The sequence below is a fragment of the Pseudomonas sp. BN102 genome (assembly GCF_029871245.1).
In the GTDB taxonomy this organism is placed as follows: Bacteria; Pseudomonadota; Gammaproteobacteria; order Pseudomonadales; family Pseudomonadaceae; genus Metapseudomonas.
In genome coordinates, this window is sequence record NZ_SSON01000075.1 from 14,943 (window position 1) to 71,351 (window position 56,409).

Annotated in this window: 53 protein-coding genes (1 of these 53 cut by a window edge); 40 read left to right on the forward strand and 13 right to left on the reverse strand. The window is 64.2% G+C overall.

Annotated elements, in window-relative coordinates; all coding sequences use genetic code 11:
• The coding region (locus E8F12_RS21320; protein WP_280327180.1) for a cbb3-type cytochrome c oxidase subunit I at positions 1-994 on the reverse strand (994 nt) is incomplete at its 3' end.
• Positions 995-1,261: 267 nt separating this feature from the next.
• On the opposite strand from E8F12_RS21320, the gene E8F12_RS21325 reads away from it, so the two are divergent.
• The 3 genes from E8F12_RS21325 (at position 1,262) to E8F12_RS21335 (ending at position 5,234) form a co-directional block, all read left to right on the forward strand.
• Positions 1,262-2,932 (forward strand): nitrite/sulfite reductase, encoded by a 1,671-nt coding sequence (locus E8F12_RS21325; protein WP_280327181.1) that lies wholly within the window; start codon positions 1,262-1,264, stop codon positions 2,930-2,932.
• Positions 2,929-3,405, forward strand: a complete 477-nt coding sequence (locus E8F12_RS21330; protein WP_280327182.1) for a DUF934 domain-containing protein — start codon at positions 2,929-2,931, stop codon at positions 3,403-3,405. Before E8F12_RS21325 ends, E8F12_RS21330 begins: the two co-directional genes overlap by 4 nt.
• A gap of 275 nt (positions 3,406-3,680) precedes the next feature.
• Positions 3,681-5,234, forward strand: a complete 1,554-nt coding sequence (locus tag E8F12_RS21335) for a TerC family protein (protein WP_280327183.1) — start codon at positions 3,681-3,683, stop codon at positions 5,232-5,234.
• A 159-nt stretch (positions 5,235-5,393) separates the two neighbouring features.
• Here E8F12_RS21335 and mscL read toward each other — a convergent pair whose 3' ends face one another.
• Positions 5,394-5,810, reverse strand: coding sequence for a large-conductance mechanosensitive channel protein MscL (gene mscL, locus E8F12_RS21340; protein WP_280327184.1), 417 nt, complete (start codon positions 5,808-5,810; stop codon positions 5,394-5,396).
• 211 nt (positions 5,811-6,021) lie between these two features.
• On the opposite strand from mscL, the gene E8F12_RS21345 reads away from it, so the two are divergent.
• From E8F12_RS21345 to radA, 3 genes are all read left to right on the forward strand, one after another.
• Positions 6,022-6,267: a YdcH family protein gene (locus tag E8F12_RS21345; RefSeq protein ID WP_280327186.1), complete on the forward strand. Its 246-nt coding sequence runs from the start codon at positions 6,022-6,024 to the stop codon at positions 6,265-6,267.
• A 77-nt stretch (positions 6,268-6,344) separates the two neighbouring features.
• Positions 6,345-6,623 (forward strand): hypothetical protein, encoded by a 279-nt coding sequence (locus E8F12_RS21350; protein ID WP_280327187.1) that lies wholly within the window; start codon positions 6,345-6,347, stop codon positions 6,621-6,623.
• Between the two features lie 40 nt (positions 6,624-6,663).
• Entirely contained in the window at positions 6,664-8,028 is a 1,365-nt protein-coding gene (gene radA, locus E8F12_RS21355; protein ID WP_280327188.1) for a DNA repair protein RadA, read from the forward strand.
• A 50-nt stretch (positions 8,029-8,078) separates the two neighbouring features.
• Here radA and E8F12_RS21360 read toward each other — a convergent pair whose 3' ends face one another.
• On the reverse strand, positions 8,079-8,447 hold the full coding sequence (locus E8F12_RS21360) for a PilZ domain-containing protein (protein WP_280327189.1): 369 nt from the start codon (positions 8,445-8,447) through the stop codon (positions 8,079-8,081).
• Between the two features lie 197 nt (positions 8,448-8,644).
• Between E8F12_RS21360 and E8F12_RS21365 the strand changes: the two genes are divergently transcribed.
• The 3 genes from E8F12_RS21365 (at position 8,645) to E8F12_RS21375 (ending at position 11,587) form a co-directional block, all read left to right on the forward strand.
• Complete coding sequence (locus E8F12_RS21365) at positions 8,645-9,151, forward strand: DUF3015 domain-containing protein (protein ID WP_280327190.1); 507 nt, start codon at positions 8,645-8,647, stop codon at positions 9,149-9,151.
• A gap of 154 nt (positions 9,152-9,305) precedes the next feature.
• A complete protein-coding gene (locus E8F12_RS21370; protein WP_280327191.1) occupies positions 9,306-11,372 on the forward strand; it encodes a carbon starvation CstA family protein in 2,067 nt (688 codons plus the stop codon).
• 11 nt (positions 11,373-11,383) lie between these two features.
• Positions 11,384-11,587, forward strand: a complete 204-nt coding sequence (locus E8F12_RS21375; protein ID WP_069082186.1) for a YbdD/YjiX family protein — start codon at positions 11,384-11,386, stop codon at positions 11,585-11,587.
• A 260-nt stretch (positions 11,588-11,847) separates the two neighbouring features.
• Here the strand turns inward: E8F12_RS21375 and glyA are convergent, their stop codons facing one another.
• Positions 11,848-13,101: a serine hydroxymethyltransferase gene (glyA, locus tag E8F12_RS21380; protein WP_280327192.1), complete on the reverse strand. Its 1,254-nt coding sequence runs from the start codon at positions 13,099-13,101 to the stop codon at positions 11,848-11,850.
• A gap of 169 nt (positions 13,102-13,270) precedes the next feature.
• Positions 13,271-17,410: an EAL domain-containing protein gene (locus E8F12_RS21385; RefSeq protein ID WP_280327620.1), complete on the reverse strand. Its 4,140-nt coding sequence runs from the start codon at positions 17,408-17,410 to the stop codon at positions 13,271-13,273.
• 339 nt (positions 17,411-17,749) lie between these two features.
• Between E8F12_RS21385 and ettA the strand changes: the two genes are divergently transcribed.
• The 3 genes from ettA (at position 17,750) to gdhA (ending at position 21,687) form a co-directional block, all read left to right on the forward strand.
• Positions 17,750-19,417, forward strand: coding sequence for an energy-dependent translational throttle protein EttA (ettA, locus tag E8F12_RS21390; RefSeq protein ID WP_280327193.1), 1,668 nt, complete (start codon positions 17,750-17,752; stop codon positions 19,415-19,417).
• A 53-nt stretch (positions 19,418-19,470) separates the two neighbouring features.
• Entirely contained in the window at positions 19,471-20,001 is a 531-nt protein-coding gene (locus tag E8F12_RS21395) for a hypothetical protein (RefSeq protein WP_280327194.1), read from the forward strand.
• Between the two features lie 351 nt (positions 20,002-20,352).
• Positions 20,353-21,687, forward strand: coding sequence for an NADP-specific glutamate dehydrogenase (gdhA, locus tag E8F12_RS21400; RefSeq protein WP_280327195.1), 1,335 nt, complete (start codon positions 20,353-20,355; stop codon positions 21,685-21,687).
• A 142-nt stretch (positions 21,688-21,829) separates the two neighbouring features.
• On the opposite strand, the gene E8F12_RS21405 is transcribed toward gdhA, so the two are convergent.
• The 4 genes from E8F12_RS21405 to E8F12_RS21420 all read right to left on the reverse strand — a co-directional run bounded on the left by E8F12_RS21405 (position 21,830) and on the right by E8F12_RS21420 (position 26,600).
• Entirely contained in the window at positions 21,830-22,186 is a 357-nt protein-coding gene (locus tag E8F12_RS21405; protein ID WP_280327196.1) for a hypothetical protein, read from the reverse strand.
• 80 nt (positions 22,187-22,266) lie between these two features.
• Positions 22,267-23,292, reverse strand: a complete 1,026-nt coding sequence (gene rtcA / locus E8F12_RS21410; RefSeq protein WP_280327197.1) for an RNA 3'-terminal phosphate cyclase — start codon at positions 23,290-23,292, stop codon at positions 22,267-22,269.
• A 67-nt stretch (positions 23,293-23,359) separates the two neighbouring features.
• Positions 23,360-24,580, reverse strand: coding sequence for an RtcB family protein (locus E8F12_RS21415; protein WP_280327198.1), 1,221 nt, complete (start codon positions 24,578-24,580; stop codon positions 23,360-23,362).
• 160 nt (positions 24,581-24,740) lie between these two features.
• Positions 24,741-26,600: a DUF4105 domain-containing protein gene (locus E8F12_RS21420; RefSeq protein WP_280327199.1), complete on the reverse strand. Its 1,860-nt coding sequence runs from the start codon at positions 26,598-26,600 to the stop codon at positions 24,741-24,743.
• A 158-nt stretch (positions 26,601-26,758) separates the two neighbouring features.
• Here E8F12_RS21420 and E8F12_RS21425 point away from each other — a divergent pair, with 158 nt between their 5' ends.
• The 6 genes from E8F12_RS21425 to E8F12_RS21450 all read left to right on the forward strand — a co-directional run bounded on the left by E8F12_RS21425 (position 26,759) and on the right by E8F12_RS21450 (position 32,058).
• The gene (locus E8F12_RS21425) at positions 26,759-27,082 is read left to right on the forward strand and encodes a TraR/DksA family transcriptional regulator (RefSeq protein ID WP_280327200.1); all 324 of its coding nucleotides are present in this window, start codon (positions 26,759-26,761) and stop codon (positions 27,080-27,082) included.
• Positions 27,083-27,171: 89 nt separating this feature from the next.
• Positions 27,172-29,682, forward strand: a complete 2,511-nt coding sequence (locus E8F12_RS21430) for an ATP-binding protein (protein WP_280327201.1) — start codon at positions 27,172-27,174, stop codon at positions 29,680-29,682.
• A 212-nt stretch (positions 29,683-29,894) separates the two neighbouring features.
• Complete coding sequence (locus E8F12_RS21435) at positions 29,895-30,236, forward strand: hypothetical protein (RefSeq protein WP_280291932.1); 342 nt, start codon at positions 29,895-29,897, stop codon at positions 30,234-30,236.
• Between the two features lie 192 nt (positions 30,237-30,428).
• Positions 30,429-30,923 (forward strand): TIGR00645 family protein, encoded by a 495-nt coding sequence (locus E8F12_RS21440; protein WP_280291933.1) that lies wholly within the window; start codon positions 30,429-30,431, stop codon positions 30,921-30,923.
• Between the two features lie 125 nt (positions 30,924-31,048).
• Positions 31,049-31,354, forward strand: a complete 306-nt coding sequence (locus tag E8F12_RS21445; protein ID WP_280327202.1) for a DUF6482 family protein — start codon at positions 31,049-31,051, stop codon at positions 31,352-31,354.
• Positions 31,355-31,440: 86 nt separating this feature from the next.
• Positions 31,441-32,058: an FKBP-type peptidyl-prolyl cis-trans isomerase gene (locus E8F12_RS21450; RefSeq protein WP_280327203.1), complete on the forward strand. Its 618-nt coding sequence runs from the start codon at positions 31,441-31,443 to the stop codon at positions 32,056-32,058.
• Between the two features lie 142 nt (positions 32,059-32,200).
• Here E8F12_RS21450 and E8F12_RS21455 read toward each other — a convergent pair whose 3' ends face one another.
• Together E8F12_RS21455 and E8F12_RS21460 are read right to left on the reverse strand one after the other, a co-directional pair.
• Complete coding sequence (locus tag E8F12_RS21455; protein WP_280291936.1) at positions 32,201-32,443, reverse strand: hypothetical protein; 243 nt, start codon at positions 32,441-32,443, stop codon at positions 32,201-32,203.
• Positions 32,444-32,572: 129 nt separating this feature from the next.
• A complete protein-coding gene (locus E8F12_RS21460) occupies positions 32,573-33,541 on the reverse strand; it encodes a polyprenyl synthetase family protein (protein WP_280327204.1) in 969 nt (322 codons plus the stop codon).
• 244 nt (positions 33,542-33,785) lie between these two features.
• Here E8F12_RS21460 and rplU point away from each other — a divergent pair, with 244 nt between their 5' ends.
• The 5 genes from rplU (at position 33,786) to E8F12_RS21485 (ending at position 37,417) form a co-directional block, all read left to right on the forward strand.
• Positions 33,786-34,097, forward strand: coding sequence for a 50S ribosomal protein L21 (rplU, locus tag E8F12_RS21465; RefSeq protein WP_016490856.1), 312 nt, complete (start codon positions 33,786-33,788; stop codon positions 34,095-34,097).
• Between the two features lie 24 nt (positions 34,098-34,121).
• Positions 34,122-34,379 carry a 50S ribosomal protein L27 gene (rpmA, locus tag E8F12_RS21470; protein WP_120653000.1) on the forward strand — a complete coding sequence of 86 codons (258 nt, stop codon included), beginning with the start codon at positions 34,122-34,124 and terminating at the stop codon, positions 34,377-34,379.
• Positions 34,380-34,519: 140 nt separating this feature from the next.
• The gene (gene cgtA / locus E8F12_RS21475) at positions 34,520-35,737 is read left to right on the forward strand and encodes an Obg family GTPase CgtA (protein ID WP_280327205.1); all 1,218 of its coding nucleotides are present in this window, start codon (positions 34,520-34,522) and stop codon (positions 35,735-35,737) included.
• Positions 35,738-35,817: 80 nt separating this feature from the next.
• Positions 35,818-36,936 carry a glutamate 5-kinase gene (gene proB / locus E8F12_RS21480; RefSeq protein ID WP_280327206.1) on the forward strand — a complete coding sequence of 373 codons (1,119 nt, stop codon included), beginning with the start codon at positions 35,818-35,820 and terminating at the stop codon, positions 36,934-36,936.
• A gap of 16 nt (positions 36,937-36,952) precedes the next feature.
• Positions 36,953-37,417 (forward strand): CreA family protein, encoded by a 465-nt coding sequence (locus E8F12_RS21485; protein WP_280327207.1) that lies wholly within the window; start codon positions 36,953-36,955, stop codon positions 37,415-37,417.
• Between the two features lie 115 nt (positions 37,418-37,532).
• Here the strand turns inward: E8F12_RS21485 and rpsT are convergent, their stop codons facing one another.
• Complete coding sequence (rpsT, locus tag E8F12_RS21490) at positions 37,533-37,808, reverse strand: 30S ribosomal protein S20 (RefSeq protein WP_069082204.1); 276 nt, start codon at positions 37,806-37,808, stop codon at positions 37,533-37,535.
• 214 nt (positions 37,809-38,022) lie between these two features.
• On the opposite strand from rpsT, the gene murJ reads away from it, so the two are divergent.
• The 6 genes from murJ (at position 38,023) to ispH (ending at position 45,423) form a co-directional block, all read left to right on the forward strand.
• The gene (murJ, locus tag E8F12_RS21495; protein ID WP_280327208.1) at positions 38,023-39,558 is read left to right on the forward strand and encodes a murein biosynthesis integral membrane protein MurJ; all 1,536 of its coding nucleotides are present in this window, start codon (positions 38,023-38,025) and stop codon (positions 39,556-39,558) included.
• A 110-nt stretch (positions 39,559-39,668) separates the two neighbouring features.
• The gene (gene ribF / locus E8F12_RS21500; protein ID WP_280327209.1) at positions 39,669-40,607 is read left to right on the forward strand and encodes a bifunctional riboflavin kinase/FAD synthetase; all 939 of its coding nucleotides are present in this window, start codon (positions 39,669-39,671) and stop codon (positions 40,605-40,607) included.
• 15 nt (positions 40,608-40,622) lie between these two features.
• Positions 40,623-43,457 (forward strand): isoleucine--tRNA ligase, encoded by a 2,835-nt coding sequence (gene ileS, locus E8F12_RS21505; RefSeq protein WP_280327210.1) that lies wholly within the window; start codon positions 40,623-40,625, stop codon positions 43,455-43,457.
• Positions 43,450-43,953, forward strand: a complete 504-nt coding sequence (gene lspA / locus E8F12_RS21510) for a signal peptidase II (RefSeq protein ID WP_280327211.1) — start codon at positions 43,450-43,452, stop codon at positions 43,951-43,953. The genes ileS and lspA overlap by 8 nt, the downstream gene beginning before the upstream one ends.
• Positions 43,946-44,383 carry a peptidylprolyl isomerase gene (locus E8F12_RS21515; RefSeq protein WP_280327212.1) on the forward strand — a complete coding sequence of 146 codons (438 nt, stop codon included), beginning with the start codon at positions 43,946-43,948 and terminating at the stop codon, positions 44,381-44,383. The genes lspA and E8F12_RS21515 overlap by 8 nt, the downstream gene beginning before the upstream one ends.
• A gap of 92 nt (positions 44,384-44,475) precedes the next feature.
• The gene (ispH, locus tag E8F12_RS21520; protein ID WP_280327213.1) at positions 44,476-45,423 is read left to right on the forward strand and encodes a 4-hydroxy-3-methylbut-2-enyl diphosphate reductase; all 948 of its coding nucleotides are present in this window, start codon (positions 44,476-44,478) and stop codon (positions 45,421-45,423) included.
• 17 nt (positions 45,424-45,440) lie between these two features.
• Here ispH and E8F12_RS21525 read toward each other — a convergent pair whose 3' ends face one another.
• Positions 45,441-45,956, reverse strand: a complete 516-nt coding sequence (locus E8F12_RS21525) for a GspH/FimT family protein (RefSeq protein ID WP_280327214.1) — start codon at positions 45,954-45,956, stop codon at positions 45,441-45,443.
• 443 nt (positions 45,957-46,399) lie between these two features.
• Here E8F12_RS21525 and E8F12_RS21530 point away from each other — a divergent pair, with 443 nt between their 5' ends.
• The 11 genes from E8F12_RS21530 to E8F12_RS21580 form a co-directional block, all read left to right on the forward strand.
• On the forward strand, positions 46,400-46,783 hold the full coding sequence (locus E8F12_RS21530; protein WP_280327215.1) for a type IV pilin protein: 384 nt from the start codon (positions 46,400-46,402) through the stop codon (positions 46,781-46,783).
• A gap of 5 nt (positions 46,784-46,788) precedes the next feature.
• Entirely contained in the window at positions 46,789-47,361 is a 573-nt protein-coding gene (gene pilV, locus E8F12_RS21535) for a type IV pilus modification protein PilV (RefSeq protein ID WP_280327216.1), read from the forward strand.
• Complete coding sequence (locus tag E8F12_RS21540; protein WP_280327217.1) at positions 47,358-48,503, forward strand: PilW family protein; 1,146 nt, start codon at positions 47,358-47,360, stop codon at positions 48,501-48,503. Before pilV (E8F12_RS21535) ends, E8F12_RS21540 begins: the two co-directional genes overlap by 4 nt.
• Positions 48,500-48,997 (forward strand): PilX N-terminal domain-containing pilus assembly protein, encoded by a 498-nt coding sequence (locus E8F12_RS21545; protein WP_280327218.1) that lies wholly within the window; start codon positions 48,500-48,502, stop codon positions 48,995-48,997. Before E8F12_RS21540 ends, E8F12_RS21545 begins: the two co-directional genes overlap by 4 nt.
• Positions 48,998-49,022: 25 nt before the next feature.
• Positions 49,023-52,070, forward strand: a complete 3,048-nt coding sequence (locus E8F12_RS21550; protein WP_280327219.1) for a PilC/PilY family type IV pilus protein — start codon at positions 49,023-49,025, stop codon at positions 52,068-52,070.
• Complete coding sequence (locus E8F12_RS21555) at positions 52,067-52,603, forward strand: GspH/FimT family pseudopilin (protein ID WP_280327220.1); 537 nt, start codon at positions 52,067-52,069, stop codon at positions 52,601-52,603. The genes E8F12_RS21550 and E8F12_RS21555 overlap by 4 nt, the downstream gene beginning before the upstream one ends.
• 195 nt (positions 52,604-52,798) lie before the next feature.
• On the forward strand, positions 52,799-53,890 hold the full coding sequence (thiO, locus tag E8F12_RS21560) for a glycine oxidase ThiO (protein ID WP_280327221.1): 1,092 nt from the start codon (positions 52,799-52,801) through the stop codon (positions 53,888-53,890).
• Between the two features lie 283 nt (positions 53,891-54,173).
• Positions 54,174-54,638, forward strand: coding sequence for a GspH/FimT family pseudopilin (locus E8F12_RS21565; RefSeq protein WP_280327222.1), 465 nt, complete (start codon positions 54,174-54,176; stop codon positions 54,636-54,638).
• Positions 54,638-55,075, forward strand: coding sequence for a type IV pilus modification protein PilV (pilV, locus tag E8F12_RS21570; protein ID WP_280327223.1), 438 nt, complete (start codon positions 54,638-54,640; stop codon positions 55,073-55,075). Before E8F12_RS21565 ends, pilV (E8F12_RS21570) begins: the two co-directional genes overlap by 1 nt.
• Positions 55,076-55,085: 10 nt before the next feature.
• Positions 55,086-56,117, forward strand: coding sequence for a PilW family protein (locus E8F12_RS21575; protein WP_280327224.1), 1,032 nt, complete (start codon positions 55,086-55,088; stop codon positions 56,115-56,117).
• Positions 56,118-56,133: 16 nt separating this feature from the next.
• Positions 56,134-56,409, forward strand: the 5' portion of a protein-coding gene (locus E8F12_RS21580; RefSeq protein WP_280327225.1) for a PilX N-terminal domain-containing pilus assembly protein. 237 nt of this gene lie beyond the right edge of the window; only the first 276 of its 513 coding nucleotides appear in the window; its start codon is at positions 56,134-56,136; its stop codon lies off the right edge, out of view.

Below are 56,409 nucleotides of genomic sequence, written 5' to 3' on the forward strand. Positions count from 1 at the left end.
TCTTGATGGCCATCATCGGGCCTTCGAAGGTGGACATGCCGTAGAAGGCCAGGGACACCACCAAAAAGCGCAGGATCGGGTCGTCGCGCAGCTTATGCCAGGCGCCGGAGAGGGTCATCATGCCGTTGATCATGCCGCCCCAGCTGGGCGCCAGCAGGATGATCGACATCACCATGCCGAGGGACTGGGCCCAGTCCGGCAGAGCGGTGTAGTGCAGGTGGTGCGGGCCGGCCCAGATGTACAGGGTGATCAGCGCCCAGAAGTGGACGATGGACAGCCGGTAGGAATACACCGGGCGCCCGGCCTGCTTGGGGATGAAGTAGTACATCATCCCGAGGAAACCTGTGGTGAGGAAGAAACCCACGGCGTTGTGGCCGTACCACCACTGCACCATGGCGTCGGTGGCGCCGGAGTAGACCGAGTAGGACTTGAACCAACTCACCGGGATGGCCAGGTGGTTGACCACGTGGAGCATGGCGGTGACCAGGATGAAGGCGCCGAAGAACCAGTTGCCGACGTAAATGTGCTTGGTCTTGCGCTTCAGGATGGTACCGAAGAAGACCGCCCCATAGGCGACCCAGACGATGGCCATCCACACCGCGCCGGTGAATTCCACCTCGGCGTATTCCTTGGTCGAGGTCAAGCCCTGGGGCAGCGTGACCAGGAGGATCACCACCAGCGCCTGCCAGCCCCAGAAGGTGAAGGCCGCCAGCTGGCCTCCATAGAGCCGCGCCTGGCAGGTGCGCTGCACCGTGTAGTAGCTGGTGGCGAACAGCGCGCTGCCGCCGAAGGCGAAGATCACCAGATTGGTGTGTAGCGGGCGCAGGCGGCCGAAACTGGTCCAGGGCAGGTCGAGGTTCAGATCCGGCCAGACGAGCTGGGCGGCGATGAACACCCCCATACCCATGCCGACTATGCCCCAGACCAGGGTCATGAGAGTGAACTGACGGACCACCTTGTAGTTGTAGGTGGGTTCGTGGATTGCGGTGTTCATGTGCAGGCCTTTCGAGTGGGAACGAGGCGAGGTGCCACTCTAGAAAGCCCACCGAAAAGGAAACAGACTCAGATCGATGCACTTTTTGGTGCTCAGATAGGAATGGCACCCTGTAAGAGCGAGCTTGCTCGCGAAAGACGTCCATTCGCGAGCAAGCTCGCTCCTACAGTTCAATCTGATACGGTTTTTCGTGTCGAACCTGAAGCTGTTTTCGTCTTGCTCCCGTGGCCATAGTGACGCCTCCGCCCGCCTTGCTGGAGCCCTTGCATGTACCACTACGACGACTACGACCGCGCCCTGGTGCAGGAGCGCGTCGCGCAATTCCGCGACCAGGTGGCGCGGCGTATCAGCGGCGAGCTCACCGAGGAGGAGTTCCTGCCGCTGCGGCTGCAGAACGGCCTCTACCTGCAGAAGCACGCCTACATGCTGCGGGTCGCCATCCCCTACGGCACCCTATCGTCGAACCAGCTGCGCTGCCTGGCGCGCATCGCCCGCGAGCACGACCGCGACTACGGCCACTTCACCACCCGGCAGAACATCCAGTTCAACTGGATCGAACTCGCCGAGGTGCCAGACATTCTCCAGCAACTGGCCGAGGTTGAGATGCACGCCATCCAGACCTCCGGCAACTGCGTGCGCAACATCACCACCGAAGCCTTCGCCGGGGTGGCTTTCGATGAGCTGCTGGACCCGCGCCCGCTGGCGGAAATCCTCCGCCAGTGGTCGACCATCAACCCGGAATTCCTCTTCCTGCCGCGCAAGTTCAAGATCGCCCTGTGCGCCGCCGAGGAAGACCGCGCAGCGATACAGATGCACGACATCGGCCTCTATCTCTACCGCGACGACGCCGGTGAAATGCGCCTGCGGGTGTTGGTGGGTGGCGGCCTGGGGCGCACGCCGATCCTCGGCCAGCAAATCCGCGACGGATTGCACTGGCGGCACCTGCTGTCCTATGTCGAAGCCATCCTGCGGGTCTACAACCGCCATGGGCGGCGCGACAACAAGTACAAGGCGCGGATCAAGATCCTGGTCAAGGCGCTGGGCATCGAGGCCTTCTCCCGCGAGGTGGAGGCCGAGTGGCAGCACCTGAAAGACGGCCCCGCCGAGCTGACCGAGGCCGAATACCAGCGGGTCGCCGCCAACTTCGACACGCCGCCCTACGCGCGCCTGGACGACACCGACCTGGGCTTCGGCAGCCACCTGGCGCGGGACCCGGAGTTCGCCCGCTGGGCGGCGCGCAACCTGCAACCGCACAAGGTGCCGGGCTACACCTCGGTAGTGCTCTCCACCAAGCCGGGGCCCGACGCCCCGCCTGGGGACGTGACCGCCGCACAGATGGAAGCGGTGGCGGACTGGGCCGAGCGCTTCGGCTTCGGCGAGATCCGCATCGCCCACGAACAGAACCTGGTGTTGCCGGACGTGCGCAAGGCCGACCTGCACGGCCTCTGGCTGCGGGCCCGCGAGCAGGGCCTGGCGACGCCCAATATCGGCCTGCTCACCGACATCATCGCCTGCCCCGGCGGCGACTACTGCTCGCTGGCCAACGCCAAGTCCATCCCCATTGCCCAGGCCATCCAGGCGCGCTTCCCGGACCCGGCCGCGCTGCAGGAGCTGGGCGAGCTGAGCCTGAACATCTCCGGCTGCATGAACGCCTGCGGCCACCACCACATCGGCAACATCGGCATCCTCGGCGTCGACAAGGGCGGCAGCGAGTGGTACCAGATCACCCTCGGCGGCGCCCAGGGCATGGATAGCGAACTGGGCAAGGTAATAGGCCCGTCCTTCAGCGCCGCAGAGGTGCCCGAAGTCATAGTTCGCGTGGTGGACACTTTCCGCGACTACCGCGAGCCGGAGGAGCGCTTCGTCGACACGGTGCGGCGCATCGGCCTGGAGCCCTTCAAGGAGCGGGTCTACGCCAAGGCGGAGGTGCCGGCATGAACAACCTGATCAAGCTGCTGGATGGCCAGGCGCGCCTGGTGGACGACCCCTGGACCCTGGTGCGCGAGGCGCAGGAGCCGCTTCCGGCAGGGCAGCTGATCCTGCCCATGGCGCTCTGGCGCGAGCGTGGTGGAGTCGACGGCCTGCTGCTGCAGCCGGATGACGAGGTGGAGGAGCTGGTGCCCTATCTCGCCGGGCTGTCGCTGATCGCCATCGACTTCCCCAGCTTCCGCGACGGCCGTGGCTACAGCCAGGCCTACCTGCTGCGCACCCGCCTGGGCTGGCGTGGCGAGCTGCGAGCGGTGGGCGACGTGCTGCGCGACCAGCTCAGCCATATGCGCCAGTGCGGCTTCGATGCCTTCGCCGTGCGCGAGGACAAATCCGCCGAAGATGCGCTCAAGGGGTTGGCCGGCGTGAGCGTGCTCTACGGACGTTCCGTCATAGAGCCGAGGCCCTTGTTCAGACGTCGTTAAGAGATTTCATACATCATTGGTAAAGATTTCCGGCTTAAAGCCGGAAATTTTCTGACCTAGCATTTGCAGTTCGTTTATCCGAACCGGAAACCAATGAACAGCGATTGTTGCAAGCCGCCCCCTGCGTCCCAGGGTGCGGCACCCCATCCCTCCGGCGCACTGGCGCGCCAATCCGAATTGCAGCGCCCCGCTGCATGCTCCCCACACAGGTCGAAGCAACGCCAACCGGCGTGGCTCGTGCGTGCCCGTAACGTTCTCCCGAGAGCCTGACCCCCATGGAATGGATAGCTGACCCCACGGCCTGGTTGGGCCTCTTGACCCTGATCGTCCTGGAAATCGTCCTGGGCATCGACAACCTGGTGTTCATCGCCATCCTGGCGGACAAGCTGCCGCCCCATCAGCGTGACCGCGCGCGGCTGTTCGGCCTATCGCTGGCGCTGATCATGCGCCTGGGACTCCTGGCCAGCATCTCCTGGCTGGTGACCCTGACCGAGCCGCTGATCGACATCGTCGGCAAGAGCTTCTCCGGCCGTGACCTGATCATGCTGGGCGGCGGTGTGTTCCTGCTGTTCAAGGCCACCATGGAGCTGCACGAACGCCTGGAGGGCCGCGTCCATAGCCAGGGCGGCAGCCGGACCTACGCCCTGTTCTGGCCGGTGGTGGCGCAGATCGTGGTGCTCGACGCAGTGTTCTCCCTGGACGCGGTGATCACCGCCGTCGGCATGGTCGAGCACCTGGAAGTGATGATGATCGCCGTGGTCGTATCCATCGGCCTGATGATCATCGCCAGCAAGCCGCTGACCGCCTTCGTCAATGCGCACCCGACGGTGATCATCCTGTGCCTGGGCTTCCTGATGATGATCGGCTTCAGCCTCACCGCCGAAGGCCTGGGCTTCCACATCCCGAAAGGCTATCTGTACGCCGCCATCGGCTTCTCGCTGCTGATCGAGGCCGCCAACCAGCTGGTGCGCTGGCGCCGCAAGCGCCACCTGCAGGGCGGCCGCGACCTGCGTGAACGCACCGCCCACGCGGTTCTGCGCCTCATGGGCGGGCGCAGCGTCGAGGCCGAGGAGGTGGGCGAGGAAATCGCCGACCTGCTGGGCGGCAACGATGCTGGTGCAGTGCCCTTCGACCGCCGCGAACGGATCATGATCAGCGGCGTGCTGGGCCTGGCCGAGCGCCCGATCCGCACCCTGATGACCAATAGGGGAGAGGCGGAGCGCATCGACCTGGATGACCCGCGCGAGGCCATCCACGATGCCCTGCTGCGCTCATCCCACTCGCGCCTGCTGGTGATCCGTGGCGGCGATGTCGACGAGCCCCTGGGCTACGTACACAAGAAGGAACTGTTGCGCGAACTGCTGCAGGGCGAGGACCCGGATATCGAGCAACTGCTGCGCATCCCGCCGAACCTGCCGGAAAGCGCCTCGGTGCTGGGTGCCCTGGAGGAAATGCGCAAGGCCTCGACCCACGTGGCCTTCGTGGTCAACGAGTTCGGCGGCTTCGAGGGCCTGCTGACCATGACCGATATCCTCGAATCCATCGCCGGCGAGTTGCCCGATGCCAGCGAGGTGGACGGCCTGGATATCGAGACTTGCGAGGATGGCTGGAAGGTCAGCGGCGCGGTGAACCTGAGCCTGCTGGGCGAGCGCCTGGGGTTCTCGGCCAAGTCTGGGGAGGACTACCAGACCCTGGCCGGCCTGGCCATGAGCCTGCTTGACCGCCTGCCGGTGACGGGCGACTCCCTGGAGTTCGCCGGCTGGCAGCTGCAGGTGATCGAGGTGAAGGAACGGCGGGTCAACCGGCTGCTGCTGAAACCGCTGGCGTAGGTTGGGAGGCCTGGTAGGGGCGAACTCATTCGCCAAGCGGACCGCAGGTTCGCCCTGCAAGCCCAAGGGGGGGCCGCTTCGCGACCCATAGCGAATGAATTCGCCCCCACAGGTGACAACGGCGCCCAGATGGCGCCGTTGTCGTTTCTGCAATGTCCGTCAGGGCTGCCTGTCCTGCTGCGACTTCAGCAGGTCGCGAATCTCGGTCAGCAGGGTTTCCTCGGGAGTGGGCGTCGGCGGCAGTTCCGGGGCGGCGGCTTCTTCGCGCTTGAGCTTGTTGATCACCTTGATCCCCATGAAGATGGCGAAGGCGACGATGACGAAGTCCAGAATCGTCTGGATGAACTTGCCGTAGCTCAACATGACTGCCGGGATCTCGCCCTCGGCGGCCTTGAGGGTGATGGCCAGGTCGGAGAAGTCAACCCCGCCGATCAACAGGCCGATCGGCGGCATGATCACGTCTCCGACGAAGGACGAGACGATCTTGCCAAAGGCCGCGCCGATGATGATACCCACGGCCATGTCGACCACGTTGCCCTTGACGGCGAAGGCTTTGAATTCGTTGAGCAGACTCATGTTTCACTCCCTGAGGTTCTGGTTTTAACGCTGAAGTGTAATTCAGCCGGTCGAGGCCGCCAGCGTTGGCCACCTCCCTGTGCAACGGCGCACATGCTAGGGCTCTGGCATGCGCCGTGCCAAGCCTGTGAAGGGTTTCCGTCAGGCGGCGTTTCCCCGCGCCGAGCCCTGGTCTAGCCTGAGGGGAGGCTTCAAGAGGAGGGTCGCAGCCATGCCGCTAGAACATCATCCGCTCAACCGTGAATTCCCTGAGTTCAAGGACACCATGCGCAGCCTGCTGCAGAGCGATGCGCACTTTGCCCGGTTGGCGGGGGAGTACCAGGATCTGGATTCGCGCATCTACGAGGTCGAGGACGGCAATCAGGCCCTCGACGACAACACACTGCACGGCTTGAAGGTCCAGAGGGTCGCCCTCAAGGACGAAATCGCCCGAATGCTCAAGGGCGCCAAGGGCTGAACCCTGGATTGACCGGGATCAACAGGGCCCGGGAGGTGACCGGATAGGCTGGGCATCCATCATCCGGAGCCTGTCCCATGCCTACCACCCCCCAGCTGTCCGGCGCGGACCTCTCATCCGCGTCGCCGGTTTCCCTTGAGCGCCAGGAAGCCATCGAACGCCTGGCCCGCCTGCAACAGCAGTACGACCTGCTGCAACGCCGCATCGAGCGCGTCGAGGCGGGAAGCGAGCCGCTGGACGGCTCCAGCCTGAACGCCTTGCGCATGCGCCTTGACGGCCTGCAGCAGGACCTGGAGCGCCAGCGCCGGCGCGCCAGTGGCCAGTGCTGCAACTGTGGGGGCGGTTGCCGAGCGTGATCCGCTATCATGCGGGCTTTGTTTTTCACGGAGTCCGCTGATGGCCAAGGCCAAGCGCATGTACGGCTGCACCGAGTGCGGCGCCACCTTCCCCAAATGGGCCGGTCAGTGCGCCGACTGCGGGGCCTGGAACACCCTGGTGGAAACCGTGCTGGAGGGCGCCGCCGCCTCGTCCGGTGGGCGTACCGGCTGGACCGGCCAGCAGGCGCAGATCAAGACGCTGGCGGAAGTCAGCGTCGAGGAAATGCCACGCTTCTCCACGGCGTCCAACGAACTCGACCGCGTCCTCGGCGGCGGCCTGGTGGATGGCTCGGTGGTGCTGATCGGCGGCGATCCGGGCATCGGCAAGTCCACCATCCTCCTGCAGACCCTCTGCAACATCGCCGCGCGCTTCCCCGCGCTCTATGTCACGGGTGAGGAGTCCCAGCAGCAGGTGGCCATGCGCGCCCGCCGCCTTGGTCTGCCGGAAGACAAGCTGAAGGTCATGACCGAGACCTGCATCGAGTCCATCATCGCCACCGCACGGGTGGAGAAGCCCAAGGTGATGGTGATCGACTCCATCCAGACCATTTTCACCGAACAACTACAGTCGGCTCCCGGCGGCGTGTCCCAGGTGCGCGAAAGCGCCGCGCTGCTGGTGCGTTTTGCCAAGCAGAGCGGCACAGCGATCTTCCTGGTGGGGCACGTCACCAAGGAAGGCTCCCTGGCCGGCCCCCGCGTGCTGGAGCACATGGTGGACACCGTGCTCTATTTCGAGGGCGAATCCGATGGCCGCCTGCGCCTCTTGCGGGCGGTGAAGAACCGCTTCGGCGCGGTCAACGAACTGGGCGTGTTCGGCATGACCGACAAGGGACTGAAGGAAGTGTCCAACCCCTCCGCGATCTTCCTCACTCGCGCCCAGGAGTCCGTGTCCGGCAGCGTGGTGATGGCCACCTGGGAAGGCTCGCGGCCCATGCTGGTGGAGGTACAGGCGCTGGTGGACACCAGCCACCTGGCCAACCCCCGCCGCGTGACCCTGGGCCTGGACCAGAACCGCCTGGCCATGCTCCTGGCGGTATTGCACCGCCACGGCGGCATTCCCACCTATGACCAGGACGTGTTCCTCAACGTGGTGGGTGGGGTAAAGGTGCTGGAAACCGCCTCCGACCTGGCGCTGATCGCGGCCATCATCTCCAGCCTGCGCAACCGGCCACTGGCCCATGATGTCTTGGTGTTCGGCGAAGTCGGCCTGTCCGGCGAAGTGCGCCCGGTGCCTAGCGGCCAGGAGCGCCTGAAGGAAGCGGCCAAGCACGGCTTCAAGCGTGCGATCGTGCCCAAGGGCAATGCCCCCAAGGAGGCCCCTCCAGGGCTGGTGGTGATGCCAGTAACTCGATTGGAGCAGGCGCTGGACGCGCTGTTCGAGTAGGGCAGGGCAGGCCCTCGGCCTGCTTTCTCGAGTGGATTCGCCCCTACAGGCTACGGCTCGCCCAGCGCCGTCAGGTCGCGCTCCAGCAGCTCCTCGTCCCCCAGGTTGAGCTCCACCAGGCGGCGCAGGTGGCTGATGGAGTCGAGATCGATATGGCGGCAGACGAAGCCGAGCTGGTCGCCCTCGGAGCGGGTCAGTTCCACTTCCATTTGCACCTCAATGCCGGCGCCCAGGCTGATCCGCGCGTCGAAGAGCCGGGCCGGATCGCCATCCCAATCCGCCGGGCGAATCACCAGGATGCCCTTGAGGGAGATGTCGTGCAGCTCCGCTGCCCAGCGATTGGCGCCCTGGGTGATTTCCGTGGCAGCGTCGAAGTTGATGCGGTGGAAGCGCCGACGTTCGTTGGCGGTTTCACTCATGACCGTGCTCCTGCGAGGTTTCAACCACTATAGACAAGGCTGGCGGGCTTCTGGGGGGGCAGTGGAACCGGAATACGGCGCATTGCATCCGCAATGGTCGGAGCCGGCAACGCCGCACGGTGGCTAGTTTGACAGTTCTTCATCTGTCGCCAAAGCTGCTTAGGCGGTTTTTCTATAAATCCATGCGGAGCGCAAAAATGGATAAGCGACTGCTTAGCAAAGGGCTGATCGTCGGACTGCTCGGGGCAGCCAGCTTGGCGGCGCAGGCCGACCAGGCCGGTGGCGGCGGCTGCGGCTGGGGGAACATGTTGTTCGAAGGCCAGCGCGGCCTGTTTCCCCACCTGCTGGCGACCACCACCAACGGTACTTCCGGCAACGCCACCTTCGGCCTGACTTCCGGCACCAACGGCTGCGACTCCAGCGTGCGTCTGGGCTACGGCGGGCGTTCGCTGCTGGCGATGAACGGGATGCTGGACAACATTGCCGAGGACATGGCCCAGGGCAAGGGCGAGGCGCTGGACGCCTATGCCACCCTGCTGGGCATCGAGCAAACCGACCGCGCCCATTTCGCCCAGGTCACCCAGGCCAATTTCTCCACCATCTTCTCCGCACCGGACGTGACCGGGGAACAGGTGCTCGCCGCCACTCTCGATGTGATGAGTCGCGACCAGCAATTGGCGCGCTACGCCAAGCTGCCGAGCTAAGCCCTGCAGCGCATAAGGAGGCCGGGCAATTGCCCGGCTTTTTTCTATCCCTCGTCGCTGAAAAGCCCGTTCCAGACAACAGCCTGCCAACCCTCGACGCAGGAGCGGCTAAGCTTGTGCGGTGGCTTGTCTGTTCACCCATTCGGAGCTTCCTATGAACAATAACAACAGCGTCCTGCGCCACCTGCCCTGGGCAGCGCTGGCTGTGGCCGGCGCCTGTGCCCTGGGTGTCGTCGCATTGCGCCGCGGCGAAGCGATCAACGCCCTGTGGATAGTGGTAGCCGCCGTCGCGCTCTACCTGGTTGCCTACCGCTACTACAGCCTGTTCATCGCCACCCGGGTGATGCAGCTGGACCCTACCCGCGCCACGCCGGCGATCATCCACAATGACGGCCTGGACTATGTCCCGACCAACAAGCACGTCCTCTTCGGTCACCACTTCGCCGCCATCGCCGGTGCCGGCCCGCTGGTGGGCCCGGTGCTCGCGGCGCAGATGGGCTACCTGCCCGGCACGCTCTGGCTGATCGCCGGGGTGGTCTTTGCCGGGGCGGTGCAGGACTTCATGGTTCTGTTCATTTCCAGCCGGCGTAACGGCCGCTCGCTGGGCGAGCTGGTTCGCGAGGAAATGGGCCAGGTGGCGGGCACCATCGCGCTGTTCGGCGCCTTCATGATCATGATCATCATCCTCGCGGTGCTCTCGCTGATCGTCGTGAAGGCCCTGGCCGAGAGTCCCTGGGGCATGTTCACCGTGATGGCGACCGTCCCCATCGCGATGCTGATGGGTATCTACATGCGCTATATCCGCCCGGGCCGCATCGGCGAGATTTCGGTGGTCGGCGTGGCGCTGCTGTTGGCGTCCATCTGGCTCGGTGGCCAGGTGGCCGCGGACCCGGTCTGGGGCCCGGCCTTCACCTTCACCGGCGTGCAGATCACCTGGTTGCTGATCGGCTACGGCTTCGTCGCCGCGGTACTGCCGGTGTGGCTGATCCTGGCGCCGCGCGACTACCTGTCGACCTTCCTCAAGATCGGCACCATAGTCGGCCTCGCGATCGGCATCCTGATCCTCGCCCCTGAGCTGAAAATGCCGGCGCTGACCCAGTTCGTCGACGGCACCGGCCCGGTGTGGAAGGGCACCCTGTTCCCCTTCCTGTTCATCACTATCGCCTGTGGCGCGGTCTCCGGCTTCCATGCGCTGATCTCCTCGGGCACCACGCCCAAAATGCTGGCCAGTGAGTCCCATGCCCGTTACATCGGCTACGGCGGCATGCTGATGGAATCCTTCGTCGCCATCATGGCCATGGTCGCCGCCTCGGTGATCGAACCGGGCGTGTACTTCGCCATGAACAGCCCGCCGGCCGTGGTCGGCGCCGATGTCACCAGCGTCGCCGCAGCGGTCAGCAACTGGGGCTTCGCCATCACTCCCGAGGCACTGGAAGCCACCGCCAAGGACATCGGTGAGCACACCATCCTGGCCCGCGCCGGCGGTGCGCCGACCCTGGCCGTGGGCATCGCGCAGATCCTCCACCAGGTGCTGCCGGGCGAGAACACCATGGCCTTCTGGTACCACTTCGCGATCCTCTTCGAGGCGCTGTTCATCCTCACCGCGGTGGACGCCGGCACCCGCGCCGGGCGTTTCATGCTGCAGGACCTGCTCGGCGAGTTCGTCCCGGCCCTCAGCAACACCGAGTCCTGGACCGCCAACGTCATCGCCACCGCCGGCTGCGTGGCCATGTGGGGCTGGCTGCTGTACCAGGGCGTGATCGACCCGCTGGGCGGCATCAACACCCTCTGGCCGCTGTTCGGCATCTCCAACCAGATGCTCGCGGGCATCGCCCTGATGCTGGGCTGCGTGGTGCTGATCAAGATGAAGCGCCAACGCTATGTCTGGGTCACCCTGGTACCGGCGGTTTGGCTGCTGATCTGCACCACCACCGCAGGTGTGATCAAGCTGATCGACCCGAACCCGGCGGTGGGCTTCCTCGCCCTGGCCAAGAAGTACAGCGATGCGCTGGCCGCCGGCCAGGTGCTGGCCCCGGCCAAGGACATCGGCCAGATGCAGAACGTGATCTTCAACGCCTACACCAACGCGACCCTGACCGCGCTGTTCCTCTTCGTGGTGCTCAGCGTACTGTTCTATGCGATCAAGGTAGGGCGCAATGCCAGGATGAAGCCGGAGCGCACCGACAAGGAAGCGCCGTTCCAGCCGATTCCGGATGCCTGAGGAGGTAGTCCATGTTCAACGACCTCAGCCGCATGGGTAAGTACTTGGGCCAGGCCGCCCGCATGCTGGTGGGCATGCCCGACTACGACAACTACGTCGAGCACATGCGCAGCAAGCACCCGGACAAGCCGGTGATGACCTATGAGGAGTTCTTCCGCGAGCGGCAGGAGGCCCGTTATGGAGGTGGCAAGGGGCGGCCCGTACGCTGCTGCTGAACCCGTCGATGCGGTAACCTGAGCGCCACGCATGCCGTGGCGCTTTTTTTGATTGCAGGGTAGATCGAGTACCCTGCAATGCGACCGGTCTCATATGGGGGGACCACGCTTCACCGGTCCACCGGCGTGTCCCGTAGGTGTAAGCGAGGTTCCCGGAAGCCCCCGATGGAGGAAATCCGCAACATAGCCGGGCAGGAAATCCAGGGGCGGCGGCAAACAAAAAGCCCGGCATTCGCCGGGCTTCTTCATAGCGCTGTCGCTTACTTGCCGTAAACCGGCAGCTTGGCGCAAACGGCCTTCACCTGCTCGCGGACGCGGTCGATCACGGACTCGTCGCCCATGTTCTCCAGGATGTCGCAGATCCAGGTGGCCAGCTCGCGGCACTCGACTTCCTTGAAACCACGGGTGGTCACAGCCGGGGTGCCGATGCGCAGGCCGGAGGTGACGAAGGGCGAGCGCGGGTCGTTGGGCACCGAGTTCTTGTTCACGGTGATGAAGGCGCGACCCAGGGCGGCGTCGGCGTCTTTACCGGTGATGTCCTGCTTGATCAGGCTGAGCAGGAACAGGTGGTTCTGGGTGCCGCCGGAAACCACGTCGAATCCGCGGTCGAGGAAAACCTGGGCCATGGCCTGGGCGTTCTTCACCACCTGCTGCTGGTAAGCCTTGAACTCGGGCTGTAGGGCTTCCTTGAAGCACACGGCCTTGGCGGCGATGACGTGCTCCAGCGGGCCGCCCTGGGCACCCGGGAAGACGGCGGAGTTCAGCTTCTTCTCGATTTCCTCGTTCTTGCGCGCGAGGATCAGGCCGCCGCGCGGGCCGCGCAGGGTCTTGTGGGTGGTGGTGGTGACCACGTCGGCGAACGGAACCGGGTTCGGGTACACGCCAGCGGCGACCAGACCGGCCACGTGGGCCATGTCGACGAACAGGTAGGCGCCTACCTTGTCGGCGATGGCGCGGAAGCGCGGGAAGTCCAGGACCTGGGAGTAGGCGGAGAAACCGGCGACGATCATCTTCGGCTTGTGCTCGACGGCCAGGCGCTCGACTTCGTCGTAGTCGATCAGGCCGTTAGCGTCGATGCCGTACTGCACGGCGTTGTACAGCTTGCCGGAGGAGGAAACGCTGGCGCCGTGGGTCAGGTGACCACCGTGGGCCAGGCTCATGCCGAGGATGGTGTCACCGGCCTGCAGCAGGGCCAGGTAGACGGCGCTGTTGGCCTGGGAACCGGCATGGGGCTGGACGTTGGCGTAGTCGGCGCCGAACAGCTCCTTGGCTCTGTCTATCGCAAGCTGCTCGACCACGTCGACGTACTCGCAACCGCCGTAGTAGCGCTTGCCCGGGTAGCCTTCGGCGTACTTGTTGGTCAGCACCGAGCCCTGGGCTTCCATCACCGCCGGGCTGGTGTAGTTCTCGGAAGCGATCAGCTCGATGTGCTCTTCCTGGCGCTGGGCTTCTTGCTCCATAGCGGCGAACAGGTCGGCATCGTAGCGGGCGAGGGTCAAATCACGGCTGAACATGGCGGTCCTCTGTTGGGAACGGTGCAGGGGAAAGGCGCGCATTCTACCTGATCGGTCGCTGGCTGGCATATGAAGGTCGGTCATGTGACAGACAAGTGGCCTTCATTCGGCGTCGCAGCGGTGGTCGGCTTGATGGGTATCGCAGGCTCGCGAAGCGATACCCATCGGTTCAGCTGAGAATGAAGTCCGCGCTGACGCCGAACAGGCGCTCGAACTGGGCGGCCGGCACCGGGTGGCCGAACAGGTAGCCCTGCACCTCGTCGCAGCCGTGCTCGCGGAGGAAGCCCAGCTGGGCGTGGGTTTCCACGCCTTCGGCGATCACCGCCAGGTTCAGGCTGTGGGCCATGGCGATGATGGCGCGGGCGATCTGTGCATCGCGCTCGCCGTCGGGCAGGCCGTCGACGAAGCTGCGGTCGATCTTCAGCACGTCGATGGGGAACTGCTTGAGGTAGTTGAGCGAGGAGTAGCCGGTGCCGAAGTCGTCGACCGCGATGCACAGGCCGAGACGCTTGAGGTTCTCCAGGACGTTCATGGCTTCGGCCACGTCGCGCATCAGGATGCTCTCGGTCAGCTCGAGCTCCAGGCAGGCCGGCGGCAGGCCGCTGTCTTCGATGATCGCGGCGATGCGGTGGGCCAACTGGCCGTCGGCGAACTGGCGGGCGGAGATGTTCACCGAGATCTTTGGCAGGCGCATCTTTGCCTGGTGCCAGGCCTTGAGCTGGCGGCAGGCTTCGCTCAGCACCCAGTCGCCCACCTGCACCACCAGACCGAGCTCTTCCAGTACCGGGATGAAGTCGCCCGGCGGCACCAGGCCGCGCTTGGGGTGACGCCAGCGGAGCAGGGCCTCGACCCCGGTGAGGCGCTTGCCATCGCCGGAGAACTGCGGCTGGTAGTAGAGCAGGAACTCGCCCTGCTCCAGGGCGTGGCGCAGGTCGCTTTCCAACTCCAGGCGCTCCAGGGCGCGAGCGTTCATGTCCGCCTGGTAGAACTGGAAGTTGTTCTTGCCGCGCTCCTTGGCGTGGTACATGGCGGTGTCGGCGTTCTTCATCAACTGGCTCAGCTCGCGGCCGTCCTGGGGCGAGAGGGCGATGCCGATGCTGGCAGTGACGAAGAACTCGCGGCCTTCGAGGACGAAGGGGCGGGCGAGGCTGGCGAGGATCTGCTCGGCGACGTGGATGGCCCGGTTCAGCGCGCCCTCGCGAGTGGCGCGCGGTTGCAGCAGCAGGGTGAACTCGTCGCCGCCCATGCGCGCCACGGTGTCGTCCTCATCGACACAGGTGGCCAGGCGCACGGCCACCTCCTTGAGCATGCGGTCTCCGGCGGCATGGCCGAGGGAGTCGTTGATCGGCTTGAAACGGTCGAGGTCGAGGAACATCAGCACCACCCATTCCTGGTGCCGCTCGGCGTGCTGCAGGGCGGTGTGCAGGCGGTCCTGGAACAGGGTGCGGTTGGGCAGGTGGGTCAGGCCGTCGTAGTAGGCCAGGCGGTGGATGCGCTGTTCGCTGGCCTTGCGCTCACTGATGTCGCTGAAGAAGCAGACGTAGCTGACCAGGTCGCCGTCCTCGTCTTGCACAGCGGTGATGCCGACCCAGGCCGGGTAGGTGTCGCCCGCCCGGCGCTTGAGCCAGATCTCGCCTTCCCAGCTGCCGCGCTGGTTGAGCTGGCTGATGATGTAGTTGAGCTGGTTGGCCTGCTGGCGGTCGGCGGTGAACATCGAGGGCAACTGGTCCAGCACCTGGCTGGCATCGTGGCCGGTGATGCGGCAGAAGGCTTCGTTGACCTGGACGATGTAGCCGGCCGGGTCGGTGACCAGGATGGCCGAGGTGGAATGCTCGAACACCGTGGCCGCCATGCGCATGTCTTTTTCGGCGCGGCGCTGCTGGCTGATGTCGCGGCCGACGCCGAGCATGCCTTCGAAGCGCCCGTATTCGTCCCACATCAGCATGGTGCGCAGTTCCACCGGAATCTTCTGCCCATCGGCGCGCATGCAGTCGAAGAGGAACAGCCGCGCCGGCATCTGGCTACGCAGTTCGGCCAGGCGCTGGGGGTTGCCCAGGGCATTGCGGATCTGCTCCAGCTGTTCGAACAGGGTAACCATGTGCCGCGGGTCGGCGGCCATGCCGTTGAAGCCGTTGGCGAGCGTCCACTCGGCGCTGTAGCCAAGCACCGGCAGCACCGAGGGGCTCACGTAGTTGAGCTCGAGCTCGCTGTCGGTGGTGAAGATCACGTCGCTGATGCTTTCCGCGAGCATGCGGTAGCGGCGTTCGCTCTCGCGCATGGATTCGGCGGCTTCGATCTGTTCGGTGATGTCCTTGGCCACGCCGATCAGCCGGCTCACCCGGCCCTTCGCGTCGCGGGCCAGGGCCTGCTCGCGGATGTCGAACCAGTGCCAGCTGCCGTCCTTGTGTCGCCAGCGCAACTGGCACTGCAGCAGCAGGCCGTCGCCCACCACCTGTTGCAGGCTGCGCACGCGCCAGTACTGCTCGGCGTCATCCGGGTGCAGGATATCTTCCCAGAAGCGCTCGCCCATCCGGTAGATATCCCTGCGGCTGTAGCCCAGCTGCTGGCCGAGGCGGTTGTTGGTGAGCATCACCCGCTTGCCGATGATGTCGTGCACGTAGAGGGTGTCGGGCACCGCAAGCACCACGTCGGACCAGAAGCGTTCGCGCTCGATCAGCGACAGCTCCACCTGCTTGCGGCTGGTGATGTCGTTGATGCTGAGGGTGACGGCGTCCAGGTCCTGGATCATGTCCGGCAGGTGCAGCACCAGCCAGATGTGTCGTTCCTGGCCCTGGGCGGTGACGATCCGGCTTTCCATCTCCAATTGCTTGCTGCCGCCCAGCAGTGCCGCCATCAGCTGGAATCGAATGCCGCCCTCATGCAGCGGCCGGGAGCCGATCAGTTGCTGCCAGGCCTGCTCGGCGTCGCTGATCTCCAGAAGGCGCATGGCCACCTGGTTGACCTCGGTAATGCGCAACTGGCGCAGTAGCTCCGGGTTCCGCTGCGGGTTGTCCTTGATCCAGGCCGCCAGGCTCGCCTTGTCGCGCACGCCTTGGCGGATCAGGTAGCCGCGCAGGTCGGCGAGGTCGAGCACGCAGAGGGCGATGCCGCTGCCTTCGAAGATGTCCTGGTACCGCCGCCGGGTTTCCTTCAGCACGCGCAGGGCGCGCTGCTCTTCGGTCACGTCGCGCAGTACCCAGACGTAGCCGAGCAGTTGCGCGCCGTCGTTGAGGTCGTTGCGGGTCACGGCCAGCAGGCGCTGTTCGCCGCCGTGCCGGAACTGCACCAGGTCCGAGCCCAGTTCCTGGCTGAGGCCGGGAGCATTCAGCAGCAGCGGGTCGAGACCAGGCAGCAGCGCCAGCAGGTGGTGGTCCTGGGCCGCCGCGCCGCTGATGCCGAACAGGCTCTCGGCCTGGGGGTTGAGGTAGCTCAGGCGGCCGTCCACCTCGGTCACCAGCACCCGCTCCTCGATCACGCCGAGGGCGCTGGCGGCTTGGCGCAGGGAGCGCCGCGAAGCGTCGTTGAGTTCGCGCAGGCCGCGTTGCTCGCGCTGCAGGTAGTAGAGCGCGATCAGCGCCAGGCTGGCGCTGATGAGGAACAGCAGCAGCTTGCTCAGGAGCTCGGGCAGCAGGCCGCTGCGCACCTGGCGCTCGTCATGGAGGGCGCGGACCTGCCAGTCGCTGTGGTCCAGGGGCGAGACGAGTATGGTCTGCCCCTCCTGCTCGGCGGTCAGCGGCATGACGATGGGGCTGGCGCGGTCCGGCTTGCCGCTCTGCACCAGGACGCGCTCGAGGAAGTGGTCCTCCAGCAGCCAGCGGTAGTCGCGGTCCTCATGTTTGAGCAACCAGGTGCGAATGGCCTCGGCGTCCAGGCGCAGGGCCCAGTAGCCGCTCGGTTCGGGCAGCGGTGACTGGCGCAGGAGCAGATACACCCGGCCACGGCCCTGGGCGCTAAACGCGAAATGGTATACCTCGCCCTCGCTGCGCTGGACCAGGCTGGCGAGGAACAGGGCGTCGTCGCTATCGGCCTGGGTATCGGCCAGCAGGCTGCCGTTGGGATTGAGCCAGGCCAGGCTTTGCAGCGAGGGCAGTATGGGCCGCAGGAGGCCCAGCGCGACCAGACGGTGGTTTTCCACCTGCGCGTCGGGCGACTGCTGGCGGAGCAGGGCGAGCACCGCGTCGACCTTCATCCGCATGATGAGTTCGAGGTGGCTGGCCAGTTCGCGGGTCAGGGTGTAGTTGCGATCCCGCGCGCCGTTCTGCAGCTGGCGGTATTCCTGATGCAGCTGCCAGAGCAGCAGGGCCAGCATCAGCAGCACCAGGCCCACCAGCAGGCCTTTGACCGAGCGGCGTACGGGAGCGTCGGACGGCTTTCCGGGCTCGTGCTGGGCGGGGGGGATCGGGCTGTCTGGCACGGATGGCGTTCCTGCTGCTACTACTCGAATGGCAGGTGGCGGGACGTCCCGGAGCCTTGGCCGCGGGGCGGCTAGCATGCCTTGAAGGCGTGCAAAGTGCCAGTACGACCGACGAGCGTCGTTTGCCCTCCCTGGCGCATTCCGGTAGCTTTGCCGCACGCGCGAGGGAGCGCCTGTTCCCAGTTTGTCGCTCCCCGCCTTTATCCAACATTCGTCACAGCACCAAGGTCAGTCATGGCTCAATACGTCTACACCATGCACCGGGTCGGCAAGGTCGTGCCCCCGAAGCGTGAGATTCTCAAGGACATTTCCCTGTCTTTCTTCCCGGGCGCCAAGATCGGCGTGCTCGGCCTGAACGGCGCGGGCAAGTCGACCCTGCTGCGCATCATGGCCGGGGTGGACACCGAGATCGACGGTGAAGCCCGCCCGATGCCGGGGATCAAGGTCGGCTACCTGCCCCAGGAGCCGAAGCTGGACCCGGTCAAGACCGTGCGTGACATCGTCGAAGAGGCCGTTGGCGAGATCAAGCAGGCCCAGGCCCGCCTCGACGAAGTCTATGCCCTGTACGCCGAGCCGGACGCCGACTTCGACGCCCTGGCCGCCGAGCAGGCCAAGCTGGAGGCCATCCTCCAGGCTTCCGACGGCCACAACCTGGAGCGCCAGCTGGAAGTCGCCGCTGACGCCCTGCGTCTGCCGCCGTGGGACGCGAAGATCGAACACCTCTCCGGTGGCGAGAAGCGCCGCGTGGCGCTCTGCCGCCTGCTGCTGTCGGCCCCCGACATGCTGCTGCTGGACGAGCCGACCAACCACCTGGACGCCGACTCCGTGGCCTGGCTGGAGCACTTCCTCCATGACTTCCCCGGCACAGTGGTGGCGATCACCCACGACCGTTACTTCCTCGACAACGTCGCCGGCTGGATCCTCGAACTGGACCGTGGCTACGGCATCCCCTTCGAGGGCAACTACTCCGGCTGGCTGGAATCCAAGGCCAACCGCCTGGCCCAGGAAGCCAAGCAGGAGGCTTCTCACGCCAAGGCCATGAAGGCCGAACTGGAGTGGGTGCGCCAGGGCGCCAAGGCTCGTCAGTCCAAGTCCAAGGCCCGTCTGCAGCGCTTCGAGGAAATGCAATCGCAGGAATTCCAGAAGCGCAGCGAGACCAACGAGATCTACATCCCGGCCGGTCCACGCCTGGGCGACAAGGTCATCGAGTTCAATAACGTCACCAAGGGCTACGGCGACCGCGTGCTGATCGAGGACCTGTCCTTCAGCGTGCCCAAGGGCGCCATTGTCGGTGTGATCGGCGGTAACGGCGCCGGCAAGTCGACCCTGTTCCGCATGGTCCTGGGCAAGGAGCAGCCGGACTCGGGCAGCATCGAGATCGGTGAGACTGTGCAACTGGCGAGCGTCGACCAGAGCCGTGACAGCCTGGAAGGCACCAAGACCGTGTGGGAGCAGATTTCCGACGGTTTCGAGCAGATCAGGATCGGCAACTACGAAGTCCCGTCGCGCAGCTACGTCGGCCGCTTCAACTTCAAGGGCGCCGACCAGCAGAAGTTCGTCAAGGACCTCTCCGGTGGTGAGCGTGGCCGCCTGCACCTGGCCCTGACCCTGAAGCAGGGCGGCAACGTGCTGCTGCTCGACGAACCGTCCAACGACCTGGACGTGGAAACCCTGCGTGCCCTGGAAGAGGCGCTGCTGGACTTCCCCGGCGCCGCCATCGTGATCTCCCACGATCGCTGGTTCCTGGACCGTATCGCCACCCACATCCTGTCTTACGAGGACGACGGCAAGGTGGCCTTCTTCGAAGGCAACTACACCGAGTTCGAGGCGGACCGCAAGAAGCGCCTTGGCGAGGCGGCGTCCCAGCCGCACCGCGTGCGCTACAAGAAGCTGGCGCAGTAAGCGCCAACGCGACAACGGAGCCGCAAGGCTCCGTTTTCGTTTCTGGAGGTTCGATGAAAGGATTCAACCACTACCTGTTCTGGCTCTCGACCCTGGCGCTGTTCGGCGTCTGCGGGCTGTACTTCTCCTTCTACCCGTCAACGGCCTGGAAACTTGGCTCGGTGGTCTGTGCCCTGCTGCTGGGAGGCGGACTCTACGCCTGGCTGGCCTGGCGCGAGCGCTTCGTCGCGCTGTTCGGGCTGGAGACCGCATCCGCCCGTCTGCAGTTGCACCTGACCCTGGGGGCACTGCTGGTGCTGGTGGTCTGGGGCGCGCTGCAGGTCCCGGTGGCCGCTCTCTTTACCCAGTGGCTGGGCAAGGAGGTGGACTTCTCCGCACGGATCCTGGGCAAGGACCAGGGTGGCCTGGGCTGCGAATACCGTGTGCATCTGGTGCTGGATGCTGCAGCGCAGGGGATGGGCGTGTGCGTATCGGAAGACGTCTGGCTGTCCTTGCCGGAAAGTGGCGTGGTGGTAATGCGCGGCAAGCGCAGCGGGCTGGGCATCAATCCCAGGCAGGTGCTACACGAATCGGTGGGAGGCTGAACCTGTTCAGGCCTCGCTCCCCCCTCCGGAGCACCTCAGGCCCACGTGGCTGAATTCGGACGGCGCCCCCGGCGTTACCGATTCTCGTCGTCCTCGTGACGTTGTTGTGCTTCGCCGACCTCTTATGGTGCTCCAGTGCAATTTTATGGTGCATATCCCGGGGAGCCCTGCATGAGAGCATTCCCTTGAAAACTGCCGATGCAGCGGAACGATAGCCTGCATTTTCGTCTGATTTATATGTAATGCACCAAAAAGATTCATTAATGCGTCATTTTGCCCTATCGAGGTGCTGCCCGGCTTGGTAGAGTTTCGCGCCATAAATTGTTCACAAAAGAAAAATTGGTGAGAAACATGACGCAATCCGTCGACGCATTCCTGCTGCGCCTGAAGCAGCGTGATCCCGACCAGCCCGAGTTCCATCAGGCAGTGGAAGAAGTGCTGCGCAGCCTGTGGCCCTTCCTGGAAGCCAATCCGCATTACCTGGAGGCCGGCATCATCGAGCGGATCGTCGAGCCGGAGCGTGCCGTCCTGTTCCGCGTGCCGTGGGTCGACGATCAGGGACGGGTCCGCGTCAACCGTGGCTTCCGCGTGCAGATGAGCAGCGCCATAGGTCCCTACAAAGGCGGCCTGCGCTTCCATCCTTCCGTGAACCTGGGGGTGCTGAAGTTCCTGGCCTTCGAACAGGTGTTCAAGAATTCCCTGACCTCGCTGCCCATGGGCGGCGGCAAGGGCGGCTCGGACTTCGACCCCAAGGGCAAGAGCGACGCCGAGGTGATGCGTTTCTGCCAGTCCTTCATGAGCGAGCTGTACCGCCATATCGGTGCCGACCTGGACGTGCCGGCCGGTGATATCGGCGTCGGCGCCCGCGAGATCGGCTTCCTCTTTGGCCAGTACAAGCGCCTGTCCAACGAGTTCACCTCGGTCTTGACCGGCAAGGGCCTGGCCTATGGCGGCAGCCTGATTCGCCCCGAGGCCACCGGCTTTGGTTGCGTCTACTTCGCCCAGGAGATGCTCAAGGGCATCGGTCGCGGCTTCGACGGCCAGCGTGTGGCGATTTCCGGCTCCGGCAACGTCGCCCAGTACGCGGCGCAGAAGGTCATGGAGCTGGGCGGCAAGGTGATCTCGCTGTCCGACTCCGAAGGCACCCTCTTCGCCGAGGCCGGCCTGACCCAGGAGCAGTGGGAAATCCTGATGGAGCTGAAGAACGTCCGTCGTGGGCGGATCAGCGAACTCAGCGGGCCTGGGCTGCGCTTCCTCCCCGGCCAGCGGCCCTGGGCGTTGCCCTGCGATATCGCACTGCCCTGCGCGACGCAGAACGAACTGGATGCCGACGACGCGCGCGCGCTGCTGGCCAATGGCTGCGTCTGCGTGGCCGAAGGCGCCAACATGCCCTCCACCCTGGAGGCTGTGGATATCTTCATCGAGGCGGGCATCCTCTTCGCCCCGGGCAAGGCCTCCAACGCCGGCGGCGTGGCCACCAGCGGCCTGGAGATGAGCCAGAACGCCATGCGCCTGCACTGGACCGCCGGTGAAGTGGACCAGCGCCTGCACGGCATCATGCAGAACATCCACCACGCCTGCGTGCACCATGGCGAAGAGAATGGCCGGGTGAACTACGTCAAGGGCGCCAACATCGCCGGCTTCGTGAAAGTGGCCGACGCGATGCTGGCGCAGGGAGTGGTGTAACGCCGCGCCTTGCTTGAAGGTGGCCTTGTGGGGGCGAATTCATTCGCTGAGCAGCCCGCAGGGCTGCCCTGCAGGGGTTCCGGGGGCAGCTGCGCTGCCCATTGCGAATGAATTCGCCCCCACAGTTGTCCGCAGCCGCCGATCAATCGGGATGCAGCGCCCTGCCCATGGCGTTGTCCCGATTCCGCTCCCACGCATCGTCGTCCCGGTCGCGCATCCTGTCCTCATACTCCCGCCGCTCCTCGCTCCGCACCTGGGCCTGGCACTGGCGGAAGCCGTCGTCCCAGCCCCCTGCGTAGGTGGCTTCCCCAAGGTAGCGCGGCACATTCTTGCGGAACTCGCCGCTGATCACCCCGGCCGCCTGGCGTCCACTGCTGCAGCCGTCGGCGAAGGCCGGTGGGTAACCCTCGGCGATCAGGTGGTCGTGGGTGGTTTCGCAGCCCGCGAGCAGGCTGCCCAGGAGCAGGCAGCAGATCAGGCAGGCATGGCGCGATGCCACGGTGGACTCCCGGTGCGCTCTAGTGCGCACGTTCTGGGGGATGTTGCAGACAGCCTAGCGCCGGACTCGTGATGAAATCGTCAAGGCGAGCTGACGACGACGCGGTACCGATTCGCGGCCAGCGCCTCGCTGTGGATGTGCACCGGCAGAAAGCGTTCGATCACCTGCCAGTTGCTCCGCAAATGGTCGCTCAGGCGCAGGGTGGTGAAGCTGCCGGCGCCGGCCAGCGCCATGGGAAGTAGCAACTGGTCGGCCAGGTGCTCGCCCACCGCGCAGTGACTCGCCAGCCAGGCCTCGGCCTGGACGATGGCCTGGCCGGCCACGCGCTCGGCGCTGACGCGCGGCTGGCCGAAGGCGGCGAAAGTTTCCCGAACCTGTTCGCAGTCGATTTCCAGCAAAAGTACGTTGCCGGGCCCCTGATCCTGCGGCAGGAATACCAGCTGTCGTTCGCCGTCGCTCCAGCCCAGGCGGCGCCTTACCCGTTCCAGTTCGCGTTCGCCGATATGCATCGGCAGGCCGGCGAGCAGGGCGCGGGCGCGCCGCTGGCGGATCGCGCCGGGGCGTTCCAGGTGCAACGGCTGCCAGCGCGCCGGGCGCACCCTGGCCAGGATCTCGCCGCCACCGGCGGGAACGAAGCCGTGCCGGAGCAGCTCCAGTTCCACTTCCGCACCCATCCTCCGCAGCAACGGCAACCAGCTGTTCTGCAGGAAGTCGGCCGGTGGCGCCAGCGGGTTGTGGGTGCCCCCGGTGATACGCACCTGGCTCTCGCCGCGAGCCATCAGCAAGGCCGGCAGCAAGGTCTGCAAGACCAGCGAGCAGCTGCCGGCGGTGCCGATGGCGAAGGCATAGTGGCCGGCGCGGATCGGGCCGGGGCGAAAGCTCAGCTCCCCCGAGCCCAGCTCCGCACCTTCGACCTGGGCCCCGCAGACCTCGGCGGCCGCCCGCACGGCGGTAAGGTGCTGGCGCAGCAATCCCGGGCGGCTGCGCTGGCCCCTGATGGTGTGGATGCGGAAGGACCGTGCGCTGATCATCGACAGGCTGAGGGCGCTGCGCAGAATCTGCCCGCCGCCTTCGTTGCCGTCGAGTTCGATGATGTCCTGTTTCATGCTGCTCCTTGGGCGCGGCGCCGGCCCATCTGGCGCAGGCGGCGGTCCGAGTGCGCTCGGCGCTGGCTTATCCTTTCACGCACACCACCTGGCGCAAGGTATGCACCACTTCCACCAGGTCGCGCTGGGCGGCCATCACCGCGTCTATGTCCTTGTAGGCCATGGGAATCTCGTCGATCACGTCCTTGTCCTTGCGGCATTCCACATGGGCGGTGGCGCGGACCTGATCCTCCACGGTGAACAGCTTCTTCGCCCGACCGCGGCTCATGCTGCGGCCGGCACCGTGGCTGCAGGAGCAGAATGCCTCTTCGTTTCCCAGGCCGCGGACGATGAAGCTCTTTGCGCCCATGGAGCCGGGGATGATGCCCAGCTCGCCCTTCTGCGCCGACACCGCGCCCTTGCGCGTCACCAGCACCTCGCGACCGAAGTGCTGCTCCTTCTGCACGTAGTTGTGGTGGCAGTTCACCGCTTCCAGATTGGCTTCGAACGGCGTGCCGATGGCCTTGCGCGCGGCGGCGATCACCGCCTGCATCATCAGGGCGCGGTTCTGCCGGGCGAAGTCCTGGGCCCAGCCCACGGCTTCCACATAGTCGTCGAAGTGCCGGCTGCCTTCCTCGAAATAGGCCAGGTCGCGGTCCGGCAGGTTGGCCAGGTGCTGGCGCATGTCGGCCTGGGCCAGTTCGATGAACTGGGTGCCGATGGCATTGCCGACCCCGCGCGAGCCGCTATGCAACATGAACCAGACGCGGTCGGCCTCGTCCAGGCAGACCTCGATGAAGTGGTTGCCGGTGCCCAGGGTGCCGAGGTGATGGCGATTGTTGGTCTTTTCCAGCCGGGGGTACTTGGCGGTGATCGACTTGAATCGCATGGCCAGGGAGCGCCAGGCCTGGTCGGCGGCTTCCGGCACGTTGTCCCAGGCGCCCTGGTCGCGTCGGCCGAAGGTCTTGCCGTGGGGCACGGCGTGCTCGATGGCGCTGCGCAGGCCACGGAGGTTATCCGGCAGGTCGGCGGCCCGCAGGGAAGTGAGGGCGGCGATCATGCCGCAGCCGATGTCCACACCGACTGCGGCGGGAATGATGGCGCCAACCGTGGGGATCACGCTGCCGATGGTCGAGCCCTTGCCCAGGTGCACGTCGGGCATTACCGCCAGGTGCTTGAAGATGAAGGGCATCTTCGCCGTATTGATCAGTTGCTGGCGGGCTTCCTCTTCCACGGGCACTCCCTCGGTCCAGAGCCGGATGGGTTTGCCGCCAGCCACTTCCAGCAGTTGCGGACTGTTCTGTTTCATCTGCGCTGCCTGATGAAGGGTGGATAACCATTCTGGGCCTGTTCGCGCAGGCCGGGCGCGCATCTTACCGACGGAGCCATGAGAATGTAGGAGCCAGCTTGCTGGCGAATAGCGATTCGCCAGCAAGCTGGCTCCTACAGGACGGCATCCCTTGTGCGTGTCAGTAGTGATACCACTTGAGTTCCAGCATCACCTCGTTCACCGGCGCGGCGAGCTGGCTGAACTCACGCTGGGCGGAAAAGCGCAGGCCGAGGTTGCGGGAGATCTCCCATTGCTGGTTGAGGGACAGGCGGCGACGCACTTCGCCGTTGTGGAAGTAGTCGCCGGCCGCCTCCAGGCTGAGGCTGCCCAGCGGGTTGTGCCAGAGCAGGCCGGTGTCGAAGCCGGCTGCGGTGGCGATGAAGGGCGCGAAGTCCTCGTTGTGCTCGATGCGGGCCGTAGCCAGGGCGAAACCCAGGGCATCCTCGCCGAACTGCCAGGAGCCGCCGACACCGCCGTTCAGGTGGCTGACCAGGCGTCCGTCGCCGTCTTCGCCGAGCACGCGCTCCAGGCCGCCAGCCACCTGCCAGGACCAGGGTTTGAGCAGTTCGCCGCGCGGGGTGAGGGAGCGAATGGTGGCCAGGTCCAGGCGTTGCAGCTGCCAGTGGTTGTTTTCGTACTGGCGCAGCTTGGCCTGGAGAATCTCGATCTGGGCGCCCAGGGGAAAGCCGGACAGATTGTCGTTTAGATCGTGATAGGCCATGCGCAGACCGTACTCGGCGAAGGCCTCGTCATCACGGCTACCCAGGCCCAGCTGCCAGGTGCGCGACTCGTGGCCTTCCTCGGGCAGGCTGGGGCGTTCGACCTGCAGGGCGGGCGGCGGATTGCGGTTGATGCCCTGCAGCAACTTGAAACTGCGGGTGGTGTTTTCGCGGGTACGTTGCTCGCCGGTGGCACGATAGCGTACCAGGCGGAAGGCGGCGTCCTGGATCAGGGCGCGGCGTGGGGTGGGCTGGGCGAGGAAGGCCGGATCATCCAGCAGCTTCTCGTCAGCGGCCAGGCGCAGCACCCACTGCTGCTCGGCGGCGTCCAGCGGCTCGGCGCGCGCCAGCAGCTCCTTCTCCCGCGAGGGACGGTAGTCGATGCTCTCCACCAGGCCGGATTGCTTAACCGCGCGTACCGTGTCCGTGGGGATGGCGGTGAGGGGGAAGTCGTCGGTCAGCTCCAGGCCGGGGCGGGCGATTTCCAGCAATTCCAGCAGGCGGTAAGAGCAGTTCTCGTCGAAGAAGTAGTAGTCGAAGCGGACCTGCTTGAGTTCCCAGACGTGCTCCACCATGCGCCCGGTTTCTTCGGGGCTCAGGTTCAGGCGGTATTCCCAGAGGTCGCGGTTCTCCAGGCGGCTGTATTCACTGAGCTTCTCGCGGTAGGGCACCAGGGCGAAAAGCCCCGGATAACCGCCCATCAGGCCCTTCCAGGCATAGAGGATGCTGTTGTCGGCACCCTCGATGAAGGCGCCGAAGTTCAGCGCGTAGCTGAGCAGGGCGGTGTTGTTCTCGTGCACGTCCGGCTGGTCGATGCGCAGCAGGGTGTGGCCGAACATCGACGACGGGCTGTTCAGGTAGGCCGCCGGGAATACCAGCACCGTGCTGTGCGGGTTGACGTCGCTGTACCAGGTGCGGAATTCGTTGCAGTCCGGTTGCGGCAGGTCGCTCAACCGGAGCTGTTCGCGCAGCCAGCGGGTGCGCGCCGGATAGCTGCATTGGGGATGCTTGTCGCCGAGGCTGGCCGGGGCGTAGAGGGCATCCAGGGTGGCGCGCAGTTCGGCGGCCGGGTTGCTGGGGCCATCGTCGGCGAAGAAGAACTTCGGGTCGTCCACGTAGCTGCGCCAGCCGCCCAGCTTGCCGGTTTCGTAATGGCCGAGGGCGATCCAGTAGGGATCGTCTGCCAGCGCCTGGAGACGTTCGGCGGGGAGGTCGGGGGCGGCGTGGGCAAGGGGCCAGATACTCAGGGCGAGGTACGGCAAAATCCGTTTCAAGGGCACAACTCTTCTTCGCGAGAGATTTGTCGGCCGGAGCTTTGGGGAACGCCGGGGCGGGTGTCAAGCAAGGTCATCGTGGACAATTGCGCAAGTTTGCCGACGCGGGGTGCAGGCTCCGTTACAGCGTCCACACTTAGGGGGTGAACTGGGGAGATTCCACCATGACCGCCACCGACCCTCGGGCTGCCCTCGACGCCCTGATAGCGGAGTACACCGTTCGCGCCAACGCCATTCGCGAAGACCTGGCCCGCAGCCATTCGCCCGACTTCGCCGAGCAGGCGATCCAGCGCGAGAACGACGAAGTGCTGGAGGCCATCCTAGCCGAGACCGAGGCGGCCTTGCGCCGGGTCGGCATGGCCAAGCTGCGCCTCGCCGACGGCAGCTACGGCTATTGCCAGCGCTGTGGCGAGCCCATCGAGGCGGCGCGCCTGGCAGTTTTGCCGGCCGCCGAGTACTGCCTGGGCTGCGCCGACCTCGCCCGCTGAACGCTGCATGGCGCAATGCCTTGCCAGTCATGACGGGGCGGCGCCAGAATGCGGCCATCGCTTCTTTGCCGAGCCACTAAGGACTCTCGATGCCTGATTCCTTCGCTGCCAGTCTGCGACTGGCGCCCGATGCGCTGACCCGTCCCTTCGAGCCTCAACAGTTCAGTTTCAAGTCCACCGAGGATCTTGAGCCTTTCCGTGGCGTGCTCGGTCAGGAGCGCGCGGTGGAGGCCCTGCAGTTCGGCGTCGCCATGCCGCGCCCCGGCTACAACGTCTACGTGATGGGCGAGCCCGGTACCGGCCGCTTCTCCTTCGTCCAGCGTTACCTCAAGGCCGAAGGCAAGCGCCTGGCGACGCCGGTGGACTGGGTCTACGTCAACCATTTCGACGAACCCCGCGAGCCGCGCGCCATCCAGCTGCCGCCTGGTGAAGCCCAGGGCTTCATCAGTGACATCGAGCACCTTGTGGATAACTTGCTGGCAACCTTCCCGGCCGTGTTCGAGACGCCCACCTTCCAGCAGAAGAAGAGCGCCATCGACCGCGCCTTCAACCAGCGCTATGACCGCGCCCTGGATGTGATCGAGCGCCTGGCGCTGGAGAAGGACGTCGCCCTCTACCGCGACAGCGCGAACATCGCCTTCACCCCCATGAAGGACGGCAAGGCCCTGGACGAGGCGGACTTCGCCCAACTGCCGGAGTCCGAGCGCGAACGCTTCCATGAAGACATCGCCGCCCTGGAAGAGCGCCTGAACGAGGAACTCTCCAGCCTGCCGCAGTGGAAGCGCGAGTCGAGCAACCAGCTGCGCCAGCTCAACGAGGAAACCATTGCCCAGGCCCTGCAGCCGCTGCTTTCGCCGCTCTCGGAAAAGTATGCGGAGTACGCCGGGGTGGTGGCCTATTTGCAGGCGATGCAGTGCAACCTGCTGAAGACGGTGGTCGACCAGTTACTCGACGAGAAGCCCGACGCCCAGCGCCGCGAGCTGCTCGAAGAGCAGTACTGCCCCAGCCTGGTGGTGGGCCACCACGCCAGCGGCGGCGCGCCCGTGGTGTTCGAGTCCCACCCGACCTACGACAACCTGTTCGGTCGCATCGAGTACGGCACCGACCAGGGCGCCCTCTATACCAGTTATCGGCAACTGCGCCCGGGCGCGCTGCACCGCGCCAACGGCGGCTTCCTGGTGCTGGAGGCGGAGAAGCTGCTGGGCGAGCCCTTCGTCTGGGATGCGCTCAAGCGCGCCCTGCATTCGCGCCAGCTGAAGATGGAATCCCCCCTCGCGGAGCTGGGCCGCCTGGCCACCGTGACCCTGACCCCGCAGGTGATCCCGCTGCAGGTGAAGGTGGTGATCATCGGCTCGCGCCAGCTCTACTACACCCTGCAGGACCTGGATCCCGACTTCCAGGAGATGTTCCGGGTGCTGGTGGACTTCGACGAGGAGATCGCCCTGTCGGACGACAGCCTGGAGCAGTTCGCCCAGTTGCTGAAGACCCGCACCTCGGAGGAGGGCATGGCGCCCCTGACGGCAGAGGCCGTGGCCCGCCTGGCGACCTACAGCGCACGCCTGGCCGAACACCAGGGACGCCTGTCGGCCCGTATCGGCGACCTGTTCCAACTGGTCAGCGAGGCGGACTTCATCCGCCACCTGGCCGGCGAGACCATGACCGGGGCCGGCCATATCGAGCGCGCCCTGAAGGCCAAGGCGACCCGCACCGGCCGTGTTTCGGCGCGCATCCTCGACGACATGCTGGCGGGCATCATCCTGATCGACACCGCTGGAGCGGCCGTGGGCAAGTGCAACGGCCTGACCGTACTGGAAGTGGGCGACTCGGCATTCGGCGTGCCGGCGCGTATCTCCGCCACCGTCTACCCGGGCAGCTCGGGCATCGTCGACATCGAGCGCGAGGTCAACCTCGGCCAGCCCATCCACTCCAAGGGCGTGATGATCCTCACCGGCTACCTCGGCAGCCGCTACGCCCAGGAATTCCCCCTGGAAATTTCCGCGAGCATCGCCCTGGAGCAGTCCTACGGCTACGTGGACGGCGACAGCGCATCGCTGGGAGAGGCCTGCACCCTGATTTCCGCCCTGTCGCGTACGCCGCTCAAGCAATGCTTCGCCATCACCGGTTCGATCAACCAGTTCGGCGAGGTACAGGCGGTCGGCGGGGTCAACGAGAAGATCGAAGGCTTCTTCCGTCTCTGCGAGGCGCGCGGTCTGACTGGCGAGCAGGGGGTGATCATTCCCCACGCCAACATCGCCAACCTGATGCTCGACGAACGCGTGCTGGAGGCGGTGCGCGACGGGCAGTTCCATGTCTATGCCGTTCGCCAGGCCGACGAGGCCTTGAGCCTGTTGGTGGGCCAGCCTGCCGGCGTGCCGGACGACAAGGGCGAGTTTCCCAAGGACAGCGTCAACGCGCGGGTGGTAGAGCGCCTGCGAGAAATCGCCGAGATGGGGCTGGAGGAGGAGGAGAAGGCCGGTCCGGCCCATGAAGTGGTAGACGCCGTTTCCAAGGCCGCAGCCCCGCCCAAGCCGGCCCGCAAAGGGCCGAAGCAAGAGCCGGGCAAGGTGCCGGTTCCGGACAAGACCCAGGGCCCGGTCTGATCTGAGTCCTGACCAGCCATGCCGGGTCCGGTTCCCGGTGTGGCTGGTCAGTCATTGAGCGGCAGGGACAAAGCTTGTGCAGCGTGCATCCCGCCGTGTTTCCCTCACCCTGTTCACAGGGTTATCCACAGTTCGCGTGGATAAGCGTCGCGCTTTCGCAGGTCGAAACTCGGGTGTAGGCTGAAAACCAGGCCCCTGCGAGGAAAGCCGCCATGACGCGCAACCTCTGCCTTACCCGCCAATGCCTGGGACTGGTGACTCGGATCGAATGCGTGATCCGTCCGCTGGCGGGAGAGAATGGACTCTGGACGCTGCTCTGTGCGGCGGGGATGTCGGGGGAACAACCCTCGGCGATCAAAGCCCAGGGCCCATTCCACGGGCCTCTCGTGGCCGAGTCGGTGCTGTCCGCAATTGCCGACTGCCTGGCTGAACAGGGCTACACCGAAGCTGACGATCCGCCGATCTGGCGCCTGCACCTGCAGGGCGAGTTGCGACGACTCAACGGCACCCGTTGTCGACATCTGGGTGACTACCAGTTCCGGCCAGAAACCTGACGCGCAGCTGGCCAGCACTTGATCAGCCTCCGCCAGCCGGCGGCGGAGGGCCCGTCTGCGTGACGTTCCAGTGCCCATGCACAGACTCATCCACAGTGTTTGGGGACAATTCCTCGCGTGTTGCCATTATTTTTCTGTAGGAATCTCGCCGCTATACTCGCGTCCGGTTTTTTTGACTGACTGCGAGAGGCCATGGAACGCTTTGTAGAAAACTCGATGTATGCCGCGCGCTGGTTGCTGGCGCCCATTTATTTCGGCCTGTCCCTGGCGCTGCTGGCGCTGACGTTGAAGTTCTTCCAGGAAATCCTGCACATCCTGCCCCACGTCTTTGAGAAGACTGAAGCGGACCTGATCCTGGTGCTGCTCTCCCTCATCGACATGTCGCTGGTGGGCGGCCTGCTGGTGATGGTGATGATCTCCGGCTACGAGAACTTCGTCTCGCAACTGGATATCGACGAAGACAAGGAAAAGCTGAGCTGGCTGGGCAAGATGGATTCCGGCTCGCTGAAGATGAAGGTGGCAGCCTCCATCGTGGCGATTTCCTCCATCCACCTGCTGCGCATTTTCATGGATGCCCAGAACATCGATAACAGCAAGATCATGTGGTACGTGGTGCTGCACATGACCTTCGTCATTTCGGCTTTCGCCATGGGCTACCTGGACAAGATGACCAAGCACGACCACTGATCCCCTTCCTGCCGCCGCCCAGACCGCCCGGCCGCCGAAAAGCGGACGGGCGGTTGCGTTTCTGCCGTCGGTATCGGGGGCTGTGCATTAGATTTGTGGTGTACAGCGCGCGCGAGGGCGAAGCCATGAAATTGCACGACCTCACCAGCCATGCCCGTGCCGGGCACGTCGAAGAGATCAACCTGATTTCCCTTGAAGGTGGCATCTACCTGCTGGAAGCGCTGATCGACGGTCGCTCCCACGCCCTGGATGACGGTCGTGGCCATGTCATCCACCTGCGTTCGGTGGAACACGCCCGCGAGGTGCTGCACGAGTTCCCGGAAGTGCCTTTCCACCTGGTGCACAGCGTGGTGCATGACGAGATGTGCGGAATGGAAGCGGACAGCCAGGATACGGTGCGCGTACCGATCTCGACCCGAGTGTCCCACTGAGGCGGAACAGCCCGGCAGGAGCCTGCTCCGGGGAGGAAAAGCTGTGCTAGTCTGGCCCGCCTTTTTTTCCTGAGCGGAGCTCCGCGATGTCCCAACTCGAACTTTCTACCGACGAAACCCGCGTCAGCTACGGCATCGGCCGTCAACTCGGCGACCAGATCCGTGACAACCCTCCGCCCGGCGTGAGCCTGGAAGCCGTGATCGCCGGCCTCAGCGATGCCTTCCAGGGCCTGGAAAGCCGCGTCGACGGCGCTGCACTGTCGGCCAGCTTCAAGGTGATTCGCGAGCTCATGCAGGCCGAAGCCCAGGCCAAGGCCGAGGCCGCCGCTGGCGCCGGTCGCGAGTATCTGGTGGAAAACGCCAAGCGCGACGGCGTTACCGTCCTGCCGTCCGGCCTGCAATACGAAGTGCTGGTAGCGGGCGAGGGCGCCAAGCCGTCGGCCGAAGACACCGTACGCACCCACTACCACGGCACCCTGATCGACGGCACCGTGTTCGACAGCTCGTACGATCGCGGCCAGCCGGCCGAATTCCCGGTTGGTGGCGTGATCGCCGGTTGGGTCGAGGCCCTGCAGCTGATGAACGCCGGCAGCAAGTGGCGCCTGCACGTGCCGAGCGAGCTGGCCTACGGCGGCCAGGCCGTCGGCAGCATCCCGCCGCACAGCGTGCTGGTGTTCGACGTGGAACTGCTGGAAATCCTCTGATTCCGGAAGTGACCCTTGGGCGGGCCTTCCCTGGCTCGCCCAAGAACCGGCGAGGGTGCCTGTGCCCTCGCTGCAAGGCCTACGCCCGGGCGATGGCCTTGCGGATGATGCATCCCGGCATCATCGATATCTTTCCCTTCCCTCACTGCGTCTCGCTGCAGGGCCGCAGCGCCCTGGCGTAGCAGAACAGGAAGAGGTTGCGCACCAGCTCCTTGAGTACCAGCGGTTCGCTGGAGCTGAGGCCGGCAAGGTCGAGGTCGCCCTGGTCGCGCAGTTCGTCCAGGGCTTCCTCTTCCAGCACGGCGCAGACCTCACCGGTTTCCCGGTGCAGTATCCGCAGGTAGGGGTGGGGGCGATCCAGCCAGGCATCGATCAGGTAGGTCATGGCTCATCTCCTTGAAAAGCGTTGAGATGAGAATAATTCCTATTATCAAAATAGCAAGAGCCAATCGATACCTTTCGTCGAGGCAGAAAAAAGCCCGTCGCAGGACGGGCTTTTCTGACGGTTCCGGCCTCAGTGGGTCCGGGCCACGGCGAACTCGCTGAGTTCGATCAAGGCATCGCGATAGACGTTGGAGGGCAGCAGGTCCAGGCAGGCGATGGCGCGGGTGGCGTAGTCGCGGGCCAGGTGCGCGGTGTAGTCCAGGGCGCCGGCGGCTTCCACGGCGGCGCGGATGCCTTCCAGGTCCTGGCTGCCACCCTGCTGGATGGCCTTGCGTACCAGGCTGGCCTGTTCCGGGGTGCCGTCACGCATGGCGGCAATCAGCGGCAGGGTGGGCTTGCCTTCGGCCAGGTCGTCGCCGACGTTCTTGCCGAGGCTGGCGGCGTCGCCGCGGTAGTCGAGCAGGTCGTCCACCAGCTGGAAGGCGATGCCCAGGTAGTCACCGAAGGTACGCAGCGCCTCGGCCTGCTCGGCGGAGGCGCCGGCCAGCATGGCCGCGCTGTGGGTGGAGGCCTCGAAGAGCATCGCGGTCTTGCCGCGGATGACTTCCATATAGGTTTCCTCGGTGGTGCTGGCGTCGCGGATCTTCGACAGCTGCAGCACTTCGCCCTCGGCGATCACTCGGGTGGCCTGGGAAATGATGCGCATCACCGGCATGGAGCCGAGTTCCACCATCATTTCGAAGGAGCGCGCATAGAGGAAGTCGCCTACCAGCACGCTGGGCGCGTTGCCCCACAGCGCATTGGCGGTGGAGCGGCCACGGCGCAGGCCGGAGGCGTCGACCACGTCGTCATGCAGCAGGGTGGAGGTGTGCAGGAACTCGATGGTGGCGGCCAGCAGGCGCAGTTGGTCACCGCCAAAACCCAGAGCGTTGCCGCTGAGCAGTACCAGCAGCGGGCGCAGGCGTTTGCCGCCGGCGGAGACGATGTAGTCGCCGATCTTCTCCACCAGGGGGACGCGGGAGGTCAGTTGTCGACGAATGATTTCGTCGACTGCGGTAAAATCGTCCGCCACCACGCGGTAGAAAGCCTGGGGTTGCATCAGCCAGAGGTGCTCCTGTTAGGTTGCGCGGCATGCTAGGGACCGGGCCGGAGGCTGTCAAGGCGAGCCCCGGCGGTGCTTGCGCGGCAATCGCGGCTTGCGTACAATCGCGGCCCCTGAACTTCCTTGGGCATTTTCCTGCCTTACGCAATTGCACGGGCGTCAGTTCCGGCCCCATGCAGCCATGCCGACCCATACCTCTTTCTATAAAGCGTCGGGTGAGCAGGTTTAACGGAGAAAATCCATGTACGCAGTTATCGTTACCGGCGGCAAGCAATACAAAGTCGCTGAAGGTGAATTCCTGAAGATCGAGAAGCTCGAAGTCGCCACCGGCGAATCCGTGACTTTCGATCGCGTCCTGCTGATCGGCAATGGCGAAGACGTGAAAATCGGTGCTCCGGTCGTCGATGGCGCCAAAGTAGTCGCTGAAGTGGTCTCTCAAGGCCGTCACGACAAAGTGCGCATCATCAAGTTCCGCCGTCGTAAGCACCACATGAAGCGCCAGGGCCACCGCCAGTGGTTCACTGAAATCAAGATCACCGGCATCCAGGCCTAATTTCCTTTTTGGAGGATTTGACTCATGGCACACAAAAAAGCTGGCGGTTCTACCCGCAACGGCCGCGACTCAGAAAGTAAACGCCTTGGCGTGAAGCTGTTCGGCGGCCAGGTTGTCAAAGCTGGCAACATCATCGTGCGTCAGCGCGGCACCAAGTTCCACGCCGGCGTCGGCGTTGGCCTGGGCAAGGATCACACCCTGTTCGCGAAAGTGGACGGCGTGATCAAGTTCGAGGTCAAAGGTGCTTTCGGTCGCAAGTACGTAAGCATCGTCGCGGCCTGATCGCGACCTCGCTGGAAAAGCCCCGTCTTGCGACGGGGCTTTTTCGTTTCTGCTTCACGGAAACTCTGCATCGAGCGGGGTTCCCTGTATCCTATGTGCTTTGTTTCACTCAACCCGTCCCCGTGGCGGGAGGCGTCCTGATGAAATTCGTCGATGAAGTATCGATCTTTGTAAAAGCGGGCGACGGCGGCAATGGCCTGATGAGCTTCCGTCGCGAAAAATTCATTGAGAAGGGCGGCCCCAACGGTGGTGACGGGGGTGATGGCGGCTCCGTGTTCATGGAGGCCGATCCCAATCTCAATACCCTGGTGGACTACCGCTACACCCGTCGCTTCGACGCCCAGCGCGGCGAGAACGGCGGCAGCAAGGACTGCACCGGGCGCAAGGGCGAGGACCTGATCCTGCCGGTACCGGTGGGCACCACCGTGATCGATGCCGCGACCCAGGAAATCATTGGCGACCTGACCAGGGCCGGGCAACGCCTGCTGGTGGCCCAGGGCGGCTGGCACGGCCTGGGGAACACCCGTTTCAAGTCCAGCACCAACCGCGCACCGCGTCAGACCACCAAGGGCAAGCCGGGCGATTCCCGCGATCTCAAGCTGGAGCTGAAGGTACTGGCCGACGTTGGCCTGCTGGGCCTGCCGAATGCCGGCAAGAGCACCTTCATTCGTGCGGTCTCCGCCGCCAAGCCGAAGGTGGCCGATTACCCTTTCACCACCCTGGTGCCGAACCTGGGTGTGGTCAGTGTCGGTCGCTTCAAGTCCTTCGTGGTGGCCGACATCCCTGGCCTGATCGAGGGTGCCGCCGAAGGCGCCGGCCTGGGCATTCGCTTCCTCAAGCACCTGGCGCGTACCCGCCTGCTGCTGCACATTGTCGACATGGCGCCGCTGGACAAAAGCGATCCGGCTGAAGCGGCCGCGACCATCATCGAAGAGCTGGGTCGCTTCAGTCCCGCGCTGACCGAGCGCGATCGCTGGCTGGTGCTGAACAAGGCCGACCAGTTGCTGGATGGAGACCGTGAGGCGCGGTTGAAGGCGGTTATCGAGCGTCTGGACTGGAACGGTCCGGTGTTCGTGATCTCCGCCCTGGAGCGCGAGGGGACCGAGGCCATTTCGCAGGAAATCATGCGCTACCTCGACGAGCGCACCCTGCGCATGGAAGAGGAGCCGCAATACGCCGAGGAGCTCGCCGAGCTGGATCAGCGTATCGAGGACGAGGCCCGTGCCCGCCTGCAGGCCATGGACGATCAGCGCGCCCTGCGTCGCGCCGGCCTGAAGAGTGCCGGTGTCGAGGATGACGACGATTTCGATGACGACGAGGATGACGGCGACGGGCCGGAAATCTTCTACGTACCCTGACTCCGGCGCCGCCCGGCGCTGTGGGATGTTCGCATGGCCGCGCGCCTTGCCGCGCGGCCTTCTAGCTAAGGTTGGACGATATGCGGGACAAGGTGACTGGCGCGCAGCGCTGGGTGGTGAAGATCGGAAGTGCATTGCTGACGGCTGATGGCCGCGGGCTGGATCGTTCGGCCATGGCGATCTGGGTCGAGCAAATGGTGGCCCTGCGCAATGCGGGCGTGGAACTGGTGCTGGTGTCTTCCGGCGCCGTTGCCGCCGGGATGAGCCGCCTGGGCTGGAATAGCCGTCCGAGTGCCGTGCACGAGCTGCAGGCGGCGGCGGCGGTGGGGCAGATGGGCCTGGTCCAGGCCTGGGAGTCCAGTTTCGCCGAGCATGGCCGGCACACTGCGCAGATCCTGCTGACTCACGACGACCTTTCCGACCGCAAGCGTTACCTGAACGCCCGCAGCACCCTGCGCACCCTGGTGGAACTGGGCGCCATCCCGGTGATCAACGAGAACGACACCGTGGTCACCGATGAAATCCGCTTCGGCGACAACGATACCCTGGCCGCCCTGGTGGCGAACCTGGTAGAGGCCGACCTGCTGGTGATCCTCACTGACCGCGACGGCATGTTCGATGCCGATCCGCGCCACAATCCCGATGCCCAGCTGATCTTCGAGGCCCGTGCCGATGATCCGGCGCTGGATGCCGTGGCCGGCGGCACCGGCGGCGCCCTGGGGCGTGGAGGCATGCAGACCAAGCTGCGCGCTGCACGCCTTGCGGCCCGCTCCGGAGCTCACACCGTAATCGTGGGTGGACGAATCGAGCGGGTGCTGGATCGCCTCAAGGCGGGCGAGCGCCTGGGGACTCTGCTGGCTCCCGAGCGTGGCCTGCTGGCGGCGCGCAAGCAGTGGCTGGCTGGCCATCTGCAGACTCGCGGCACGCTGGTGCTGGATGCGGGGGCGGTCAAGGCGCTGCGCGAAGATCGCAAGAGCCTGCTGCCGGTGGGTGTGAAGGCCGTCCAGGGCAGTTTCCGTCGTGGCGAGATGGTGGTCTGCGTGGGGCCGGATGGCGCCGAAATCGCCCGTGGCCTCGCCAACTACAGTGCCTTGGAGGCGCAGAAGATCATCGGCCAGTCGTCGGATCTCATCGAGAAACTGCTCGGCTATGTCGACGAGCCGGAGCTGGTGCATCGGGACAACCTGATTCTGGTCTGAGTGGGTGGAGGGATAGATGCGCCTTTTCAAGGGATTGGCGGCGGCCCTGGCGGCTATGCCGCTGCTGGCCGTGGCTGAAGAGATCGGTTCGGTGTCCACCGTGTTCAAGTGGGTGGGGCCGAACGACAAGATAGTGGTCGAGGCGTTCGATGATCCCGGGGTCGAGGGCGTGACCTGCTACCTGTCGCGGGCCAAGACTGGTGGGGTGAAGGGCGGTCTCGGGCTGGCCGAAGACCGTGCCGAGGCCTCCATCGCCTGTCGCCAGGTGGGGCCCATTCGCTTCAAGGGCGAGCTCAAGGAGGGCGAGGAGGTGTTCAAGGAACGCACCTCGCTGGTGTTCAAGACCATGCAGGTGGTGCGTTTCTTCGACCGCAAGCGCAATAGCCTGGTCTATCTGGTTTATAGCGACAGGGTGATCGAGGGGAGTCCGCAGAATGCGGTGACTGCCATCCCGATCATGCCCTGGCCGGTGAAGCCCTGACCTGATGCGAGAAGCCCGACGAGTTCGGGCTTTTTTGCGGCTCGATGGTGGGGCAGGCTATTTCGCGGGCAATAAAAAACCGGCCAGGAGGCCGGTTTTTCGCAAGAACTCAAGCTTAGGCAGCAGCTTGACCGAGCGCCTTGATGTGGGCGTTCAGGCGGCTCTTGTGACGAGCAGCTTTGTTCTTGTGGATGATGCCTTTGTCGGCCATGCGGTCGATCACCGGTACAGCGGCGGTGAAAGCGGCTTGAGCCTTGGGCAGGTCTTTGGCGTCGATAGCCTTGACCACGTTCTTGATGTAGGTACGAACCATGGAGCGCAGGCTGGCGTTATGGCTACGACGCTTCTCAGCCTGTTTGGCGCGTTTTTTGGCAGAAGGTGTATTGGCCACCGTCAAGCTCCTCGAAACTGGGGGATACATTCAAATAAGGCCGCGAATCTTGCCTACCCGTCCGATCCTTGTCAAGGGCAATCGGGAGGCCGCGGCGACGAGCGTGCATTCTCGCACAGGATGATTTATTCCCGCTCGGCCTCTACACTCGGCAGCCTTGACCGCCCGGCCCGTACAGCGTCGCCGGGTCGCGCGTTTCCTGTCCGGACCCCTTATGAACCTGCTCAAGTCGCTGGCGGCCGTCAGCTCCATCACCATGCTTTCCCGCGTCCTGGGTTTTGTCCGCGACACCATAGTTGCGCGCTACTTCGGCGCCGGCATGGCCACCGACGCCTTCTTCGTTGCTTTCAAGTTGCCCAACCTGCTGCGCCGGATCTTCGCCGAAGGCGCCTTCTCGCAAGCTTTCGTGCCCATCCTGGCCGAGTACAAGACCCAGCAGGGCGAGGAGGCGACCCGCACTTTCGTCGCCTATGTCTCGGGCCTGCTGACCCTGATCCTGGCACTGGTGACCCTGCTGGGCATCCTGGCCGCCCCCTGGGTGATCTGGGTAACCGCGCCGGGTTTCGCCAAGGAGCCCGAGAAGTTCGCCCTGACTACCGACCTGCTGCGGGTGACCTTCCCCTATATCTTCCTGATCTCGCTGTCGTCCCTGGCGGGTGCCATCCTGAATACCTGGAACCGCTACTCGGTGCCGGCATTCGTGCCGACCCTGCTGAACGTCAGCATGATCGGCTTCGCGCTGTTCCTGATTCCCTATTTCGATCCGCCGATCATGGCGCTCGGCTGGGCGGTGCTGGCCGGCGGCCTGGCCCAGTTGCTCTACCAGCTGCCGTCGCTGAAGCGCATCGGCATGCTCGTGCTGCCGCGGCTGAACCTGCGCGATACGGGCGTCTGGCGGGTGCTGAAGCAGATGGGGCCGGCCATCTTCGGGGTTTCCGTCGGGCAGATTTCGCTGATCATCAACACTATCTTCGCTTCCTTCCTGGCGGCGGGCTCGGTGTCCTGGATGTATTACGCCGATCGCCTGATGGAGCTGCCTTCCGGCGTGCTGGGCGTTGCCCTGGGCACCATACTGCTGCCCTCCCTGGCCAAGACCTACGCCAGTGACGACCGCCATGCCTACTCGCAGCTGCTCGACTGGGGCCTGCGCCTGTGCTTCCTGCTGGTGCTGCCCTGCACCCTGGCCCTGGCACTCCTGGCCGAACCCTTGACGGTGTCCCTCTTCCAGTACGGCAAGTTCAGCGCCAACGACGCGCTCATGACCCAGCGTGCGCTGATCGCCTACGCCGTCGGCCTGCTCGGGATCATCCTGGTGAAGGTGCTGGCTCCTGGGTTCTACGCGCGGCAGAACATCCGCACGCCGGTGCGCATCGCCATCTTCACCCTGGTGGCGACCCAGCTGATGAACCTCGCCTTCGTCTTCCCCCTGCGGCATGCCGGCCTGGCCCTGTCCATCAGCCTGGCCGCCTGCCTGAATGCCGGGCTGCTCTACTGGCAGCTGCGCAAGCAGCAGCTGTTCCAGCCGCAGCCGGGCTGGGGCCGGTTCCTCGCCAAGCTGGTTCTGGCGGTGCTGGTGATGTGCGCCGTGCTGCTGGGTGTGATGTTCCTGATGCCGGCCTGGGAGCAGGGCGGCATGACCGAGCGGCTGCTGCGCCTGGGTGCGCTGGTAGGGGCGGGCGTAGTGGCCTATTTCGGCATGTTGGCGCTGCTGGGATTCCGCCCACGCGACTTCGCCCGGCGGGCCGTCTGATTCGCTGACGCCCATCCCGTGGCCACTTGTCGCACTGGCGGGCGTGTGCCGCCTGTTGTCCGGCGCCGGCTGTGCGTATAATCGACCACTTTGTGAACAAGACTTGTGCTATGCAGCTGGTTCGAGGCCTACACAACCTGCGCCCCCAACATCGGGGCTGTGTCGCCACCATTGGCAATTTCGACGGCGTGCACCGCGGCCACCAGGCCATTCTCAAGCGGTTGCGCGAGCGTGCGGCTGAGCTGGGTTTGCCCAGTTGCGTGGTGATTTTCGAGCCGCAGCCGCGCGAATACTTCGGCCCGGATACAGCGCCTGTGCGCCTGACGCGCTTGCGCGACAAGCTCGAGCTGCTGGCGCGCGAGGGCGTGGACCGGGTGCTCTGCCTGGCTTTCAACCGCCGCCTGCGCGAGCTCAGCGCCGCGGAGTTCGTCCATGCGGTGCTGGTTGAAGGGCTGGGAGCGGCGCACCTGGAGATCGGCGACGATTTCCGCTTCGGTTGCGATCGTGCCGGCGATTTCGCCTTCCTCCTGCAGGCTGGCGACGCCGAGGGCTTCAGCGTCGAAGCCGCGGCTACCGTGGAGCTGGATGGCCAGCGGGTCAGTAGCACGCGGGTGCGCCAGGCCCTGGCCGCGGGCGACTTCCCCCTCGCCGAGCGCCTGCTGGGCCGTCCCTTCACCATTACCGGCCGGGTGCTGCACGGTCAGAAGCTCGGCCGCCAGCTGGGCACCCCGACCGCGAACGTGCAGCTCAAGCGCCGCCGCGTCCCGCTCAACGGCGTGTACCTGGTGAGCGTGGAGCTGGACGACCAACAACTGCCTGGCGTCGCCAACATCGGCGTACGTCCCAGCGTCAAGGGCGACGGGCGCGCCCACCTGGAGGTCCACCTGCTGGACTATTCCGCCGACCTCTACGACCGGCGGATCAGCGTGACCTTCCACCACAAGCTGCGCGATGAGCAGCGTTTTGCCTCCCTGGAGGCGCTGAAGTCGGCGATCGATGCGGATGTCGCTGCCGCCCGTGCCTATTGGCAGGGTACTCAATCAAATTGAAGAGCCTGGACTGAAATGACCGATTACAAAGCGACCCTCAACCTGCCGGACACGGCATTCCCGATGAAGGCCGGTCTGCCCCAGCGCGAACCGGAACTGCTGCAGCGCTGGAACAGTATCGACCTGTACAGCAAGCTGCGGCAGATCGGCGAAGGGCGCCCGAAGTTCGTCCTGCATGATGGCCCGCCCTACGCCAACGGCAGCATTCACATCGGTCACGCGGTCAACAAGATCCTCAAGGACATCATCGTTCGCTCCAAGACCCTGGCGGGCTTCGATGCCCCCTACGTTCCGGGCTGGGACTGCCACGGCCTGCCAATCGAGCACAAGGTCGAGACCACCCACGGCAAGAACCTGCCCGCGGACAAGACCCGCGAGCTGTGCCGCACCTACGCCGCCGAGCAGATCGAGGGCCAGAAGGCCGACTTCATCCGCCTGGGCGTGCTGGGTGAGTGGGACAACCCCTACAAGACCATGGCTTTCGCCAACGAGGCCGGCGAGATCCGTGCCCTGGCCGAAATGGTCAAGCAGGGTTTCGTGTTCAAGGGCCTGAAGCCGGTGAACTGGTGCTTCGATTGCGGCTCGGCCCTGGCCGAGGCCGAAGTCGAGTACCAGGACAAGAAGTCCGACGCCATCGACGTCGCCTTCGCCGTGGAAGACGCCGACAAGCTGGCCGCCGCCTTCGGTCTGGCGAGCCTGGCCAAGCCGACCGCCATCGTCATCTGGACCACCACGCCCTGGACCATCCCGGCCAACCAGGCGCTCAACGTCCACCCCGAATTCAACTACGCGCTGGTGGATACCGGTGCGCGCATCCTGCTGCTGGCCGAAGAACTGGTGGAGTCGTGCCTGTCGCGCTACGGCCTGGAAGGCGAGGTCATCGCCACCGCCAAGGGCGAGGCGCTGGACCTGATCCGCTTCCGCCATCCCTTCTACGAGCGCCTCTCGCCGGTCTACCTGGCCGAGTACGTCGAACTGGGCGCCGGTACCGGTATCGTCCACTCCGCGCCGGCTTACGGTGAGGATGACTTCCGTACCTGCAAGCAGCACGGCATGAGCAACGACGACATCCTCAGCCCGGTGCAGAGCAATGGCGTCTATGTCGAATCGCTGCCCTTCTTCGGCGGCCAGTTCATCTGGAAGGCCAACCCGGCCATCGTCGCCAAGCTGGAAGAAGTGGGCGCGCTGCTCAAGCACGAGAGCATCAGCCACAGCTACATGCACTGCTGGCGCCACAAGACCCCGCTGATCTACCGCGCCACCGCGCAGTGGTTCGTCGGCATGGACAAGCAGCCCGCCGCGGGTGCCACCCTGCGCGAGCGTGCGCTGGCCGCCATCGAGCGCACCGAATTCGTCCCGACCTGGGGCCAGGCGCGCCTGCAGGGCATGATCGCCGGCCGTCCCGACTGGTGCATCTCGCGCCAGCGCAACTGGGGCGTGCCGATTCCCTTCTTCCTGCACAAGGCCACCGGTGAGCTGCACCCGCGCACCGTCGAGCTGATGGAGCAGGTCGCCCAGCGCGTCGAGCAGGAAGGCATCGAGGCCTGGTTCAAGCTGGACGCCGCCGAACTGCTCGGCGACGAAGCCGGCCAGTACGACAAGATCAGCGATACCCTGGACGTCTGGTTCGACTCCGGCACCACCCACTGGCACGTGCTGCGCGGCTCCCACGCCGAGCTGGGGCACCCCAGCGGCCCGGCCGCCGACCTCTACCTGGAAGGCTCGGACCAGCACCGTGGCTGGTTCCACTCGTCCCTGCTGACCGGTTGCGCCATCGACGGCCATGCGCCGTACCGCCAGCTGCTGACCCACGGTTTCACCGTGGACGAGAGCGGCCGCAAGATGTCCAAGTCCCTGGGCAACGTGATTGCCCCGCAGCAGGTCACCGACAGCCTGGGCGCCGACATCCTGCGCCTGTGGGTATCGGCGACCGACTATTCCGGCGAGATGGCTGTCTCCCAGCAGATCCTCCAGCGCAGCGCCGATGCCTACCGTCGAATCCGCAATACCGCGCGCTTCCTGCTGGCCAACCTGAACGGCTTCGAGCCGGCCAGGGACCTGCTGCCCGCCTCGGACATGCTGGCCCTGGACCGCTGGGCCGTGGACCGCGCCCTGCTGCTGCAGCGCGAGCTGGAAGAGGCCTATAGCGAGTACCGCTTCTGGAACGTCTACTCCAAGGTGCACAACTTCTGCGTGCAGGAGCTGGGCGGCTTCTACCTGGACATCATCAAGGACCGCCAGTACACCACCGCGGCCGACAGCGTGGCGCGCAAATCCTGCCAGACCGCGCTGTTCCACATCGCCGAGGCGCTGGTGCGCTGGGTCGCACCGATCCTGGCCTTCACCGCCGAGGAGATCTGGCAGTACCTGCCGGGCGAGCGGAACGAATCCGTCATGCTCAACACCTGGTACCAGGGCTTGGCCGAGCTGCCGGAAGGCACCGAACTGGATCGCGAGTTCTGGGAGCAGGTGATGGCCGTCAAGGCCTCGGTCAACAAGGAGCTGGAGAACCTGCGTAGCACCAAGGCCATCGGCGGCAACCTGCAGGCCGAGGTGACCCTGTTCGCCGAAGACGCCCTGGCTGCGCGCCTGGCCAAGCTGGGTAACGAACTGCGCTTCGTGCTGATCACTTCCGTCGCTGAAGTCCAGCCGCTGGCCAGCGCCCCGGCCGATGCCGTGGAAACCGACGTGGCCGGCCTCAAGCTGAAGATCCACAAGTCCGCCTTCACCAAGTGCGGCCGCTGCTGGCACCACCGCGCCGACGTCGGCCAGTTCGTGCAGCATCCGGAGCTGTGCAGCCGTTGCGTGGAGAACATCGATGGCGCTGGTGAGGTTCGTCATTATGCCTAAGGGATACGGCCGCCTCGGCTGGCTCTGGCTGACCGTACTGGTGTTCGTGGTGGACCAGGCGAGTAAGTGGTTCTTCGAGACCGAGCTCAGTCTCTACCAGCGGATCGTGGTCATTCCCGACCTCTTCAGCTGGACCCTGGCCTACAACACCGGCGCGGCCTTCAGCTTCCTCGCCGACAGCTCCGGCTGGCAGCGCTGGCTGTTCGCCCTGATCGCCATCGTGGTCAGCGCCGTGCTGGTGGTCTGGCTCAAGCGCCTCAAGCCCGGCGAGACCTGGCTGGCCATCGCCCTGGCCCTGGTGCTGGGCGGTGCGCTGGGCAACCTGTACGACCGCATCGTGCTCGGCCATGTGGTCGACTTCATCCTGGTGCACTGGCAGGACCGTTGGCGCTTCCCGGCATTCAATGTGGCCGACAGCGCCATCACAGTCGGCGCAATCATGCTGGCGCTGGACATGTTCAAATCGAAGAAATCCGGAGAAACCGCCCATGACTGAACATCGCATAGGGCCGGACATGCAGGTCACCCTGCATTTCGCCATCAAGCTCGACAATGGCGATGTGGTCGACAGCACCTTCGAGAAGCAACCCGCCACCTTCAAGGTGGGCGACGGCAACCTGCTGCCGGGCTTCGAGAGCGTGCTCTTCGGCCTCAAGGCCGGCGACAAGCGCGTGCTGGCGATCGAGCCCGAGCAGGGCTTCGGCCAGCCCAACCCGCAGAACGTGCAGGTGATGCCCCGCGGCAACTTCCAGGACATGGAACTCTCCGAAGGCCTGCTGATCATCTTCAATGACGCGGCCAACGCCGAGTTGCCCGGGGTGGTCAAGTTCGTCGATGACAGCCACGTGACCATCGACTTCAACCACCCGCTGGCCGGCAAGCCGCTGTCCTTCGAAGTGGAGATCCTGTCGGTCCGCCCCGTCTGAAGGGGCGGGCAACTGTAGGAGCGAGGGGGACGCCGAGTTCTTGCTCGCGAATGGGCAATTCCCGGCCGCGACGGCTGTACGAGGTAACCAGCATGCAAATCAAACTCGCCAACCCCCGTGGCTTCTGCGCCGGCGTCGACCGCGCCATCGAGATCGTCAACCGCGCCCTCGAGGTGTTTGGCCCGCCGATCTATGTGCGCCATGAAGTGGTGCACAACAAGTTCGTGGTCGAAGACCTGCGCGCCCGCGGCGCCGTGTTCGTCGAAGAGCTGGACCAGGTGCCGGACAACGTCATCGTCATCTTCAGCGCCCACGGCGTTTCCCAGGCCGTGCGCCAGGAGGCCGCGCGCCGCGGTCTCAAGGTGTTCGACGCCACCTGCCCGCTGGTGACCAAGGTGCACATGGAAGTCGCGCGCTACAGCCGTGACGGCCGCGAATGCATCCTCATCGGCCATGCCGGGCACCCGGAAGTCGAAGGGACCATGGGCCAATACGACGCCAGCAACGGCGGTGCCATCTACCTGGTGGAAGACGAGGAAGACGTCGCCCGTCTGGTGGTGCGCAACCCCGAGGCCCTGTCCTTCGTCACCCAGACCACCCTGTCGATGGACGACACCAGCCGCGTCATCGACGCACTGCGCGCCAAATTCCCCAGCATCGGCGGCCCGCGCAAGGACGACATCTGCTACGCCACCCAGAACCGCCAGGACGCGGTCAAGCAATTGGCCGGCGAAAGCGACGTGGTCCTGGTGGTCGGCAGCCCCAACAGCTCCAACTCCAACCGCCTGCGCGAACTGGCCGAACGCATGAACACCCCCGCCTACCTGATCGACGGTGCCGAGGACCTCAAGCGCGAGTGGTTCGACAAGGCGCAGAAGGTCGGCATCACCGCCGGCGCATCGGCTCCCGAAGTGCTGGTGCAGGGTGTGATCGAGAAGCTCAGGGAGTGGGGCGCCGAAGTCGCGGTCGAGCTGGATGGTCGTCCGGAGAATGTGACTTTCTCCATGCCGAAGGAATTGCGGGTAGTCAACGTCGGCTGACATTCCCCTTCAGGCCATCAACATGGGCCGGGTTGTTCTTTGGTACGACGCACCCGGCCTGTAGCACTGATCACCAATTTTCGGACGGCCAGCTTGCCGTTGGCATGGCAGAGCACCAAGGTTCCAGCCTGAAAAGCGCCGCTGGGCATTGATGTCCGCCCTGTCGGCATATAACGCACAAAGCGCCGCACGGGCCCGTTCCCCTTGATGATCAGCCCGTCAGGCTGCGGGCCAACCTCAGCCAACACCTGCTCACCTTCGTCCCACCTGGCGTTGTTGTTCTGATCGGCGTAAACACGCCATCCTGCGGACCAATTCTCGCCCTGGTTGTCGACCAGAACCGGGACCCTCCTGGTGACCGAAGCTTGTCTCGCCTGGTTGAAACTGACGAAGAGCGCGTGGCTTGCCGTGCTCAGTTGGTAGGACCGTATGAAGTCCGTCATTGCTGGCACGCCAAGGCTGATGAGTAGTGTGATGAGCGTCAGCACAACCAGCGCTTCGATGAGCGTGAAACCGCGAGGGATTCCAGCCATGGCATCCGTGCTCTCCTGGCGTGAACGAGTGGGCGACCTGTCGTCGGTGGTCTTGGCCCGCCCGTCGCCGATGAAAGGACGTCAGTCGGAACCGACCTATAAGCTTCTGGAATTGAAGGATTTTCTCAATGTCGCCCGATCTTTGAGGTAACGAAGAAATCTCCGGAATTTGGCGGCAGGTCACTTTGTAGCCTGTAGGAAAGGCGCATCCTATATGCGCGATTGTGCTAAGGCTTAACGCGGCCCAGTTGTTTCGCGTGGGGTCTGTCGAGTTGTCGGGTGCCAGAGACGAGGCAGGCCCGACCAAGGCTGTTGTTGGTGTGGAAGTTGCGGCAGCAGTTGGAGGGTGGAGAATGAGCGAGTTGAAAGGATCTCAACTGATGTCGAGGGCCGCGAAGCTGAATCCGGCATTCCTCCGGTCGTACAACCAATAAGGTGACCCCGTGGGCAGAACGAAACAGGGTGGTTTTACCCTCATAGAACTCATGATTGCGGTCGCGATCGTTGGCATCCTGGCTGCAATCGCCTATCCCAGTTACCAGCAATATGTGATTCGCGGGAACCGGGCTGCGGCCCAGGCGCAGATGATGGATATCGCCAACCGCCAGCAGCAGTATCTCCTGGCCAATCGTACCTATGCGACCAAGGAGCAACTTGGATACAGCCTGGAGAGTGATCTGGTCGGCAGGTACACCGATAGCGTCACTCTTGGCACTGGTGCCGTTCCCACCTTCACCATCACCTTTACCGCGACCGGCTCGCAGTCGAGCGATGGCAACCTGACCCTCAACAATGAAGGGGTCAAGACCCCGGCGGCGAAGTGGTAGGTGCGATGAGATCGTTTTCGTCCTTGAACCCACAGCGTGGCCTGACCCTCATCGAGGTACTGGTCACTATCCTCATCCTTTCCATAGGGTTGCTTGGTATGGCGGGCCTGCAGGCGCGGCTTCAGCAGTCCGAGATGGAAGCCTATCAGCGTGCCCAAGCGTTGCTGCTGCTCGATGACATGGCCAATCGCATCGCCGCTAATCGCAACGTGGCCTCGACTTACGTCACCGGAACGAGTAGCCCGCTGGGAGCCGCAATGACCTGTGCAACCGTGACCGGAACCTCCTCACGGCGCGACCGGGACATCAGCGAATGGTGCAACACTTTGCAAGGCGCGGCGGAAACGTCCGGCACGAGCAAGGTCGGCGCCATGGTCGGAGCGCGTGGTTGTGTGCAGTCACTCGGCAGCAGCCAGTACATGGTCACCGTGGCCTGGCAGGGGATGACGCCGATTTCGGCTCCACCGGCAGGGGTGGCGTGCGGGGCCAACAGCTACAACGGCGCGACCGGGGCCGTCTGCCAGAACGATCTCTGCCGTCGTGTGGTAACCACCATAGTGCGTGTCGCGAACCTATGAATGACAAGAACGTACCAATTCGCGGAATCGCGTCCGAAGGTTGCGGTCGCGGGCGGCAGTCGGGATTCAGCCTGGTCGAGCTGATGATCGCAGCCACTATCAGCTTGCTGATAATGGCGGCGGTCCTGACGCTTTTCCTGGATGTGTCGAGGACCAACGATGAAATGGCCAGGACCAATGCTCAGATCGAGAATGGCCGGTTTGCGCTGCAACTGCTCCAGGAAGACCTGGCCCATGCCGGCTTCTGGGATGGCTATGTCCCGGAGTTCGACGACCTGAGCAAGAGCGCCGTGCCGAGCGACGTTCCCACCGTGGTACCCGGACCCTGCTCGTGGAGTGCGGCCGATAATACGAATCTGATGGGTATCTCCGTGCAGGCGTATGACGATGTGCCTCCCGGTTGCAACACGATAGTCACCAACAAGAAAGCCAACACCGATGTGCTGGTCATCCGGCATGCGGAAACCTGCCGCCCCGGGGTGGGCAACTGTGAAGCGGAAGTTGCCGGAAAGCTCTATTTCCAACCCTCTTTTTGTGCGACCGATCCGGCGCGCTACGTGCTGGGCACCAGTGGCTTCACCATGAAGAAGAGGAACTGCACCACGCTTTCGGAGAAGCGCAAGTTCGTCTCCAACATCTACTACGTCCGCGATTTTTCCGTGACTGCCGGGGATGGCATACCCACGCTCATGCGCTCGACATTCGGGGCAGGGGCGGCTCCAGAGGCAGCGGAGTCCCTCATTGAAGGGATAGAGGGCTTCCGAGTCGAGCTGGGCCTCGACAACGTCGGAGATGGTGGCGTGGCGAACGACTATACAGCGGCGGTCAGCTTCGCCCTGGATACCAATGGCGAAGCTGATCGCTCACGGCCAACCAACCGGGGCAACGGCGCCGCAGACGGCAACTTCGTGCGTTGCCCGGCCGCTGGCTGCACGGTGAGCCAGCTAATCGACGTGGTCGCGGTCAAGGTCTTCCTACTGGTGCGTGGCATTCAACCTTCTCCGGGTTACAGCGACGGCAAGACGTACGCCCTGGGTCTCGCCGATCCCGCCGCGGAAATTGTCGGCAGCAACTACAAGCGCCATGTCTATTCCACGACCGCGCGCCTGGTCAACGTTTCGGGACGGAGGGAAACGCCATGATTACAAGCGCTTCGAAACGCGATCAGCAGGGCGCGACCCTGGTCGTCGGGCTGATCATGTTGCTGATGCTCACCCTCCTGGTTGGCAGCGCGTTCACCATGAGCGGCAGCAGCCTCAAGTCGGTGGGCAATATGCAGGCGCGTGATGAAGCGCTCGCGGCTGCCAACCTCGCGACCGAACAGGTGGTCAGCTCGCCATTCACGGATGCACCGACTGCCGAATGGATCAACGTGGATATCAATAATGACGGTGCAACTGATTACACCGTCAGCATGGCGCCCCCAACTTGCATCAGCGAAACGGAACTTCCCGTAGTCGCCGAAGGCAAGGAAAGTGGTATACGCGCAGGGGTAGTGACGCCGGATTCGCAGTGGAACACAGTCTGGGAGCTGGCGGCGACAGTGACCGACCCGGTCAGTGGTGCTGCTACGAAAGTTCGTTCGGGCGTGCGGGTCGTGCTCTCGCAAAGCGAAAAGGAAAGTGTGTGTCCGTAACCGAGGATTGTTTTAGGAGAGCGGCATGAGAACGGGGTTCTTGAAAGGAATGGTGGCCGCTGTGGCCCTGGCGTACTGGCTACCTGGACACGCCGAGGATATCGATCTTTTTGTGAGTTCCGCTCCCAGTGCCAACGATGTGCCGAATGTGCTGATCGTCTTGGATAACACTGCCAACTGGAACAATGCCTTCGCCAACGAAATGGCGGCTCTGGGTACTGTGCTGAGTGGTCTGGATGCCGACAAGTTTCGTGTTGGCCTGATGTTGTTCACGGAAACTGGACAGGGCAACTCCAATACGGATGGCGCATATGTGCGCGCGGCCATTCGACTGATGAACAGCACCAACAAGGTCAAGTACCAAGAGCTGATTCAGAGCCTCCACATCACCGATGACAAGTCCAACGGCGGCAAGGCAGGCTTGGCTATGTGGGAGGCGTACCAGTATTTTTCTGCTGGCGCACCCCATGCTGGCAATGGCAAGAACAAAGCGGACTACACAGCGAATAATTTCGGTACGGCTGCCTCAAAAGCGATTTATGCGATTTCGGAGAATGCACTTTCCTCCAAAAATGCGACCGCTTACAACACGCCTATTGCTTCGGGCTGCGCGAAAAATTTCATCATCTATATCAGTAATGGTGCAGCGCAGGACAACAACTCCGATATAACCATAGGCACCGCTGCGCTTGCCGCCGCGGGCGGTAGAACGACCGCCATTCCAATTTCCCCCAGTGGTTCGCAGGATAACGTAGCGGACGAATGGGCCCGCTTCATGAGGGCAAGCGATCTCAATATCAAGACCTACACGCTTGATGTAAACAAGTTGACCACAGGCCAGGGGCCCGGTTGGACCGCCTTGATGAAGAGCATGGCGAACTCCAGTGGTGGGAAGTATTTCGACGTGACGAGTACGGGGTCGGAAATTGCGGATGCACTGAATGCGGTGTTTTCTGAAATTCAACCCGTGAACAGCGCATTCGCCTCTGTCAGCCTGCCTGTGAGCGTCAATACACAAGGTACTTACCTGAACCAGGTATTCATAGGGATGTTCCGCCCTGATGAGAACATGCTGCCCCGCTGGGATGGCAACCTGAAGCAATACAAACTTGGTATATCCGATGGTGTCTTGAGGCTGCAAGACGCTGCTGGGAAAACAGCGGTCAATAGCTCGACCAACTTCATTACACCCTGTGCGCGTAGTTTCTGGACGCCCACGACATTGGATAGTTATTGGGCATTCAGTGGCGATGCGCAGGGTACCTGTACTGAGATTGCCAACTCGGAAAGTTCGAATACTCCGGATGGTAATGTGGTTGAGAAAGGGGGGCAGGGCTATCTATTGCGAGGTGACACTTCGCGCACCGTATACACCTGTAACCCAACCTTTGCCTCGTGCACCGAACTGACCGAGTTCACATTCAGCAACACCGACGTCTCGGCGAGCCTGCTCGGCGTCTCGGCGACAGATGATCCTTCGGATGTAGATACAATCGATGAGCGAACCGAACTGATCAACTGGGCGCGTGGCCTAGATCTCGACGACGAGAACGGAGGTGCGGTAACCACGGAAATGCGTCCTTCCGTACATGGAGACGTCGTGCACTCTCGCCCGGTAGCGATCGACTATGGCACGACTGGGGCACCAGAGGTTGTCGTGTTCTATGGCGGCAATGACGGTGTATTCCGAGCAATCAATGGCAATCGTAGTAACAGCATCGGTGACGTCGCGGCCGGAGATGAACTCTGGTCATTCGTTCCGCCCGAGTTCTACGGAAAGCTCAATCGTCTTCGCGAAAATACGACGACCATCCGATTCCAAGGTAGCGAGGGTGGCGAGCCCAAGGACTACGGCATTGATGGGCCGATCACGGCGTTTCGCGGAAGCATCAGCGGCACGCAGAAGACCTTCATTTACGCGGGAATGCGTCGCGGCGGACGAGCTCTTTACGCATTCGACGTTACCGATCCGGCCAGCCCGGAGCTGAAGTGGAAGGCCGGCTGCCCGAACCAGGGCGACGATACTGGCTGCAGCGTCGGCATGAGTGGAGTTGGTCAGACCTGGTCATCCGCGATGGTGCTGAAAGCCTCAGGCTATGATTCTGGAAACTCGCCGCTACTGATCATGGGCGGGGGGTATGACAACTGCGAGGATACAGACGACGGCACGTCCAATCATTCATGTACCAGTTCCAGCAAGGGCAACAAGATATATGTACTGGACGCCCAAACCGGTGCGGTGCAAGCAACGCTGAATACCTTGCGGGGCGTAATTGGCGACGTGACCGTGGTGCCCGACAGCTCCGGACTGGCAGCATATGCATATGCTGCGGATCTCGGGGGAAATATCTATCGAATCGCCATGGGCAACGCCGCACCAGGGAGCTGGTCAATCACCCGTATCGCAGCGCTGGGATGTGACAATGGCGGTAGTTGCGATAGCAACCGGAAGTTCATGTTCGCGCCAGAGGTCGTTTCCTCTGGTGGAAGCTACTTCTTGCAGATTGGTTCGGGAGATAGGGAAAAACCATTGAGCAGCTATGCTGCGACAGCCGGCGTTGCCAACTATTTCTTCAATATCAAGGATCGGCCGACCGACGCTGACTGGCTTTCTACTGGTACATGTACGGGTAGTGTGATCTGCCTGGATTCACTGCTGGAGATTTCCGATAGTTCCAACCCGACCCAGGCGGATCTGAACTCTAAGCCAAAGGGCTGGCGCCTTGCGTTGTCTCCCGCGGAACAGGTGGTGACCTCGGCGGTGACTGTGTTCGGTCGGATTGTATTCAATACCCATGAGCCTACGCCTCCTGATCCGGGCGCCTGTACCACTCTCGGTACCAACCGTGCCTATAACATTGCCTACACAGATGCCTCGGGATTGGATGGGGATCGCTTCGTCGAACTCGAGGGGGGTGGATTGTCCCCATCCCCAGTGGCAGGCACGGTCAAACTGGATGATGGCACCGAACTGCCATTTGTCTGTATGCTCGATTGCTTTGAGCCGGACCCTGAGTTCACTTCGGTTGTACAACCCAAAGGCCGGGTTTACTGGAGCATCGACCGAGAATGAGCGGCTTACCCATGAACGTGGGGAGGGCGGGCGGCGCCAGGCGGCGCTGCTCCGCAGGCTTCACCCTGATCGAGTTGATGGTCACGCTGGTGGTGTTGGCAGTCTTGCTGGGAATCGCAATTCCCTCCTTTACCGACGTCACCCTGGCTAGCAAGCTTCGGTCCCAGGCGAACGAGCTGGTTGCCGGAGCGCAGCTCGCTCGCAGCGAGGCCATCAAGCGCAACCAGCCGGTGACGTTTTGCGCTTCGGCAAACGGCTCAACCTGCGCTTCGTCGGGAGGCTGGGAGCAGGGCTGGATAGTGCGCAACTCCGGCGGCACGGTGGTGCAGGCCCATCCGGCTGCTCCGAGCGGGTACCTGATTTCCTCCGCTGTGCAGAGCATTGCATTCCAACCCACGGGCACGGCCTCGGCGAGCGCTGTATTGAAGGTCTGCCGCGCTTCTCCGGATGAGGGCGATCAGGAGCGTCTGATTTCCATCAGCGTCACGGGACGCGCCTCGGTGTCCAAGACTAACGACGGTACCTGTCCCTGACCCGGGACGTGCCGTCGCAAGGATCAATCGGGCGCACATCTTCACTTGCCGCTGCCTTAGAATCCCCTTCCCGGTGCCGGCTTCCGCCGGCACCCTGATACTGCGTTCATATTCTCCGGGCGCTGCTTGCGCGAGGCTCCCGTGGGCGCCCATTGCCTGCGACGCTCCGGATTTCCCAGTTGTTCTGGAGGTTCCATGCGCGTTTTGCTGGTCGGTGGGGGGGCTATCGGGTTGCTGTCGGCATACCTGTTGGCACGGGACGGAGTCGAGGTCTGCTTGTTGGACAAGGGGCCTTGTGGCCGCGAGTCGTCCTGGGCCGGTGGCGGTATCGTCTCGCCGCTCTATCCCTGGCGCTATTCCTCGGCCGTGACGGCACTGGCGCATTGGTCCCAGGACTTCTACCCCCAGTTTGGCCAGCGCTTGTTCGCTGAAACCGGAATAGACCCGGAGGTCTATGAGACCGGCCTGTATTGGCTGGATCTGGACGACGAGGCCGAGGCCCTGGCGTGGGCCGCTCGCGAAGGGCGGCCGCTGGCGCCGGTGGCGATGGACCAAGTGCATGCCGCCGTGCCGCCGCTCGGGCCGGGTTTCCAGCGTGCCATCCATATGGCTGGCGTGGCCAATGTGCGCAATCCCCGACTGACGCGCGCCCTGCGCGAGGCTTTGCTGCGCATGCCGAACGTGACCCTGCATGAGTCCTGTGAGGTGCGTGGTTTCATTCGCGATGGTCAGCGAATCACCGGGGTGAGCACCGCTGGCGGAGAGTTCCTGGCGGACCGCGTGGTGCTGGCGGCCGGTGCCTGGAGTGGTGAGCTGCTGGCCAGTCTTGGTCTGGCCTTGCCGGTGGAGCCGGTGAAGGGGCAGATGATTCTCTTCAAGTGTGCCGAGAACTTCTTGCCGGCCATGGTGCTGGCGAAGGGGCGCTATGCGATCCCGCGCCGGGACGGGCATATCCTCGTGGGCAGTACTTTGGAGCATGCCGGTTTCGACAAGACGCCCACCAGCGAAGCCTTGGAAAGCCTGAAGGCATCCGCCTTCGAACTGCTGCCGCAATTGAAGGATGCCGAGCTGGTGGGGCACTGGGCGGGTTTGCGTCCGGGCTCGCCAGACGGGATTCCCTTTATCGGTCCTGTGCCCGGGGCGGACGGCCTGTGGCTGAACTGCGGCCATTACCGCAACGGGCTGGTGCTGGCGCCGGCATCGTGCCGATTGCTGGCGGACCTGATGTTGGGGCGTGCGCCGATCATCGATCCGCAGCCATACGCGCCGGTGGGGCGCCTGGGGTGATGCCGGGATCGATCTGACGCACTTGGGGCTTGCGACCGGTGCCCTTGCAGGCCCCGGCCCCGGCGTTCTGTTAAATCATCCTCGGCAATCTTGTGGCCAAGCTCGCAGTTCGCGAAAACCCAATTTAAAACGAACGTGCCACTAAGCTACTATGCGCGCATAAATTGCCGCTGGTCGTTAGATTTCGACCGCTCGTCATGGAAGGTCGGCAAGGTCGGGGCAGGAAGCTCCGCGGCGTGAGCTCCGGCTCACGCAGGTCAGGACCATTCTATGAGGGCAGGGAATGTCGCAGCGAGGTTTCACGCTGATCGAACTGATGGTCACGCTCGTCGTGCTCGCAGTATTGATCAGTTTGGCAGCACCGAATCTTTCCCAGATGCTTCGCGAGAACCAGGCAGCGGCAGAACTTGAAGCGTTCTCCGGCATGCTCAGCTATGCGCGACGCGAAGCGGTCCAGGGGGCTCAAACCGTAAGGCTCAAGGGGCCGCTGGCGGCCGATGGCAGCTGGCAGTTGTTGCGCGAGCGGGACAGCCTGGAACTGCGCCGCTTCCCGCCCCTCACCTCATTCGTGGCCGGACCGGCGGGGCTGCAAGACATTCTCTTCGACTCGCAGGGCCGCCTGGTCAGCGCGGCCAGGATGGCTTTCACCCTGGCGTTAAAGGACGCGTCACTGGGCTGCACCACTTTCAATCGCAGCGTTTCCATCGAGCTGTCCGGTTCGATTTCCCTGCAGAAGCGAGGCTGCTGATGAGTGCGTCGTCCCAACGAGGGGCCTCGCTCATCGAGGTCCTGGTCGCAGTGCTCCTCTTCTCCATTGGTGTACTGGGTCTGGCTGCCATGCAGCTCACCGCGTTGAAGGCGAACCAGACCGCGTCCGTACGCTCCCATGCGACCTTCCTGGCCTACGAGATGGCGGATCGCATGCGCGCGGCGCGGGGAGATGCGCAGGCGGGGTTCTACAACCTGGCGGTTGGCGCCGCCCTGCCCTGTGATCCGGTCAAGGAAACCTGCCTGCCTTTCCAGCGGGACCTGGCGGAATGGCGCGCCAATCTTGCCCGGCAACTGCCGGAGGGGAGTGGCGGTGTGGTGCAGAACGGTGACCGCTTCACGGTGATCGTGCAATGGAACGAGGAGCGGGTGGGCGGAAACGCCGCTCAGCAGTTCTCCTTCGTCACGCAGATTTGACGGGGTGCTCATGCGCAAGCAACGCGGCTTGAGCCTGGTGGAGCTGATGGTGGCCATGGTGATCGGCCTGGTCATCAGCCTGGCTGTCCTCCAGGTCTTCATCAGCAACAAGAACACCTTCCTCCTCCGGGGGGCAGCGGGAAAGCTGCAGGAAAACGGGCGCTTCGCCCTGCAATACCTCGCCGCCGAACTGCGCCCTGCGGGAGTGGGGGTGGGGACTCGGCTCGATGAGGACGACATCTGCGTGGTGGCCGCCAAAGGCGACTCCGCGGAATGGAGCGCCATGAACCGCCCCATCTGGGGAAAACGCATCACGGCAACCGGCGGCCTCGGGGTGGTAGGCACCGACCAGCTGGCGATCTTCGCCAATGACGGTTGCGAGTCCTTTCTCACCGCCGGCGAGCTGCTCAAGCCCTCGCTCAATGCGAATCTCAAGGTCACGGCCTACTGCCCGAGCATGCAGCAGGACCATGCGGTGATGGTGCTGGACATGGAGAAGGCGGTGGTCATCCGGATCACCAACAAGCCGAATTCGTCCGGCAACGGCCAGGTGACGCTGACCCATGCCGCGAGCAACAACGACATGAACGCCAAGTGCGGTGGCTTCAAGTTCTCGGATATCCAGTTCAACGCCCCGGCGCGGGTGGTGGGCTTCGCCTACAGGACCTTCTATGTGGCGGATACAGGCCGCGTCACGGCAACCGGGCAGCCCATCCGCGCCTTGTTCGTCCGCGACGCGGCGCAGATTCCCGCGCAGACCAACGAAGTCGTAGAAGGCGTTGAGTCGCTGCGCACCAGTTTCGGCGTGGCGGCGGACAACAGTGTCGGCGTGCAGACGTACCTGAGCCCGGCCGAGGTGGAAGCGGCCAACCGTTGGGATGATGTCCGCACGGTGAAGATCGATCTGCTGCTGGCCAGCAATGATCGAGTAGCGGGAGCCCAGGACCAGGCTGTCCAGTTCGGGGGGGCGGCAGTGGCGGCGGATGGGCGCCTGCGCCAGGTATTCAGCACGGTAGTGGCCCTGCGCAACCGGGTCGACTGATGAGGCAAGGATAAGCATGCAAAAGCAAAAAGGAGCGGTGCTGCTGGTTTGCCTGATCGCTCTCCTGGCATTGACCGTGCTGGGGGTTACGGCGATGTCCGGCAGCACCCTGCAGGAGCGCATGGCCGGTGGTGCGCGGGACTACAACGTGGCGTTCCAGGCGGCCGAGAGCGCCTTGCGGGTGGGCGAGGCCTATGTGCGCCAACAGGTGGAGGCCAGCGTCGATCCTACCCAGTTGTTCCTGGCCAGCACCGATTGCCCGGCTGTCACGGCAGCACAGTGGACGCCGCCC

Excerpts from the sequence above, each read along its gene's own strand:
- E8F12_RS21325 (WP_280327181.1), top strand. The coding sequence starts at position 1,262 with ATGTACCACTACGACGACTACGACCGCGCCCTGGTGCAGGAGCGCGTC.
- E8F12_RS21330 (WP_280327182.1), top strand. The coding sequence starts at position 2,929 with ATGAACAACCTGATCAAGCTGCTGGATGGCCAGGCGCGCCTGGTGGAC.
- E8F12_RS21335 (WP_280327183.1), top strand. The coding sequence starts at position 3,681 with ATGGAATGGATAGCTGACCCCACGGCCTGGTTGGGCCTCTTGACCCTG.
- mscL (WP_280327184.1), bottom strand. The coding sequence starts at position 5,810 with ATGAGTCTGCTCAACGAATTCAAAGCCTTCGCCGTCAAGGGCAACGTG.
- E8F12_RS21345 (WP_280327186.1), top strand. The coding sequence starts at position 6,022 with ATGCCGCTAGAACATCATCCGCTCAACCGTGAATTCCCTGAGTTCAAG.
- E8F12_RS21350 (WP_280327187.1), top strand. The coding sequence starts at position 6,345 with ATGCCTACCACCCCCCAGCTGTCCGGCGCGGACCTCTCATCCGCGTCG.
- radA (WP_280327188.1), top strand. The coding sequence starts at position 6,664 with ATGGCCAAGGCCAAGCGCATGTACGGCTGCACCGAGTGCGGCGCCACC.
- E8F12_RS21360 (WP_280327189.1), bottom strand. The coding sequence starts at position 8,447 with ATGAGTGAAACCGCCAACGAACGTCGGCGCTTCCACCGCATCAACTTC.
- E8F12_RS21365 (WP_280327190.1), top strand. The coding sequence starts at position 8,645 with ATGGATAAGCGACTGCTTAGCAAAGGGCTGATCGTCGGACTGCTCGGG.
- E8F12_RS21370 (WP_280327191.1), top strand. The coding sequence starts at position 9,306 with ATGAACAATAACAACAGCGTCCTGCGCCACCTGCCCTGGGCAGCGCTG.
- E8F12_RS21375 (WP_069082186.1), top strand. The coding sequence starts at position 11,384 with ATGTTCAACGACCTCAGCCGCATGGGTAAGTACTTGGGCCAGGCCGCC.
- glyA (WP_280327192.1), bottom strand. The coding sequence starts at position 13,101 with ATGTTCAGCCGTGATTTGACCCTCGCCCGCTACGATGCCGACCTGTTC.
- E8F12_RS21385 (WP_280327620.1), bottom strand. The coding sequence starts at position 17,410 with ATGCTGGCCCTGCTGCTCTGGCAGCTGCATCAGGAATACCGCCAGCTG.
- ettA (WP_280327193.1), top strand. The coding sequence starts at position 17,750 with ATGGCTCAATACGTCTACACCATGCACCGGGTCGGCAAGGTCGTGCCC.
- E8F12_RS21395 (WP_280327194.1), top strand. The coding sequence starts at position 19,471 with ATGAAAGGATTCAACCACTACCTGTTCTGGCTCTCGACCCTGGCGCTG.
- gdhA (WP_280327195.1), top strand. The coding sequence starts at position 20,353 with ATGACGCAATCCGTCGACGCATTCCTGCTGCGCCTGAAGCAGCGTGAT.
- rtcA (WP_280327197.1), bottom strand. The coding sequence starts at position 23,292 with ATGAAACAGGACATCATCGAACTCGACGGCAACGAAGGCGGCGGGCAG.
- E8F12_RS21415 (WP_280327198.1), bottom strand. The coding sequence starts at position 24,580 with ATGAAACAGAACAGTCCGCAACTGCTGGAAGTGGCTGGCGGCAAACCC.
- E8F12_RS21425 (WP_280327200.1), top strand. The coding sequence starts at position 26,759 with ATGACCGCCACCGACCCTCGGGCTGCCCTCGACGCCCTGATAGCGGAG.
- E8F12_RS21430 (WP_280327201.1), top strand. The coding sequence starts at position 27,172 with ATGCCTGATTCCTTCGCTGCCAGTCTGCGACTGGCGCCCGATGCGCTG.
- E8F12_RS21435 (WP_280291932.1), top strand. The coding sequence starts at position 29,895 with ATGACGCGCAACCTCTGCCTTACCCGCCAATGCCTGGGACTGGTGACT.
- E8F12_RS21440 (WP_280291933.1), top strand. The coding sequence starts at position 30,429 with ATGGAACGCTTTGTAGAAAACTCGATGTATGCCGCGCGCTGGTTGCTG.
- E8F12_RS21445 (WP_280327202.1), top strand. The coding sequence starts at position 31,049 with ATGAAATTGCACGACCTCACCAGCCATGCCCGTGCCGGGCACGTCGAA.
- E8F12_RS21450 (WP_280327203.1), top strand. The coding sequence starts at position 31,441 with ATGTCCCAACTCGAACTTTCTACCGACGAAACCCGCGTCAGCTACGGC.
- E8F12_RS21455 (WP_280291936.1), bottom strand. The coding sequence starts at position 32,443 with ATGACCTACCTGATCGATGCCTGGCTGGATCGCCCCCACCCCTACCTG.
- E8F12_RS21460 (WP_280327204.1), bottom strand. The coding sequence starts at position 33,541 with ATGCAACCCCAGGCTTTCTACCGCGTGGTGGCGGACGATTTTACCGCA.
- rplU (WP_016490856.1), top strand. The coding sequence starts at position 33,786 with ATGTACGCAGTTATCGTTACCGGCGGCAAGCAATACAAAGTCGCTGAA.
- rpmA (WP_120653000.1), top strand. The coding sequence starts at position 34,122 with ATGGCACACAAAAAAGCTGGCGGTTCTACCCGCAACGGCCGCGACTCA.
- cgtA (WP_280327205.1), top strand. The coding sequence starts at position 34,520 with ATGAAATTCGTCGATGAAGTATCGATCTTTGTAAAAGCGGGCGACGGC.
- proB (WP_280327206.1), top strand. The coding sequence starts at position 35,818 with ATGCGGGACAAGGTGACTGGCGCGCAGCGCTGGGTGGTGAAGATCGGA.
- E8F12_RS21485 (WP_280327207.1), top strand. The coding sequence starts at position 36,953 with ATGCGCCTTTTCAAGGGATTGGCGGCGGCCCTGGCGGCTATGCCGCTG.
- murJ (WP_280327208.1), top strand. The coding sequence starts at position 38,023 with ATGAACCTGCTCAAGTCGCTGGCGGCCGTCAGCTCCATCACCATGCTT.
- ribF (WP_280327209.1), top strand. The coding sequence starts at position 39,669 with ATGCAGCTGGTTCGAGGCCTACACAACCTGCGCCCCCAACATCGGGGC.
- ileS (WP_280327210.1), top strand. The coding sequence starts at position 40,623 with ATGACCGATTACAAAGCGACCCTCAACCTGCCGGACACGGCATTCCCG.
- lspA (WP_280327211.1), top strand. The coding sequence starts at position 43,450 with ATGCCTAAGGGATACGGCCGCCTCGGCTGGCTCTGGCTGACCGTACTG.
- E8F12_RS21515 (WP_280327212.1), top strand. The coding sequence starts at position 43,946 with ATGACTGAACATCGCATAGGGCCGGACATGCAGGTCACCCTGCATTTC.
- ispH (WP_280327213.1), top strand. The coding sequence starts at position 44,476 with ATGCAAATCAAACTCGCCAACCCCCGTGGCTTCTGCGCCGGCGTCGAC.
- E8F12_RS21525 (WP_280327214.1), bottom strand. The coding sequence starts at position 45,956 with ATGGCTGGAATCCCTCGCGGTTTCACGCTCATCGAAGCGCTGGTTGTG.
- pilV (WP_280327216.1), top strand. The coding sequence starts at position 46,789 with ATGAGATCGTTTTCGTCCTTGAACCCACAGCGTGGCCTGACCCTCATC.
- E8F12_RS21540 (WP_280327217.1), top strand. The coding sequence starts at position 47,358 with ATGAATGACAAGAACGTACCAATTCGCGGAATCGCGTCCGAAGGTTGC.
- E8F12_RS21545 (WP_280327218.1), top strand. The coding sequence starts at position 48,500 with ATGATTACAAGCGCTTCGAAACGCGATCAGCAGGGCGCGACCCTGGTC.
- E8F12_RS21550 (WP_280327219.1), top strand. The coding sequence starts at position 49,023 with ATGAGAACGGGGTTCTTGAAAGGAATGGTGGCCGCTGTGGCCCTGGCG.
- E8F12_RS21555 (WP_280327220.1), top strand. The coding sequence starts at position 52,067 with ATGAGCGGCTTACCCATGAACGTGGGGAGGGCGGGCGGCGCCAGGCGG.
- thiO (WP_280327221.1), top strand. The coding sequence starts at position 52,799 with ATGCGCGTTTTGCTGGTCGGTGGGGGGGCTATCGGGTTGCTGTCGGCA.
- E8F12_RS21565 (WP_280327222.1), top strand. The coding sequence starts at position 54,174 with ATGTCGCAGCGAGGTTTCACGCTGATCGAACTGATGGTCACGCTCGTC.
- pilV (WP_280327223.1), top strand. The coding sequence starts at position 54,638 with ATGAGTGCGTCGTCCCAACGAGGGGCCTCGCTCATCGAGGTCCTGGTC.
- E8F12_RS21575 (WP_280327224.1), top strand. The coding sequence starts at position 55,086 with ATGCGCAAGCAACGCGGCTTGAGCCTGGTGGAGCTGATGGTGGCCATG.